We start from the raw sequence: 57,335 nt of genomic DNA, 5'->3' as shown, positions 1-57,335 counted from the left end.
CTTGTGGCTGCCGTCTCTTGCTACGGCAACAAATTCATAGGTCTGCGTACCCAGCTTATTTGTACTGGAGTAGAGGAGATAGCCTTTTTCTAACTGCAAATACAAGCTGACGACCTCCTCCACATCTTCCGGCTGTAGGAAATCCAGAATTTCTTCTTTTTTCACAGCGCAGTCAGGATAGAATTGTGTTCCGGTAATCGTATTATACAGGTACTCCGAGTATTTCAACGGAACATCCCCCTTTATTCGTTGCAATGCTGCGCTTGCCCGAAAGCTGTTTACAACCCTTCCGGGCACCATCTCAACAGTGCCGATTTCATGGAATTCGACATCCACATAGTTGATGACATCCTCATAGATATGCGCGGCATCACAGCTATATTTCCATGTGCTCAGCACACGACATAAATAGTAAACGCCATTATGGCGTGTCCAAATCAGATCATCCACAGCCATTTCCTTTAAGGCGTGAATGGATACAACAAAGCCGCGACAGGAATCATACTGCATGCGCCCTTTTTTCTCACATTCTTCGATAGAAGTCGGGATATAGGGGATGCCATCTGTATTGCGTAAGCACCAGCCTACGCCCAGAATATTGTTTTGCAGGCAGAATTCAAATGCTTTCCCATCCTGACTGCCTGTTTTTACGGTGGTTCTCCACAAATAGATATCCTTATCTGTCATTCTATGAGCATCCCCTTTTCTATACGGTTTGTTTTTTGTTTTGCTCGTTTTATCAGATATCTTTATCATACAGTTTCTACAGCTATCTGTAAACTTTCTGCAGAATATTTTGCTGCGTCAGCTTATGAAAATGGCTTTCCGAAAAAATGGCAATGCGCGAGGGAGATTTTTTTTGCCCGAAAATCAGGGAGGACAGTAGATTTTTCTGTATCATAGGGGTATAATGAGACAATATATTTTACGTCAGAAAAAAAGAGGAGAGCGTGCGTGATGCAGATAGTATTTGCCCTTGTGGCTTTGGTGGTTGGCTTTGTGCTGTTGGTAAAGGGAGCGGATTGGTTCGTGGAGGGCTCCGCAGGCATTGCAAATAAATTCGGGATTCCGCAGATTGTCATCGGGCTGACGATTGTAGCCATGGGGACGAGCATGCCTGAGGCGGCGGTCAGTATTTCGGCGGCGCTGCGCGGCAGTGCGGAAATCACGATAGGGAATGTAGTAGGCAGCAATATCATGAATATTCTGGTGATTCTGGGCTTGACAGCGGTGGTGTGTCAGATTGCGGTGCAGAAAACAACGATTCATTATGAAATTCCGATGGTGATTGGTGTGACGATTTTATTGGCAGTTATGGGGCTGCAGAACAATATCATCAGCAGAGCAGAGGGTGTCATCCTTCTGGCATGCATGGTGGTGTATATGCTGTATCTTCTGCGGCTGGCAAAAAGAGGCGTTGTGGAGAATGAGGAGATGGACGCATACGCGAAGCAGGTATCCTTCGGCAGGTTGATTCTGCTTGTTGTGGTTGGTGTGGCAGCAATTATTTTCGGTAGTCATGTGGCTGTGGAGGCGGCATCTGCCATTGCGCGTATTTTCGGCATAAGTGAACGTTTTATCGGACTGACAATCGTTGCCTTTGGCACTTCCCTGCCGGAGCTGGTGACAAGTGTGGCGGCGGCAAGAAGGGGCAATTCGGATATTGCGGTGGGCAATATTGTTGGCAGCAACCTGTTTAATATTATGTTTGTGGTCGGTATTACGGCGGTGATTGTGCCGGTTGTGTATCAGCCTACATTCTGGGTGGACAGCGTTGTGGCGGTTGCGGCAGCGGTGCTTCTGCTGGTATGTGTTTACCGCGGAAGGGTTTTGAAACGCCGGCACGGACTGCTGATGCTTGCCTGCTATGGCGGCTATTTTGCGTATCTTCTGCTGGCGTAAGGAGAAAGAAGGGATTTTATGCACGTTCGATATTACAAAGAATATTCACAGCATTTGCAGAGAGGCATGGAGTTTAAGGTATATGGGCATGCAGGGCTGCCGATGATTGTTTTTCCGTGTCAGGACGGGAAATTCTATGATTTTGAGGATAGAGGCATGGTGAATACCGTTGCGGACAGGCTGGAAAACGGACAGCTGCAGCTGTTCTGTGTAGGCTGTGTGGATGCGGAAACGTGGAGCGCGGTATGGGGTGACCAGCATGGCAGAATTCTCTGGCATGAGCAGTGGTTTCGTTATCTCTGTGAGGAATTTCTGCCGCGCCTGCATCAGATTCACAGCGAAACGGACGGCGTTTCCTATGAAGGCAGAGTGATGCTTGCAGGGATGAGCATGGGCGGCTATCATTGCGTGAACCTCTATCTGAGAAGACCTGACCTTTTCGGCGGATGCCTTTCGTTGAGCGGTCTGTTCCATGCAGGGTATTTCTTCCCGAATTATGATGATGTGGATATTTATTATAATTCGCCTGTGGATTACTTGCCGCAGATGCCGCAGGATCATCCGTTGGTGGAGCAGTTCCGCCGCGGAAGGATTATTATTTGCTGCGGACAGGGCGCATGGGAGGATGAAGCGAAAAAGGACGCATGGATTTTGAAGGAGCAGTTTGAACGGCTTGCTGTGCCGGCGTGGATTGATTTCTGGGGCGAGGATGTGAACCACGATTGGCCCTGGTGGGAGAAGCAGTTTCCGTATTTCGTGGGGAAGCTTCTGGAGGGCTAGAAGGATTGGCAGAGTGAAGGTCTTGCCATTTTTGGCAGAGAGGTATATAATTAAATTTACAAGTGAACACAAAGGGGAGCTTGTCTTGCAGGCTGAGAGGAAGGAAAAGCCTTCGACCCATAACCTGATTTGGATAATGCCAACGTAGGGACGCTTGAAAAAGACGTGAAAGCGTTGGGAAACTTCCAAAGGAGAGGTTTCCCTTTTTGATTGCAAAATAGTATAAAAACTTTCTGACGGATTCCGAAGCAAGGAAGCTGACCCGATGGAGCATCGGGAGGACAGAGGGGGAGCGCCCTATATCCTGCAGAAAGAACAACAGCGATGGGAAGCCGTGTTCCGGCGTGAGAGGAAGCCAGTGAGTTTCGACCGATTTTTCTGAAAGCCCTTTTCAAGGGGGAAGTCTATGTATTTCAGGAAGAACGCTGTCTGTTCTTCCTTGTTGAGAAAGGAGTCTATCAAAATGAAGCAATTCGGAACAAGAAAATTATGTTATGCAGGTATTTTATGCGCGGTGGCAGTGGTTGGCAGCTTTTTCTATATCCCTGTATTCGGGAGCAAATGTGTGCCGGTGCAGCACATGGTAAATATTCTGTGTGCGGTGCTTCTGGGACCGTTTTATGGCGTGGGTGTTGCATTCTGCGCAAGCTTAATCCGAAATCTTCTGGGTATCGGCAGTTTGATGGCGTTCCCCGGCAGTATGTTTGGGGCGTTGCTTTGCGGACTGATGTTCTGGAAAACGAAAAACATTCCATTGACGCTGCTGGCTGAGGTATTTGGTACGGCAATTCTGGGCGGTCTGTGCGCGTATCCCGTTGCGATTCTGTTTATGGGAATGCAGGCAGGGCAGATTGCGTTTTATGCCTATGTCATTCCGTTTCTGATTTCCACGGCAGGCGGTGCGATTTTGTCCGGTATTCTGCTGGGGGCATTGCGGAAAACAGGGATTCTGAAAACGGCGGCAGTCAGATAAGGAGGTAAGGAAAATGTTAAAGGAAATGCTGAATCATGTGCGGGAAAAATGCCCGCTCATTCATAATATTACAAACTATGTAACCGTAAACGATTGTGCGAATATTCTGCTTGCGTGCGGCGGTTCTCCTATTATGGCGGACGATGCTGAGGAGGCGGAGGAGATTACAGCAATCTGCGGCGGCTTGAATATCAATATCGGGACGCTGAATCAGCGCACCATTCCTGCGATGCATTTAGCAGGCAAAAAGGCAAACGAATTGGGACACCCTGTTGTATTAGACCCTGTTGGGGCAGGTGCATCCAAGCTGCGGACGAATACCGCCAAGGCACTGCTGGAGGATATTCATTTTACGGTTCTGCGTGGGAATATCTCCGAAATCAAGACACTGGCTCTGGGCACAGGCGGCGCAAAGGGCGTAGATGCGGATATCGCGGACAAGGTTACGAAGGAAAATCTGCCGCAGACGGTTGCATTTGCAAAGAAATTTGCGCGGGAAACGGGTGCGGTGATTGCCATTACGGGCGCGATTGATATTGTTGCGGACAGCGAAAGGGCATTTTGCATTTACAACGGACATCCCATGATGAGCAGCATTACAGGAACAGGCTGTCAGCTTTCTGCGATGACGGCGGCCTATGTGACGGCAAACCCCGAAGCTCCCTTGGAGGCGACGGCGGCGGCAGTCTGCGCCATGGGCATTTGCGGCGAAAAGGCACATGCAAGGCTGACAGAGCAGGATGGTAATTCCAGCTACCGCAATTATATCATTGATGCCATCTGCAAGCTGACCGGCGAAGAACTGGAAAGCTGTGCGAAATATGAAATCCTTTGAGAACGGGAGGAAAAGCAATGAAATGTGAAAAGGAAACCATGCTGCTGTATGCCGTAACAGACCGTATGTGGACAGGCAAGCAGACGTTAATGGAGCAGGTTGAGGATGCACTGAAGGGCGGCGCGACCTGTGTACAGCTGAGAGAAAAGGAACTGGATGAGGAAAATTTTCTGAAGGAAGCCATTGAAATGAAGGCGTTGTGTGCGAAATACGGCGTGCCCTTTATCGTGAATGATAACGTGGAAATTGCCATCAAATGCAAGGCAGACGGGATTCATGTAGGGCAGAGCGACATGGAGGCAGGCAATGTGCGTGCTTTGGTTGGCGAGGACATGATCATCGGCGTTTCTACAAAAAATGTGGAGCAGGCATTGGCGGCACAGAAGGCAGGTGCGGATTATCTGGGTGTTGGCGCAATGTTCCATACGGGGACAAAGCTGGATGCGGAGGAGGTTTCTCGCGAAGCGGCGCAGGAAATCACAGCGGCGGTGGATATCCCTGTGGTTGCCATTGGCGGCATCAATAAGAAGAATATTCTGGAGCTGAAGGGTACCGGTGTGGACGGTGTGGCTCTGGTTTCCGCGATTTTCGGCGCAGAAAATATCGAGGAAGAATGTAAGACATTGAAGACCCTTTCCGCGGAAATGGTGCAGGCGTAAAAAATTGCGAGAGCAAGGAAAAAGTTTGGAGGAAGACAGCATGAAAACAGCATTGAGCATTGCAGGCAGCGATACCAGCGGCGGCGCAGGGGTTCAGGCGGATTTGAAAACCATGACGATGAACGGGGTATTCGCCATGAGCGCGATTACAGCATTGACGGCGCAGAATACCACCGGCGTACAGGGGATTTTTGAGGTAACACCGGAATTTCTGGGGATGCAGATTGACAGCGTATTTACGGATATCCGCCCCGATGCGGTGAAAATCGGGATGGTTTCTTCTGTAAACCTGATTTCCGTGATTGCGGAAAAGCTGACGGCATATCATGCGGAAAATATCGTGGTTGACCCTGTGATGGTTGCGACCAGCGGTGCAAAGCTGATTAGCGAGGATGCAGTTTCTGCGCTGAAGGAAAAGCTTCTGCCCCTTGCGACGGTTGTTACGCCGAACATTCCCGAGGCGGAGGTGCTTGCCGATATGAAAATTACAAGCCCTGAGGATATGGTAACGGCGGCGGAAATCATCAGCAAGGCATACCATTGTGCGGTGCTTTGCAAGGGCGGACACAGCATGAATGATGCGAATGACCTGCTTTATGATGAAAAGGGGGCACATTGGTTCCGCGGAAAGCGCATTGATAACCCCAATACCCATGGCACAGGCTGTACGCTTTCCAGTGCGATTGCGGCAAATCTGGCAAAGGGAAACGATTTGGAAACCGCAGTGGAGCGGGCGAAGGAATATATCTCCGGTGCGTTGGCGGCAATGCTTGATTTGGGCGCAGGCAGCGGCCCGATGAATCATGCGTTTGATTTGAAGGAAGAATATACGAAGTGAAAAATAGAAAAAAGCATAGCTTGGTGAAGATATGGGGTTCGCCCGTTTAGAACATGCAGGCGCGTCTGCGCCGCTTTTCTCCCTGCCGTTTCCGGCTTGTGGGGAAGGGTTTGGAAAGGGAAACTTTGTTGCCCTTTCCTCGTCTGCGGGGGTTCGGGACCCATTACGAAACGGGTCCCGAGTTTTTGTTACTTTTTAGCATAAAAAGTAAGGAAGAACGCCTTTGTTTTGCCATGAAAGTTCTAAACGGGCGAGTGGCTTATCTTCACTAAGCATTATTTTGTTAACAGGCTAAAATGACAGAAAAAAGGCAGACATTTGAGAATATCAAATGTCTGCCCTTTTTGTTTGACTTAATTTTCTTCTTCTACATACAAATCTGCGATGGAATACAGAACGGCTGTGCCGGCAAGGCTCAGTCTATCCCCGTGCATTTCACAGTACAGCGTGCCGCCGCGCTTGGATGCCTGACGGGCAACCAGCTTTTCCTTCCCCAGCTTCTGTGCCCAAAGGGGAACGATATGGCAATGACCGCTGCCGCAAACGGGGTCCTCGGCGACTGCAAGCTTGGGGGCAAAGGTGCGAGATACGGAATCATATTCCTTGCCCCTTGCGGTAATATGCTGCAGCAGACCATCCAGCGCCATCAGCTTTGCCTGATCGGGTGTCAATGTGGGGATGGCATCTGCATTTTCTGTCACACAGAGCAGGTCACGCCCCATCCATGCCTCTGTGATTTTTACACCGAAGGCATCCTCCATGGCAGGGGTAACAGGAATTTGTTTCAGTTCATACGCAGGGAAATCCATTTCCAGAAGCTCGCCCTTTTTCAGAACGGTCAGTGCGCCGCTCAGGGTCTGGAAGGTGATGGAGTCTGCGTCCTTTTCAAAGAAACGGAACAGCACATAAGCCGTACCCAGTGTTGCATGACCGCAGAGGTCAATTTCGCCGCCGGGGGTAAACCATCTGAGGTGATAGCCTGCGCCCTCCTTTACGGCAAAGGCGGTTTCGGACAGGTTGTTTTCGCCTGCGATTTTCTGCATCAGTGCATCGGAGGGGTATTTGTCCAGTACACAGACTGCGGCAGGGTTGCCCTCGAACACCTTTTCTGCAAATGCGTCAACGTGATAACATTTCATAATACAAGACCTCCTTAGGTGAATATATTTTTTCTGTACTCAGCATAGCACAGGAGAGAATATCACACAATTCAAAAATTGTATGGCATACGCTTTCGTTGCAAGAACGGAGAAAATAGTGTATGATACGAGGGATGAAAAAAGAAAAGAGGGAGAATATGCAGTCAATCAATGAGATAAAAGAGATTTTGAGCCGTTGTTCGATAGATGCCCTGCCTGCGCAGCTAAAGCAATGGGAAGGGGACAGCCGCAAGGGTGTGCAGAATGTGTTGACCTCTTTTCGGAAAAAATACGAAAGGCATTTGCAGGAGCAGGCACGCTTAGAGGAAATTCTGACCTATGAACGGGGCTGTTGGGCGGCAGGCTATGCGCTTGTTGCAGGGATTGACGAGGTTGGCAGAGGACCTTTGGCGGGGCCTGTGGTTGCGGCGGCAGTGGTTTTGCCGCAGGAATGTAAAATTGAAGGCGTGAATGATTCCAAAAAGCTTTCCGCAAAAAAACGAGAGGAATTATATGATGTGATTCTGGAAAAAGCCGTTTCTTACGGTATCGGGATTGTTTCCAATGAGCGGATTGACGAAATCAATATCCTACAGGCAACCTATGAAGCCATGCGCGAGGCGCTTTCACAGCTAAGCCCTCATGCGGAGTATATCCTTGCGGATGCGGTAACGATTCCGCGCATTTCCACGCCGCAGAGGGGTATTATTAAGGGGGACGCAAAGAGTATGTCCATCGGGGCGGCAAGCATTGTTGCCAAGGTTTATCGTGACCGCTTGATGGAAACATACGATGCAGCTTACCCCGGCTATGGCTTTGGGGCGAACAAGGGCTATGGCTCTGCGGAGCATATTGCGGCAATTCAGGAGTTGGGGCTGACCCCGATTCACCGCAGAAGCTTTGTGAAAAATCTCCGTCCGCAGGAGGGGGACACCACAACTGATAAGGGCGGCAGAGGAGAAACGCTTGCGGCGAAGCAGATGCAGAAAATGGGCTATGAGATTCTGGAGCGGAATTTTCATGCGCTCCGGGGCGAGATTGATATTATTGCGAAGAAAGAGAACACAATCGTGTTTACGGAAGTGAAATACAGAAAAAATGAAACCATGGGAACACCTGCCGAAGCGGTGGACAGCCGCAAGCAGCAGAACATCATTCGTGCGGCAAAGGCATATATTGCGCAGGAGTGTCTGATGGAAATGGGATATGATTTCCGCTTTGATGTGGCAGAGGTGCTGAACAGCGAGGGGAAAACCTATTTCCGCTATACTGAGGATGCGTTTTGGCTTTCTGAATGATAGAAGAAAATGGGGGAGAAAGATGAAGATTAACAGAAAGAATGACTTGGAATATATTACATTTGATAATCTGGAGCAGACAGGATTGGTGAAGCACTGCTTTACGACGCGGCACGGCGGTGTCAGCACAGATTACTGGGCAAGCATGAACATGGGCTTTGCGCGCGGCGAGGAACGGGAGCCTGTTTTGCAGAATTATAAAATTCTGGCGGAGGCGGTCGGCTTTACGGCGGAAAATTATGTAACCTCTCAGCAGACACACACCACAAATGTCCGCCGAGTGACGGCGGCAGATGCAGGCAAGGGTGTCTGGACGGAGCGTGGCTATACGGATGTGGATGGGCTGATTACCAACGAGAAGCATATTCCCTTGGTGATTTTCGGGGCAGACTGTGTGCCTGTGTTCCTTTTGGATAAAAAGAACCATGCCATCGGCGTGGCGCACTGCGGCTGGGTTGGCACAGGCAACCGCATGGCGGAAAAAATTTTACAGGAGATGATGCGCACCTTTGGAACAGACCCTGCGGATGTGACGGCGGCAATCGGGCCTTCCATCGGGAAATGCTGCTTCCAGATGGATGAACCTGTGCTTGCGCTGTTCCGCAAAAACATCCCCTGGACGGAGGAGATTGTGGAAAAAGACCCTGCGGCAGAGGGGAAATATAAAATGGATTTATGGGAATGTAACCGCCGCCTGTTGGCAGAGATGGGGGTGCAGGATATCGAAATTTCGGGTCTTTGCACCAAATGCGACCAGAAGCGTTTTTATTCCCATAGAGGCATGGGCGAAAAAAGAGGCGTGATGGCGGGAGTAATAGAGCTGATTTAAGGAGAGCATAAGAAGGGAAGTACAAAAAATCGTGGTACTTCCCTTCTTTTTGTGGTATACTAAACAGAATGGAAAATTGGGTATTCTTGCCCATTTATCAGAAAAATGAAAAAAACTGCAAAGCAGGAGGTAGTATATGAGCAGACCAATCGTAGCAGTGGTGGGTCGTCCCAATGTTGGCAAATCCACACTGTTTAACAGACTTGCAGGCGAGCGTATCTCCATCGTGCAGGATACCCCCGGGGTGACCCGTGACCGTATCTATGCCGATGTGGAATGGCTTGACCGCAAATTTACTTTAATTGATACCGGCGGTATGGAAATCGGCTCCGAAGAAGTGATTCAGAAGCAGATTGTGCAGCAGGCGCAGATTGCGATTGAAACCGCGGATGTAATTTTATTTGTCACAGACGTAAAAACAGGCGTAACAGAGGATGATGTGAAGGTTGCAAATCTGCTGCGCCGCACGAAAAAGCCTGTTGTTCTGGCGGTGAATAAGGTGGACAGCGTAAAGCGTGATACGCTGGCGATTTATGAATTTTACGAATTGGGCATCGGCGATCCTTTGCCTGTTTCCGCAGGGCAGGCATTGGGCTTGGGCGATATGCTTGACCAGATTATCGCGAATTTCCCTGAAAAGGACATCCATGAGGAGGATGATGATGCGATTAAGGTTGCCATCATTGGGAAGCCCAATGTGGGCAAATCCTCTCTCATCAATAAGATTCTCGGTGAGGACAGATTGATTGTCAGCAATATTGCAGGCACGACACGAGATGCAGTCGATACGCCGATTGAAATTGACGGACAGAAGTATATCTTCATTGATACGGCAGGGATGCGCCGCAAAAGCAAAATCAAGGAGGAAATCGAACGCTTCAGCATTATCCGTGCGGTTGCGGCAGTGGAACGCTGTGATGTTGCGATTCTTCTGATTGATGCCAACGAAGGCGTTACAGACCAGGATACCAAGATTGCAGGCATTGCCCACGAAAGAGGAAAGGCGGCAATTATTGCCGTTAATAAATGGGATTCCGTTGAAAAGGACGAAAAGACCATGAATAAATATCTCAAGGATATTTCCATGGAATTGAAATATATGGAATATGCGCCGAAGGTGTTTATTTCTGCCATGACAGGGCAAAGAATTAACCGTATGCTGGAGCTGATTCAGACGGTTTACCATAATCATGCCCTGCGTATCAGCACAGGTGTTTTGAATGAGGTGCTAATCGAGGCAACCGCAATGCAGCAGCCCCCTGCGGATAAGGGTCGCCAGCTGAGATTGTATTATATGACACAGGTATCCGTAAAACCCCCTACCTTTGTTATTTTTGTAAACGAGCGTGGGCTGTTCCATTTCTCTTACCGCCGTTATATCGAAAATCAGCTAAGAGAAGCATTTGGCTTTGTCGGCACACCGATTCATTTCATTGTAAGAGAAAAAGGGGAAAAGGATTGATATGTTTCGTTTGATTTGTTTATGTATCGGCTATTGCATCGGCTGTATCGAAACAGCCTATGTGGTCGGTAGAATATGGCAGGTGGATTTGCGTCAGCATGGCAGCGGCAACCTTGGTACTACAAATGCTCTGCGTGTGCTAGGGAAAAAGGCGGGCGCGTTGGTATTCATCGGGGATATTATGAAATCCGTGATTGCTTTTGTCATCTGTCGTGCGATTTTTGGGAGCAACCTGGCAGGGGTATATGGCTCTGTCGGGGCGGTTCTGGGGCACAATTACCCCTTTTACCTGAAGTTTAAGGGCGGAAAAGGGATTGCCGTTATGATTGGTATGACAGCGGCAATGGCGTTCAGTATGGATATCCGCTTAGCCATTCCCAATGCACTGATTGGCTTTGGCATGGCATTCGCAACAAGATATGTTTCCGTTGGCTCGCTGCTGTTTGCGCTGACGCTGCCCATCAGTGCCTATCTTTTGGGCTTCCCTCGTGAAATGCTCTATCTGACGATTTTTGTCAGTGCGATGGCATTCTGGCGGCACAGAGGGAATATCAAAAAGCTTTTAAACGGTACGGAAAATAAATTCGGTTCTAAAAAATAAATGCGTTTTGGAAATTGTGATTTGAAGAAATAAGACTGGAGGTCACAGCTTATGAAAAAGGTAACGGTCATTGGTTCCGGCAGCTGGGGGACAGCCCTTGCAGTGATGCTGGCGGAAAACGGACATGAGGTTTTCATCTGGTCCAGAAGACAGGACGCAGTGGATGAGCTGTTGAAAGAAAGAACAAATAAGAAATATCTCCCCGGCGTGGTGATTCCCGATTCCATTCAGGCAACCACCGACCGCAAGGAGGCTGTGGACGGCGCGGATATCGTGATTCTGGCGGTTCCTTCCAGAGCCGTTGCACAAACCGTGCGAGATTTTGCACCCTATCTGAAAACATGGCAGATTCTGGTGAATGTGGCAAAGGGCCTGGAGCCGGAAACACTGTTCCTGCTTTCGGATGTCATCAAAAGAGAAGCGCCCCAATGTGAGGTCTGTGTGCTTTCCGGACCGAGCCATGCAGAGGAGGTTGCGCGAAAGGTGCCGACCGCTTGTCTGATTGCCTGCGAAAACGAGGCAGTGGCAAAGCTGGTGCAGGAGGAATTTGCAAACCCCCGTTTCCGTCTGTATACCAATACGGATTTGATTGGCGTGGAAATCGGCGCAGCACTGAAAAATGTTATGGCACTGGCGGCAGGGATGTCTGATGGGCTTGGCTTTGGGGACAACACCAAGGCGGCGCTCATGACAAGAGGCATGGCAGAAATGAAGCGTCTTGGCATGGCAATGGGTGGTAAGGCGGAAACCTTTGCGGGACTTTCCGGTATTGGCGACCTGATTGTAACCTGTACGAGTATGCACTCCAGAAACCGCAGAGCGGGTATCCTTCTGGGGCAGGGCAAAAGCCTGCAGGAAACACTCGATGAGGTGAAGATGGTTGTGGAAGGTGTGAATACAGTGCAGGCGGCTTGTCAGCTTGCGGAAAAATATCACGTTTCCATGCCCATTACACAGAGCATTTATGCGGTTCTCTTTGCGGGGAAAAATGTGGAGGATGCCGTTCTGGAGCTGATGACAAGGGACAACAAGGCAGAATAAGCATCCGCGGCTTCTGTTGACTTCTTTACACGAAATTTACATAGCATTTTGTTTACAAATTCCTACTGTGGTTCTATACTATGGGAGTGATAATTTTGCCCTGTGCAGAATCGGAAAAAGGAGGTACACATGGAAAACTTTGTTCTCAGCTGTTGTTCCACGGCGGATTTATCGTTGGAACACTTTCAAAATAGAAATATCCATTATATCTGTTTTCATTATGAACTGAATGGAACGGTATACCCTGATGATCTGGGGCAGTCCATGCCCTTTGATGTGTTTTATGAAGCAATGACAAAGGGTGCGGAAACAAAAACCTTTCAGGTCAATGTGGCGGAATTTGAAGCATATTTTGAGTCCTTTCTGAAGGAAGGAAAGGATATTCTGCATCTTTGCCTTTCCTCCGGCATTACGGGCGTGATGAATTCTGCGAATATCGCAAAGGATATTCTTGCGGAAAAATATCCCGAACGGAAAATTTATATTGTGGATTCCCTTTCGGCATCCTCCGGCTACGGACTTCTGATGGATAAGCTTGCGGATTTACGGGATGCAGGTATGGGAATTGACGAGCTGCGCCAATGGGTGGAGGAAAACAAGCGCAAGGTGCAGCATTGGTTTTTCTCTACAGATTTGACGTTTTACATCAAGGGCGGCAGAGTGACGAAAACGGCAGGCTTTGTCGGCACAATGCTGAGTATTTGTCCGTTGCTGCATGTGAATTATGAAGGAAAGTTGATTCCCGTACAGAAGGTACGGACAAAGAAGAAGGTCATTGAAGCCATTGAAAAGAAGATGGAGGAGCTTGCGGAGAACGGCTTGGCGTATGACGGCAAGTGCTATATTTCCCATTCTGCCTGCCAAGCGGATGCAGAGGCAGTGGCGAGCCTTGTGGAAAGCCGTTTCCCGAACCTCAACGGGAGGGTGCTGATTAACAGCATTGGCACGACCATCGGCAGTCACACCGGCCCGGGAACAGTGGCACTGTTCTTCTGGGGAGAGGAAAGAAAATCATAAAAACAGACAGTCTTGGATGTAGATGCATGCAAGACTTTTTTTCTTGCCAGATTTTCACAGAGAGGGAGAAGCGCATATTTCAATTTTTCCTGCAAATACTACATTTACAATAAATTTGGCAGGAGGAAGATACAATGAAGGCAACAGGCATTGTCAGAAGAATAGACGACCTTGGGCGTGTGGTCATACCCAAAGAAATCAGAAGAACGCTCCGTATCCGCGAGGGTGATCCCCTTGAGATTTTTACCGATCGCGAGGGCGAAATTATTTTGAAAAAATATTCTCCCATCGGGGAATTGGGCACATTCGCGAAGGAATACGCGGAATCCTTAGCGCAGACCGTGGGGCATATCACCTGTATTGTGGATAAGGATCAGATTATCGCCGTTTCGGGCGGCGGGAAAAAGGAGTTTTTTGAAAAGCATATCAGCTCCGAAATGGAAGATTGCATCAACAAGCGCACCTCGCTGATTGCGGAGAGAAATGATGCGAACTTTGTCCCCGTTCTGGAGGATGATTCCGAAAGCGCGTATAATCATCAGCTGATTGTACCTATTATTGCGGAGGGGGACGCTATGGGCGCAATTATTTTCCTTTCCAAGGATCAGAAGATGGGCGAGGTGGAAGGCAAGCTGGCGCAGACGGCAGCAGGCTTTCTGGGGAAGCAGATGGAGCAGTAAGAGGTCAAAGCCGTGGGTTTTGACACCCTAAGTCGAAATCAGGATTTCGACTTGCTAAGACAGAGGAATAAACAGACGAGTTCCATCAGCTTAAAAGCCTTGAAACTCGCTGTTTTCCTCGTCGGAAGTGAATTCCGACTGCGGATTCCATTTGGGAAACTACTTACCGCCCAAGAAGGGGCGGCAGGCGAAGCCTGCTTTGCGTAGCAAAGTAATGAACAGTTTGTTTCCCAAACCCTTCCGCTGCCTCAAAATTACTTTGTCTACAGTCTGAAAGGAGCCAAAGGCTCCTTTTTTCATGCCATGATATAGGGCAAAAGTCCGAACACAATAAAGATTGCGAAAATAGTGATAATCGCAGGGGAAAGGAATCGTTCCCGATAGGGACTGCCGTTTTCATCCAGCAGCAGAAGCTCCTCTCTGGGAGGGTTTGCCTTCAGAAACAGATAGAGCAGCGCGGCAAGCCAGGGGAGGGAAAGCAGGGAAACAACAAGCAGAGAAGCAAGCACGCTGCCCTGCGGAAGCTCTGCCGCCGCGGTTGTCATGGTTTCACTGCTTGTGGCAAAGATGCTGAAAATCGTTGTGCCGTTGATAATCATGTGCGGCAGGATGGAGGCAAAGATGGAATTTGTCCGATCCACCAGAAAGGCGAAAATAAATCCGACAATAAACGCATACGGAAACTGCTGCGGATTCAGATGCAGCAGACCAAAAAGCAGTGCGCAGGCAAACTGTGCCTTATATTTCCCCAGAAAATGATATCCGGAGAGCAGGATGCCGCGTGAAAAGCATTCCTCAAACACCGCAGGCAAAACCGCAACCGCCACAAATGAAACCAGAAAGCCGGAGGACTGGATGCCGCCGACGGACTGCTCCACAGGGTTGGGAAAGAAGAGTGCCGTCAGATAGGAAAGCAGACTCATCAGTGGTTGAATGGAAATGCCGAAGGAGAGCAGAAGCAGCAGATTTTTCCACCCCAAAGGGTTTAGCCGCAGAGTTTCCTTCACATTTTTTTTCGACCATTTAAAATACACCAGCAGCGGCGGCACAAAGCAGATAAGCTGCGACAGGAGCATATAGGCGCTATCCGAAAGGCGGGATGCCAAAGGAAGATATGCCATCAGAAAGGACACCCCGATGAAATAAATAAAAAATAGCAGCGCAAAAAAGCTGATTCTTCTTGTTTCTGTCATAAAAGACCTCCGTTCGTAATCTGATAAAAAGAGAAAATCTCAAGCCGCTTCTGACTTGAGATTCCTTTTTTATGGTACAATCTCATTTGATTTTTCCGGGTTTTTCCTGCGAATCCGTTTGGATGGACAGGGGGTCATCTGTCGGATATTTTTCAATATATTTTCGGTTGACATATTCCGATGCAAAGGTTTTGATAGTCGCGAAAACGGGCACGCCCACAAACATCCCGACAGGCCCCATGAAGGCACCGCCAATCAACACTGCAAGAATAATCCAAAGGGGGTTGAGGTCAACGGAATTGCCCAGAATTTTCGGCCCGAGGTAGTTCCCATCAAACTGCTGCAAAATCAGAACAAAGATGCCGACTGCAATCGCCAGAGGGGGATCGATGAGCAGCGTAATCAGGATGGCAGGGATTGCGCCGATAAACGGCCCGAAATACGGAATCATATTCGTTACGCCGATAATCAGGCTGAGAATCAGCGGATAGGGGGCTTTCATCAGATTCAGCCCGATAAACGCCAGAATCCCGATAATCAGCGAATCAACTGCCTTGCCGACGATGAAATTCTGGAAGATATGATGTGTGCGAATAGCGGAGCGCAGAATAACATCTGCCTTTTCCTTGGGAAAGAAGGTGTAAATCCCTTTTTTTGCCTTCAGGCTGAACCGTTCCTTATCCAGCAGCATATAAAAGGCAATGAAGATTGCCATGATGAACTGAATGGTGATACGCCCGAAGCCGTATACATTTACGGCAATCGTTTCCAGAAGCTCCGGCGCATTCTGCGAAATATCCTTTACAGGGGCAAGCAGGCGGTTGATGACGTTATTCACATCCGCACTGTTGATATACACAATCCGGTCAAAGAAATTCTGGATACGCACATTCATGGCATCGGAATAGGCTGTGACATTTGTCGCGAAAGTAATGATGGAATCTCGTACCTCAGGCACAAGATAAATCACAATCCAGACCGTACCGCCGATGATGATGACGTAGTTGATTAAAATAGAAAGAATACGGGTGATTTTCATATGGTTCTGAAAAAAGGCACCGCTTTTTTTGAAGACTTTTTCAAAAAAATTCAGGAAGGGATTCATGACATAAGCAATCGCGAAGCCCATCAGAAAGGGTGCGGTCAGCGTATTCAGATAGTTGGTTGCCTTGGCGATGCTGCTGCCGATATTTGGCAGATTGCCGATGACCTTTTCAAACAGAATCAATGCGGCAAGCAGAATAAACGCATAGATACAGATTTTTGCGAGCAGCTTATCCTGCTCATTTCTGCTGCGTCTGAAATTATCAAACCGTCTCATACTGACACCTCGAATCAATAAATAGGATACCCGTTTTCCAGAGTATCTTATCCTATGATACTATGAATTTTCCCGAAAAGCTATAAGGATGATGTGAAATTTTTGTTTTTTCGACGAAATTTTTTCTGCTTCGCCATGGCAGAGCCTGCCGCAGGGCATTTTTTTATTGAGTCACACCTGCTTTTATGCTATAATATCTCATTAGCAAAGAGAGTTTTCGAGGAAAAACAAAAGGTAAGATTTTTTGCGTTTATGGAGGTCTGATGATGGACGATATGAGCGAAAACGCTAAGAGTGAGCAATATCAGGAAAAAACAGGAAGGGAAAGCAACCCCATCGGGGTGGCGGCAGTGATTCTGCTGCTTTGCATCTGTTTTCTGATTGATGCCAGAGTCGGCTTCGGTGCGCTGATTGGCGCGGCGGCAGGCTTTTTCGCATGGTCACTTTTAAAGGATAATGGTACGCGGAAGGAAGAAAATGCAGACGACAGAGTAGCCTTTCTGGATACGACAGTTTTGCAGCACAACTTCCCGCTTCCCCAGAATATGCCCATTCCCTATGCGGTGCTGGATATTCGGGGGCACATTTTAATGTATAACGAGAAATTCGCAAAGGAATTTCCAAATATGGAATTGATTCTGCCTGTGGTAGATCAGCTGAAAAAGGCGGGGATTGGCAAGCATGCTGTGGTTGTAGTGGAGGAAAAGCATTACGATGCCATGCTGAACCAGTGCGAGGTGGTCGAGGAAAACGGCGCAGTCGGCAATGTGTTGAATATGACGCTGGTGGATATTTCCAAGCAGTATGAGCTGGAGGAAAGACTTGACCGCAACGAAACGGTTATCGGGATGCTGTTTCTGGATAATTATGAGGATGTTATGGATTCCCTTGCGGAGGACAGGCAGCCCCTGCTTTCCGCAATCGTGGACAGAAAGCTGACACAGTTTGCTGCGGATGCCAACGGCGTGATGCGAAAGCTGCAGATGGACAGATATATCCTCCTGCTTTCCAAGGGGGATTTGGAGGCATTAAAGGAAAAGAAATTTGATATTATGAATACCATTCGCGAAATCAATGTTGGCGAGCATATTCCTGTAACGATGAGTATGGGGGTCGGCATTGGCGGCGGCTCTCTGGAGGATGCCATGCAGAGCGCGAAGGCGGCGCTTGACCTTGCATTGGGACGCGGCGGGGATCAGGTGCTGATTAAGGAAGGCGAAAAATACCTGTTCTACGGCGCAAAGGCAGGCGAGGTTGGCAGAAACGGACGTATTCGAGCGCGCGTAAAGGCAGATGCTCTGTGGGAGCTGATGGGTGCATCCTCGTCTATTATGGTTATGGGACACCGCAATGGGGATTTGGACAGCCTTGGCTCCAGCATGGGGATTTGTGCCATTGCAAGAGCTATGGGCAAAAAATGCCGCATTGTGATGAATGAGGTCAGCACAGGGATTAAGTGTATTTCCGAGCAGATGGCGCAGGATGAATATTATCAGACTGCCTTTATGAAGGAAAAGGATGCACTGAAGGAAATGGATGATAAAACACTGGTGATTGTTGTGGATACGCACCGCACCAGTATGGTAGAAGGCCCTTCCGTTCTGGAGGCGGCAAAGAAAATAGTTGTGTTTGACCACCATAGAAAGAGCGCGCAGGATTTCATTGAGCAGGCGGTTCTGCTGTATCATGAGCCCTACGCATCCTCTACGTCTGAATTGATTACGGAAATGATTCAGCATATCGGCAAGAAGATCAAGCTGCGCTCCATCGAGGCAGATGCGCTTCTGGCAGGCATTACCGTGGATACCAAGAATTTCGCAGTCAAAACAGGTGCGATTACCTTTGAATCCGCAGGATTTCTGCGCCGTAACGGGGCAGACAGTATCCGTGTGCGTATGCTGTTCCAGAATGATATTGATTCCTATAAGGCAAAAGCAACCGCTGTGCGTGATGCGGAGCTGTATCTTGGCTCCATGGCGCTTTCCGTATGCCCTGCCAATCGGGAGAATTCCACATTGACGGCGGCACAGGCGGCGGATGATTTAATGAATGTAACAGGGGTTAAGGCATCCTTTGTCTGCTGCAAGGTGGATGATGTGGTTTATGTCAGCGCACGCAGCTTTGGGGATGTGAATGTGCAGAGAATTATGGAAAAACTGGGCGGCGGCGGTCATTTCACCGTTTCCGGGGCGCAGCTTAAGGATTGCAGCGCGGAAGAAGCGAAGGAAAGGGTACGCAGTGCCATTGATGAATATTTGAAGGAGGAAACGACATGAAGATGATTTTATTACAGGACGTGAAAAGCGTCGGCAAAAAGGGCGACTTAATCAATGCCAGCGAGGGCTATGCAAAGAATTTCCTGCTGCCCAGAAAGCTGGCTGTGGAAGCAACAAAAAGCAATCTGAATGATTATGAGCTGAAGCAGAAGGCAGAGGCAAAGCGTAAGCAGGAGGAGCTGGAAAAGGCGCAGGCAACTGCAAAGGAACTGGAGGATAAGGTTGTTACCATTAAGGTGAAAACAGGCGGCAACGGCAAGCTGTTCGGCTCTGTGACGAATAAAGAGGTTGCAGAGGAAATCGTAAAGCAGACCAAGCTGGATATTGATAAGAAGAAGGTTTCTATCGGTGACCCCATTAAGATGCTTGGCGAAAGAACCGCAGTCATTAAGCTGCATCCCAAGGTAACGGCAGAGGTAAAGGTGAAAATCGTAGAAGCGTAAGTCCCCGTACAGGAGGCGGAAAACATGGAAGAACAGGAAAAGCAAACAGAATATATGCGCGGTGTGCCGCCCCATGATGAAACGGCGGAGCAGGCTGTCCTGTGTTCCATGTTTCTGGACAGAGAAGCGGCATCTGTTGCGCTTGAGGTGCTGCGCGGGGAGGATTTTTATCGCCCCGACCATCGCATGGTTTTTGAAGCGGCGGAGGAATTATATCGTTCCGGCTCTCCCATTGATGTGATTACAGTCAAGAATAAGCTGGAGGAAAAAGGGCAGTTTGAGCAGATAGGCGGTCTGCCTTTTCTGGCAAACCTTTCTTCCGCAGTCGGCAGTTCCGTCAATGTGCGCCATTATGCGGCAATCGTGGAGGAAAAATCCGTTCTGCGCCGTCTGATTCGCACTGCCGGAGATATTTCTCAGCTGAGCTATGAGGGCAAAGAGGATGTCAATGCCATTATGGATACGGCGGAAAAAAGCATTTTTGATATCATGCAGAAGCGCCATTCCGAGCAGTTCCATCATATCAGAGATATCGCGGTCAGCTCGATTGAAAAAATCGAGGATATCTACCGTTCCAAGGGCAAGCTGACAGGCGTGCCGACGGGCTTTCTGGATTTTGATGCCAAAACGGCAGGCCTGCAGAAATCGGATTTGATTCTGCTTGCGGCGCGCCCTTCCATGGGGAAAACGGCATTTGCGCTGAATATCATCCAGAATGCGGCGATTCGCGCCAATGTGCCGACGGCGGTGTTCTCTCTGGAAATGAGCCGGGAGCAGCTGGTTAACCGTATGCTCTGCTCCGAGGCCATGATTGATGCACAGAAGTTGCGTACCGGGGAATTGGAGGAAAACGACTGGGCGGAGCTGATTAACGCTATGGGCCCCCTTTCCGAAGCCCCGATTTATATTGACGATACCCCCGGGGTGACCCCGATGGAGGTGCGCTCCAAATGCCGCCGATTGAAGGTGGAAAAAGGGTTGGGGCTTATCGTGATTGACTATTTGCAGCTGATGAGCGGCAACAGCAGAAACGATTCCCGTCAGCAGGAAATCTCTGAAATTTCCCGTTCCCTTAAGGCGATTGCAAGAGAGATGGAAGCGCCTGTGATTGCGCTGAGTCAGCTGAGCCGTGCCTGTGAACAGCGTGCGGATCACCGCCCGATGCTTTCCGACCTGCGTGAGTCCGGCGCGATTGAGCAGGATGCGGACGTAGTTGCCTTTCTTTATCGTGATGAATATTATTTCCCCGATACGGAAAAGAAAAATCAGGCAGAGCTGATTATTGCGAAGCAGAGAAACGGCCCGACGGGTACGGTCGATTTGACATGGATGGGGCAGTATACGAAATTTGGCAATTTTCTGAAAAAATATTAAGCAAAGCCGCCCGAGGGGATTCCTTCGGGCTTTTTAAGTATATAAAGGAGGAGAAGAAGATGTTCAGACCAATGAGAAGAAGTAAGCAGGCACTTTCCGCACAGGAAACGAAGGCACTGCTTTCCGCAGAAAAAAGAGGAATTCTTGCGGTGAATGGAGATGAGGGCTACCCCTTCGCGATTCCTGTCAATTATTATTATGATGACGCGCAGGGAAAAATTTTTATCCATGGCGGCAAGGCAGGGCATAAGGTGGATGCGCTGAAAAGGGACGATAAGGTCTGCTTTACCGTTTATGGCAACGAAGCCTTTGAAGAAGGAGACTGGGCACCCTATCTGCACAGCGTGATTGTGTTCGGCAGATGTAAGCTGGTTGCGGACGCAGGGCAGACGGAGGACAGAGTGCGAGAGCTGGCACTGAAATATTACCCCACAAAAGAGGAGGCTGAAGCGGAAATCGTAAAGGGTATCCATGCGGTGCAGCTTTACGAGATTACGATTGAACACATGACGGGTAAGCGCATACACGAAAAATAAGGAATAGGGAGCAGGGAAAAAGGGAAAATGAGAAATTTTCTCTTTTTTTCTGCCATTTCTTACAATTTTCTTACGATTCCGGAAAAGGACTTCCTTGTTGGACAAAGGTATGGTATATATGAAACAGAAGATTTCGACAAAGAAGGAAGGGACGGAAATCGTAAGGGGGACAGATGCATGAGCAGAGATGATAAGCGTATTAAAAAATGGAGATCCGCAGGAACATTGGGCGAGCTTTATCTGAAGGAGATGGCAGAGCAGGGCTTGCTTCTGGAGGAGATGACACCTCTGAAATACATCTTTCGTGAGGACGAGCCGCAGCACCTGCGCTACCGTATCGAGGAGTTGGAGCATGCGCCGACGGACGAGGAACGGGCGGAATATGCGAAGGATGGCTGGCAGGAGGTCTGCCATTATGAGTTGGACTATGTTTTTGCAAAGGAATGCAGTGCGGATGAGCCGGAGGTGTCGCAGGAAGCGGTGCTGCGGGATTTGGATAAAAAAATAGAGAAGGAGAAAGGGAGTATCCGTGAAACAAAGATTGGGCTTTTGATTGCTCTGGTTATTCTGGCTGTGTGCGTCTTTAGCATGGGAAGGGCGGCACTGAGCGGAGATACGCTTCTGATTGCACTGAGATTCTTTGGGCCAACTGCTCTGATTGCTTTTGCAGGCGGCTATTGGGAGATACGCAAGCTGCGGCGGAAAAAGGAGAGGGTCGAGGATGGCGATATCCCCGATGAATACACAAACTGGCGAAAGGATCGCGTGATAAAGGCGCTTCTGGCTCTGGTGGGCGTTGTTCTTATTGTCGGCGGAACCTATTATGGCGGCAACTTTAATGATAAAACCTTCGACCTGCCGAAGAAAAGCACCTACGCCAAGCTACCTGCGGTGCGTCTGGAAAGTCTGATAGATGAACCCCTGACCCGATGCGGTGAAAGCGTTGACCCTGCGCAGGAGGGACTTCACATGAGCGCCAATCAGTTTGATGGGATGATGTATCAGACGATAAAGCGGATGGGGGGACTTTATAACTACGGCGTGGAGCATCGCTTTGAACTGCGGACAAAACGGGATTTGGAAACCAAGCAGTATATGCAGAACGCAGAAGGAGCAGAATGGCATCTGAATACGCGCTATACCTGCTTCCGCCGGGAACGGGATGCCGAAAAGCAATATGATAAGAATATCGAGAATGAAAGGCTGACCGAAGAAAGATGGCAGGAGAGGGGGCATGAGTTCCCTGCCTCCGAGGAAATTTCCATGGAATATCCTGCGTTTTCCCATCTGCATGTCTGCCGCACGGAGTGGAGCGAATCGGTTAGCTATCATGTGCTTTGCAGGGACAGCGAAAAGTTGATGGAGCTGGATTATACGGGACGGGAAATAGACCCCGAACAGCTTCTGGCGGAGATAGAAAAGGTTTTTGCCGCACAGGAAGGCTGAAGCAAAAAAACAGAAAAAATAAAAAAGCGAAATCCTTGTGAAAATGAGGACTTCGCTTTTGTTTTTTTGGAAATCAACCCTCCAGCTGAGAGGTGCAATGGGGGCATCTGGTTGCCTCAATTGCAATTTCGGATTTGCAGAAGGGACAGACCTTCGTTGTGGGTGCTTCTTCCACGGGAGCGGCAGGACGTTTCAGCTTCACCAGCACCTTCAGCGCCGCAAAGATGACGATTGCCACAATCAGAAAATCAAGCACCTGTGTGAGAAAGGAGCCATATGCGATGGTTGCGGTTGCCGCCTGCGCATCTGCAAGGGAGGCATAATGATTGCCATCCAAAGGCAGATAAAGCTGGCTGAAATCTGCGCCGCCTGTCAGCTTGCCGATGATGGGCATAATCAAATCATTAACAAAAGAAGTAACAATTTTGCCGAATGCGCCGCCGATGATTACGCCGACAGCCATATCTACCACATTGCCCTTTATGGCAAATTCCTTAAATTCCTGAATGGTTTCCTTCAAAGCCATAAAAATTCCTCCTATGCTTTTTACAAAATTCGATTTTTTCAACCACAGTATAACAAAAAAATCAATTTCATCCAACACAATTCAAAAACTTTTGATAAATTTTTGTAAAGAGTGTTGACGCAAAAATTATCAAGGCATATACTGGATATAGTGAGTGAAAAATCGTACAGTCAAAGCGAGGTGAACGAAATGGACGGCAGTCATAGTAAAGATACCATTCCTTTAGAGCCTGAGGGCTATCGACGATCTGAGAAAAATTTTACCGTGTATTTCGGTCAGCTTTTTTGGATACAACAGAGTTGACTGTGGTTTTTTATGCCCTTTTTTGAATGAATGCACGGTATGCGGAGAAACTTTTTTGGAAGGCATATGGTGCTTTTTTATTTGAATTTGGGGTGAAAAAATGAGTGACATGAATGAAGAAATGCAGATTCTGTTTGATAATTATACGGCCTTGATGGACGGTGGACAGTATTTGCAGCTAAAGCAGGAATTAAATGAGGAACAGCCTGCCAATATTGCGGAATATTTTGAGGAACTGACGGCGGAAAAGCAGCTTTTTATCTTCCGTCTGCTCTCGAAGGATGTTGCGGCAGAGGTGTTCTCCTATATGGATAATGATACACAGGAGCATATTGTGCAGTCCATTACCGACCGAGAGGTGCGCAATATCGTGGACGAAATGTTTCTGGATGATACGGTGGACTTTCTGGAGGAAGCCCCTGCCAATCTGGTGAAAAAGGTGCTGCGAAACACCGATGCAGGCACAAGACAGCTGATCAACCGTTTTCTGAATTATCCCGAAAATTCCGCAGGCAGCCTGATGACAATCGAATTTGTGCGCCTGCGTGCCAATATGACTGTTGCAAAGGCGCTGAGCGAAATCAAGCGTGTTGGGATGGATAAGGAAACCATCTATACCTGCTATGTGACGGATGCACAGCGAAAGCTGTTGGGGGTTATTCCTCTGAGAACCCTGATTTGTGCGGAGGATGACAGTCTGGTTGGGGATCTGATGGAGGATGACGTTATTTCCGTACACACATTAGATGACCAGGAGGAGGTTGCAAATATCTTCAAGAAATATAACTGGATGGCACTGCCCGTAACGGATACGGAGGGCAGACTGGTCGGCATTATCACGGTCGATGATATCGTGGACGTTATCGAACAGGAAACCACAGAAGATATGGAACTGATGAATGCTGTCCTGCCTTCGGATGATGAATACCTGAAAATGAGCGTATTCGCACTGGTGAAGAATCGTATTCCGTGGCTTTGCGTGCTGATGATTTCCGGTACGCTGAGTGCCTTTGTTATCGGGATGTATCAAAGCCTTCTGGATTCGGTTGTTATGCTTTCCAGCTTTATGACAATCATCACCGGTACGGGCGGTAACGCCGGTTCGCAGGCCTCTGCCATGGTTATTCGTGGTCTGGCGCTGGGTGATATTCAGATGCGTGATACGTTTAAGGTTGTATTCAAGGAGCTGCGCGTTGGTATCCTCTGTGGTCTGATTCTGGCGATGGTCAATATGATTCGTATGACCTTTTTCGACCATTCGACCCCGTTTAATATTGACCTGACGGTTTCCCTCAGTATGGGTGTTGCGGTTGTTCTGGCGAAAACACTGGGTTGTATCCTGCCTATTCTGGCAAAGGCAGTCAAGCTTGACCCTGCGATGATGGCGGGCCCCTTGATTTCTACGGTTGTGGATGCGATTGCACTGGTGGTTTATTTCAGCATTGCAACGGTGTTGGTGCTGTAAGGAGAAGAAAGAAGATAAAAAGGATAAAAACGATAAAAACGGTGTCACAAGCTTGTTATGTGATGCCGTTTTTTTGTGCGGATAATTTAGCCCTGTTGAGAGATACTATTTCCAAGATTGGAAAAAGGAGATGGGAGCTTGGAATGGAATCTTTTGACATGGGCGCAGCTTTTGTTTTTCGGGCTGGGCGCATGGTATTTTTGGAAGATCAGCCGCAGAAAAGGTGCAGGAGAGGGCTTGCGGTGCGAGGATAATATTGTAGAGATGGATAAGCTGATGGCAATGGAGGAAATAAAGCTGACAGAACCATTGGCGGAGCAGACCAGACCGCAGACGCTGGAGGAAATCATCGGGCAGGAAAATGGCATTAAGGCACTGCGCGCAGCACTTTGCGGCCCTAATCCGCAGCATATTTTGATTTATGGCCCACCCGGTGTGGGGAAAACGGCGGCGGCAAGGCTGATTCTGGAGGAAGCGAAGAAAAGGGAAGGTTCCCCCTTCGGTGCAGGTGCAAGGTTTGTGGAGATTGATGCGACCACCCTGCAGTTTGATGAACGCAACATTGCAGACCCTTTGCTTGGCTCTGTGCATGATCCGATTTATCAGGGCGCAGGGGCATTTGGCAACGCGGGGATTCCCAGACCGCGCCCGGGGGCAGTCTGCGAAGCGCACGGCGGCGTGCTGTTTATTGATGAAATCGGGGAGCTGCATCCGGTACAGATGAATAAGCTTTTGAAGGTACTGGAGGACAGGGTGGCACGCTTTCAGAGCAGCTATTACAGCAGCAGCAACAAAAGCATTCCGCCCTATATCCATCAGATTTTTCGGAAGGGGATGCCTGCGGATTTTCGGCTGATTGGAGCGACCACACGCAATCCGCAGGAAATTCCCGAAGCATTGCGTTCCCGGTGTACGGAAATCTTTTTTGAGCCACTGGACAGAACCGCGGTGGAAAAAATCGCAGAAAACAGCCTGCGGCGTGCGGGCATTTCCTATGAGGAGGGGCTTTGCGGCAGGATTGCGGCGTATGCAGGCGGTGGCAGAGATGCGGTGAATCTTGTGCAGTCGCTGACCTCACTGGCGTGGATGGAGGGGAAAAAGAAGATTACGGCAAGGGATTTGGAATGGGCGGCAGAGGCAGGCAGATATCAGCCGCTGTATCGGCAGAAAATCGCGAAGCAGCCGCAGGTTGGTGTGGTAAACGGCTTGGGAGTGCAGGGCAATGGCCGAGGGACGCTACTTTCCGTAGAAGCGGTGGTGCAAAAGGGCGGCAATGGCTTAACGGTGACGGGCATCGTAGAGGAGGAAGAACTGAAAAACGGGCAGGGAACGGCGAAACGCAAGAGCAATGCCCGTTCTGCGGCGGAGAATGTGCTTACACTGCTGGAACAGTTCGGCTTTTCTGCGCAGGATTTCTATGTGCATCTGAATTTCCCCGGAGGGATTCCCGTGGATGGGCCCTCCGCAGGGGTAGCAATGTTTCTTGCGGTTTATTCCGCTTTTACGGAAATACCTGTAGCCCATACCCTTGCGCTGACGGGGGAAGTCGGTCTGCATGGACAGGTGCTTCCTGTTGGCGGCGTGGAGCAGAAGCTTGCGGCGGCAAAGGAGGCAGGCGCGACGAAGGTCTTGATTCCGAAGCAGAATTGGAAGGAGAACTATCACAATTTGGGAATAGAGGTCATTCCTGTTGCAACGGTGCAGGAGCTGCTCGGTGCGGCGTTTCTTTCCGAGGGGGCAGCGCTTTCGGAAGGAATTGATTTTTTGCAGGAAAAGGAAATCGGGTAAAAATGAAATGCAAAAGCTCCGCGCGGGAGAAGGCTCCGCGTGGAGCTTTTTTGAAACGAATTATTCGGTTTCTCTGAAAATAGTACGGAAAATCAATCGTACGAGGGGGCCGCAGTAAAACAGCTGATAGCAGATAGCCATGGGGAAGTTGCGTGCCCATGTCTGTACCCATGTACAGAAATCAGGTTTGTTGAAAAGCACTGTGGCAATCAGACTCATCACAGGGCACATGATACAGCAGATGCAGATAGAGATTGCAAAGGTAATCAGCTGTGGTCTGTCATCGGGGCGCATCACCCGAAAGGCGAGAGCCGCCGCAAGTTTGCCGACGATAAAAAATTCCAGCACAAAGGCAATCGGGAACATGATTGGCATTTCATGCAGTGCGGCAAGAAATGTCATGGCGGAAACACCGTCTGTGTTCCATGCAACATTGTACACAATCATACCGTATACCATTACGGCTGCCATGATGGCGGTGAAAACAGCGTCTTGAAATTTGTTTTTTGGCATAAAAAATCCTCCTGAATCATAACTTTATGTGTTGTTCGTTATCATCCGGAGGAGTGTGCGTTTCCAATTTATTACCATATCTTATTCGTATCATTAATAGTATATCATATTTTTATGAGTATTACAAGAAAAATCAGCTTGGATACGGGATTTTATTTTTCGGCAGAAAGCTGGGATTTGACCATGGAAGGGATTTATTGTATACTATTTAGTTAAGGCGGAAGCTTGATTTTTTCGTCGGATCAATACATAAAAATAAATAAAATGAAGCTTTTTAAAAGTTGATATACGAGGTGAAAAGAATGGAAAAGAAACAAGCGATTCTTGTGCCGATGATTGCACTGCGGGGCATGAGCATTTTCCCCGGAATGGCAATCAGCTTTCCGGCAGGCAGACAGAAATCTCTGGATGCGCTGCAGGCGGCAGAAGAAAACGGAAAGGAAATTTTTCTGGTAACGCAGAAGGATCCTGTTATTCCCGATCCTTCCAGAAATGATTTATATGACATCGGCGTTCTGGCAGAGGTGAAGCAGGTGCTGAAGCTGCCCGGCAATCTGACACATGTTGTGGTGGAGGGGAAAAACCGCGGCAGACTTTTGAATATCCATGTGAAAAACTGCGATTATGCCGAAATTACGACCATTGCGCAGGATTTTGAGGAAGAGCCAAGCGAGCAGGAGCAGGCAATTATGAAAATTGCGGTGGAGGAATATGATAATTATCTGAAGCTGGCGAATAATACTGCCGCATTGGATCTGATGGGCAATGTGGTAGCGGCGAAAAGGCCCGGGGCGCTTGCGGATGTCATTGCCGCAGGGATGGAGCTTGCCTACAACAGAAAGCAGGAATTCTTGGAACGGCTGAATCCCTATGAACGTCTGGAAATGGTGATTACTACCATGCAGCACGAGTGTCAGGTTTTGCAAATCAAGCGCGAAATCGAAAACAAAACAAAGCAGAGAATCGACAAGAATCAGAGGGAATATTATCTCCGCGAGGAAATGAAGGTAATTCAAGAGGAATTGGGTGACAAGGACGGCGTTGGCGCAGATGCGGCGAAATACCGCACACAGTTGGATGAAAAAAATCCCCCTGCGCATGTGCGGGATACGATTGAAAAGGAAATCGACCGCATGCTCAAGATTCCCGTAACCTCTCCCGAATCGAATGTTTCCAGAACCTATATCGAGACCCTGCTTTCCCTGCCTTGGGTGGAAACGACAGAGGAATCCTTTGATTTAGCGGAAGCAGAAAAAATTCTGGATGAGGATCATTACGGTATGAAAAAGGTGAAGGAGCGTATCCTGGAATACCTTGCTGTCCGCAAAAATGCACCGGAGGAGCATGCGACCATTCTTTGTCTGGTCGGCCCTCCCGGGGTCGGGAAAACCTCAATCGCGCGTTCCGTTGCGAAGGCACTTAACCGCAACTATGTGCGGATGTCCTTGGGCGGTGTGAAGGATGAAGCGGAAATCCGCGGACACAGAAAGACCTATATCGGCGCAATGCCGGGACGCATCATCAATGCCATGAAGCAGGCAGGTACCATCAATCCGCTGATGCTTCTGGACGAGGTGGATAAGCTTGGCGTTTCCCATAATGGTGACCCTGCGGCGGCATTGCTTGAGGTTCTGGATGGCGAGCAAAACAGCACCTTCCGTGACCATTTTGTAGAGCTGCCGTATGATTTATCGAAGGTATTGTTTATGTGTACGGCAAATAGTCTGGATACCATTCCAGGGCCTCTGCGCGACAGAATGGAGATAATAGAGCTTTCCAGCTATACCGCGCAGGAAAAGCTGCACATCGCAGAGGAGCATTTGCTTGAAAAGCAGAGAAAACGCCATGGACTGACCGCAAAGCAGCTGAAAATAAAAGCGGATGCCATGGAGGAAATCATTGACGGCTATACCAGAGAAGCAGGCGTGCGTCAGCTGGAACGCACCATTGGCGAAGTTTGCCGTAAGGCGGTGAAGATGATTCTTTCGGGCGAAAGAAAAACACTTACGGTTACGAAGAAAAATCTGGAACAGCTTCTAGGTGCAAGAAAATTTATGCCGGATACAATTTACAAAGAGCCGCAGGTCGGCATTGTGCGTGGTCTGGCATGGACAAGAGTCGGCGGCACAACGCTTTCTGTTGAGGTGAACTGTATGCCCGGAGAAGGCAAATTCCGCGTGACGGGCAATCTGGGGAAGGTGATGACGGAATCTGCGGAAGCGGCTGTCAGCTACATTCGCTCTCAGAATGAACGCTTCAAGCTGGAGCCTGATTTTTATAAGAAGAAGGACATACATATCCACATTCCTGAGGGAGCAACGCCCAAGGATGGGCCCTCCGCAGGCGTAACGATGGCAACGGCAATCATTTCCGCGCTGACGGGAAGAAAGGTGCGTAATGATGTTGCCATGACAGGGGAAATTACGATTCGCGGCAGAGTGCTGCCCATTGGCGGTTTGCAGGAAAAGGTGCTTGCGGCGAAAAAGGTCGGTATTAAAACCGTGATTTTGCCTAAGGAAAACAAAAAGGATTTAGATGAAATTATGGACGAAATCAAGGACGGGATGCAGTTCGTTCTGGCAGAAACCATGGAGGATGTATTGCAGACGGCATTGGTGAAGGGAGAAAAAGACGCATGAAGGTAAAGCAATGTGATTTGAAATATATCGGGACGAATTTTTCGCATTATCCTATGGATGGCAAGCCTGAGATTGCCTTTGCCGGAAAATCCAATGTCGGAAAATCTACTCTTATCAATGCGATTCTGGGCAGAAAGGCACTGGCAAGAACCAGCTCTCAGCCCGGAAAAACACGCACCATCAATTTTTATGGTGTGAATGATATGATGTATGTGGTTGACCTGCCGGGCTATGGCTATGCGAAGGTGCCGAAATCCGAAGTAGCAAAATGGGGGCAGATGATGGAGGAGTATCTGACACGCAGAGAGGAGCTGCGTGCGATTATCCTGCTGATTGATATTCGCCATGAGCCCGGGAAGAATGATATTATGATGTATGACTGGCTGAAGCATTTCGGCTTTGATATCATCATTGCGGCAACAAAATCCGATAAGCTGAACCGCAGCCAGATTCCAAAGCAGCTTGCGGTGATTCGAAAAACGCTGAAATTACAGCCGCAGGATGTGCTGATTCCCTTCTCCGGTGAGAAGAAAACGGGCGTGGAGGAGCTCTGGGCGGAGATTGAAAAATTTCTCCCCGGCGGCGAAAAGGCGGCGGGATTTGAAACGGAAGCAGAAGAATAAGGTAGTCATAAAAAAAAGAGTCGCTTGCGGCTCTTTTTTATTGCGAAAATATTCTGCGATTCTTTAGAAAACCTTAAACATTGCTGAAAAAAAGTCTAAAACTTCTCTGCTATGATACAGACAGGTGAAAAAATCAAATATAGGAGGCGTTTTTTATGACAAATAAAAAGAATCGGTTTTTTACATTGGTATTTTCCTGCTGCCCGGGCGCGGGGGAGATGTATCTGGGGCTGTATCGGCAGGGGGTCAGCCTGATGGGGCTGTTTTTTGGTACGATTGCCTTAGCGGCATGGCTGGGCTTTGAGGAATTGATCTTCTTTATCTGCCCGATTGTATGGTGCTACAGCTTTTTCCACACGCATAATCTGCGGCGCATGACGGAGGAGGAATTTGCGGCAGTTGAAGACAAATTTATTTTTGCGGATTATGTAAATTTGAACAGAGAATGGAAATGCAGTCCCAAGCACCGCCGCGTGTTCGGCTTTGTATTGCTCCTGATTGCCCTTTCCGAACTGTGGAAGCAGGCAATGTACCTGATGGAGCGGTTTTTCTATATCCCTGATTTTGCATGGGCACTCAGCTATACGATTCCGCAGATTGTGGTTGCCGTTGTAATTCTGGTTGTGGCACTGCGCCTGATGCGTGAGCCGAAGGATGAGGAAACAGAAGAAGCGGATGAGCAAGCAGAAGAAACAGATGAGCAGGAAATCGCAGAAGCCATTGTGGAAGAAGAAAACAAAGAGCTGTAAGCATAGCACCTATAAAAGCGGAGGAAACCTCAAAAAAGGGTTTCTTCCGTTTTTTAATACAATCTGAACGGGCGCAGATGGCATATTTCTCGCGGAAAACGAATAAATTCCAAGTATACCGAAGCAGAAACACTTCGGACAGCATTCCGATATTTTCAAAAAAGGAGGGAAAGGAAATGGAGACGTTTCATAAGTGCGCCATCAATGACTTTGCATGGCGTTCCGGAGCCTGATTGGATTATTGGAGCTTGGGTCGAAAGAGAGGCGTATATAGCGGGAATAGGAGTGCTCTGTTTTTTGCATACAGTGTTAAGAAAACGTAAAAATTTTTTGTGCAATATAACAATATCGGTAAAATGTGAATTTTGTCGTTGCTTTTATAAAAACATCGGAAAATGTTGATTTCTCAATGTTTAAATGGATTTCTGTTTATCCGCTGAACGAAATAAATTCACGTTTTCTTAACGGACAGATGTCTTTTTGTTGATGTCGAAGTGCATAAAAAACAGATAAAATCAACAGTTTTAATAGATATAACATATAAAAAGTTATGTTAAAAATGGAAAAAAATTGAAAATTATCAAAAAATATCTTGCGTTATAGTCATTTTTTATGTATCATATAGGTGTGTTCCGAATGGAATGATGTATGAGTATTTTTGAAAAACAGAAACGCGCGCAACTCTGATTTCGATGCTGATGCAAAAAAGGAAGATCATCTTTTTTAAAAGAAAAGAGGAGGGAAGTAGGTATGTTAGAAACTTTTAACGCTTTTGTAACAAAAATCAATGGCTTTGTGTGGGGGCCTGTCATGCTGATCCTGTTGGTAGGTACACACGTTTATCTGACATTCAGAACAAGAATCATTCAGAGAAAAACCATTACAGCGATTAAGCTTTCCGTTACACCGGATTCGGAGGCAAGCGGTGACGTATCGGGCTTCGGTGCGCTGGCAACAGCACTTGCGGCTACCATCGGTACCGGTAATATCGTAGGTGTTGCAACTGCAATCGGCGCAGGCGGTCCCGGTGCTGTATTCTGGATGTGGCTTACAGGTCTGTTTGGTATGGCAACAAAATTCGGTGAAGCAACACTGGCGGTAAAATATCGTGTAAAAGCAAAAGACGGTTCCTTCATCGGTGGTCCCATGTACGCTCTGGAAAGAGGTATGGGTCAGAAGTGGCTGGGCGTTCTCTTTGCAATCCTTACAGGTATTGCCTGCTTCGGCATTGGTAATATGACACAGGGTAACTCTATCGCAGAATCCGTAAGCGGTACATTTGGTGTTCCAAAGGTTATCACAGGTATTATTTTAATGATTGCTACAGGTCTGGTAATTCTGGGCGGCGTTAAGTCCATCTCCAAAGTATGTGAAAAGCTGATTCCCCTGATGGCTGGTCTGTATATCTTAGGTTGTCTGGTTATTTGTGTCATCAATGGCGCATATATTCCGGCAGCATTCTCCGCAATTATTCATGGCGCATTCAATCCTCAGGCAGTCGGCGGCGGCTTCGTTGGTGCAACGGTAGTAGCGTGTATCCGTGCCGGTGTATCTCGTGGTCTGTTCACAAATGAATCTGGTCTGGGTTCTGCTCCTATCGTAGACGCATGTGCAGCAACAAGAAATACCTCCAGACAGGCGCTGATTTCCATGTCTGGCGTATTTTGGGATACAATCGTAGTTTGCTTGATGACAGGTCTGGTTCTGGTATCCTCCATCATTAAAGACCCCGTAGGTATGGAAGGTTTGAAGGGCGCACAGATGACAGCAGGTGCTTTCAATGCAATCCCTGTTATCGGGCCTGCAGTTCTGACATTCGGTCTGATTACATTCGCATGGTCCACCATCCTTGGTTGGGCTTACTACGGCGAACGTGCATGGGTATATCTGGTAGGCGTAGAGGCAATTAAGCCTTTCCGTGTTGCATGGACAATCGTTGTACTGGTTGGCTGCTCCGCGACTCTGGAAGTTGTTTGGAACGTAGCCGATACATTGAACGCATGTATGGCATTCCCGAACCTGATTGCACTGCTCGGTCTGAGCGGCGTAATCGCTTCCGAAACGAAGAAATATGTTTGGGATAAGGACGCTGAAATGGGCGGTCTGATGAAATGGATGGACGATGTTGCTCCTTCCGTTGACAAATAATTTCATATTTGATGATAGGCGGTGTGTCAGCAGACACACCGCTTTTTCTTTTGTCTGAAATATGCTATACTTTATCTGTAGGATTTCAGAAAAACGGAGGAAAAACCATGACCGAGAAATTATATTATAGAGATGCCTATGCAACAAAATTCACCGCAAGAGTACTGGACTGTACAGAAGAAAAGAAGCATTGGACAGTCATACTGAACAGAACGCTTTTCTATCCTGAGGGAGGCGGACAGCCTGCGGATATCGGTGTTCTGGGAGGTGTGCGTGTATTGGATGTGCATGAAAGAGGTGAGGACATTGTTCATACAACAGATAAGCCGCTGTCTGTCGGTGCAGAGGTGGAAGGTGAGATTGATTGGGAGCATCGCTTTGATTTGATGCAGAACCATTCGGGGGAACATATTCTCAGCGGTGTCATCTGCGGCAGATATGGCTGTGACAATGTCGGCTTTCACATGGGAAAGGAAAGCATTACGATTGATTTGAATACCAAAATTCCTGCGGAGGATTTGCCTTATTTAGAGGAAAAAGCAAACGAGGCCATCTGGAAAAATGTGCCCGTCGGGATTCGCTATCCTTCAAAGGAGGAGCTGGCGAAGCTGGAATATCGCAGCAAAAAGGAACTGGAAGGACAGGTGCGCATTGTGAATGTGGGCGAGTATGACTGCTGCGCCTGCTGTGGAACACATGTAAAGCTGGCAGGCGAAATCGGGCAGATTAAGATTATCGGCGCGCAGAATTATAAGGGCGGCACACGCTTGGAACTGCTTTGCGGCAAGCGTGCATTGCAGGAGTTCCGTAAGAAAAACGACGTTTCCGCAGAGGTTGGCAGGCTGCTTTCTGTGCCTGCGGTTAAGGCAGACAGCGCAGTGAAAAATGTTCTGGCGGAGCGGGATGAGCTGTTGCAGAATCTGAATCAGTTAAAATGGAAATACTTCACGCTCAAGGCGGAACAGGTGCCCGAAGGAACGGAAAATATCCTGTTCTTCGGCGAGGGCTTGAACAGTAAGGATTTGACGCATTTTGCGGATTTGCTTTTGCAGAAGGGCGCAAAGCGTGCGGCGGTATTTTCCAAGGCAGACGAGGGCTATGTCTTTGTTCTCTTGAGTACGGAGAAGGACGCGCGCGCCTATACCGATGAAATGAAGGAGCCCTTCGGCTGTAAGGGCGGCGGCAAGCCTGATGCGGTGCAGGGCAGGGTTGCAGCAGAGAAAAAAGCACTGAAGAATTTTTTTGCAGACAAGGAATTTTTGATTGCGGAATAAAAAATTTAGAAAAACCCCTCAGATGCTGTAAGGATTTTTCGGAAAAAAGAGACTATTTCGGATGGAAGGGAACGGTGAGAAAAAATGAACGAAATCTGGAAAAAGAACAGAGAAAAGCTGCTTGCACGGATGGAAATGTTTTCGGCGGCAGTGCTGTTTGCAGGGAAAGCACCCATCAAAAGAGGGGACGAGAATTACCCCTTTTCTCCCGATCGCAATTTTTATTATGTAACGGGCATTGAACGGGAGGACTGCATCCTTTTTCTGGCGAAAACCAGAACGGGCGTGGAAGAAACCTTGTATATCCCCAGAGATAACGGCGTTATGGCAAAATGGGTCGGCGCAAACATGACGGCAGAGGAGGCGACCGCGGTAAGCGGTATTGAAAATATCGGTTGGATTGATGCCTTTGAGGAGGATTTCGCCACATATTTATTCAGAAGCGGCATTAAGAAAATCTGGCTTGATATGGAAAACAGAGAATGGCACGGGGAACGTACCCCTGCTTTGCGGTTTGCGGAGAAGGTACACTGCCATGCACCGCAGATGGTCATTGGGGATTTGTACCCTCTGTTCAGCGATATGCGTCTGATTAAGGAAGAATGGGAGCTGGAGCGGATGCGGAAAGCCATGGATATTACCCGTCTGGGGATTGAAGCCATGATGCGGACGGCAAAGCCCAATCAGAAGGAATATGAAATTGAAGCGGCGTATGATTATACGCTGATGGTGAATGGCGCAAGAGAAAAGGCGTTCCGCACCATTGCGGCAGGCGGCAAGCGCGGGACGATTCTGCATTATGTGGAAAATAATCAGACCGTTGCCGATGGCGAGCTGATTCTGATTGACGCAGGTGCGCAGTGGCAGTGGTATAACGGGGATATTTCCCGCACCTTCCCCGTCAACGGCAAATTTACGGAGCGGCAGAAGCTGGTCTACAATATCGTTCTGGAGGGACAGCGGAGAGTCATTGATGCCATTCGTCCCGGTGTGCAGTTCAGTAGTCTGAATGAATTGCTGAAGGAATATTATTTTACGGCATTAAAGGAAATCGGCTTGGTGGAAACCAGAGAGGATGTAGCGAAATATTATTACCATGGCGTGAGCCATTACCTTGGTGCGGAAACGCATGATATCGGCAGATACGGCGACCGTGTACTGGAGCCGGGTATGGTGCTGACGGTAGAGCCCGGACTGTATATCGAGGAATGGGAAATCGGGATTCGGATTGAGGATGATGTTCTGGTGACTGCGGAAGGCAATGAGGTGATGACTGCCGCTATGCTGAAAACAGTGGACGAGATCGAAGCCTTTATGGCGAAGGAATAAGAAATGACGGAGTTTAAGGAAACAGATTTATATGAGCCGATTCGCGCGTTTCTGGAGGAAGAAGGCTATCAGGTGCAGGCAGAGGTGAAGCACTGCGATATTGCTGCCGAGAAGAACGGCAGACTGGTTGTGGTGGAACTGAAAAGGGCCTTTGGGCTGAAGCTGGTTTATCAGGGCTTGGAGAGGCAAAGCCTGACGGATGAGGTTTTTGTGGCAATCCCTCGTCCGAAGAAGGGCGCAAGAGAAAAGGCGTGGCAGGACATGCTGCGTCTGCTGAAGCGTCTGGAATTGGGACTGCTGACTGTTGCGCTGGACAGCCCGTTGAAAACGGTGGACGTGGTACTGACACCTGCGGACAGCATGATTCGTAAGAATAAGCGAAAAAAGGAGCAGCTGCAGGCGGAGCTGGAAGGCAGACAGCTAGATGCAAATATCGGCGGCATGACAAGACGAAAAATTATCACTGCCTATCGGGAAAGGGTCATCCATCTGGCGTGTATTCTGGAGCGAAAAGGGGAAATTTCTCTGGCGGAGCTGCGCGCAAGGGGCTTAGAAGAGCTGGCTGCGCTTCTCAGCCGCAATTATGAGAAATGGTTTGTGCGCGTGGAAAAGGGCGTTTATGCCCTTTCGGAAAAAGGGAAAATCGAATTGAAACGGGCGGATTATGCGAAGGTGGCTGCATATTACAGGCAGGAACAGCTTGGAAGAAATGAGGAAACAATATGAAAATACGGACAAAACGAATCCTTCTTTTTCTAATCTGCGTGGGAGTTGCCGGCTGTCTGGCGGTGGTCTGGCTGAGTGCCTATGTGAAAAGCGAAACGGCGGCGCATATTCTTTCAACGGAGGAAGCGGCAAAGCAGGATGCGGATTGTATTCTGGTGCTGGGATGCGGCGTGCGTCCTGATGGGACACCGAGCCTGATGCTGACCGACCGACTGGAAACGGGCATTGCACTTTATCGGGCAGGCGTGGCGGAAAAGCTTCTGATGAGCGGTGATCATGGCACAGAGGACTATGATGAAGTAAATACCATGAAGCGAATTGCGAAGGAAAGCGGCGTGCCTTCCGCAGATATTTTCATGGACCATGCAGGCTTTTCCACCTATGACAGCGTCTATCGTGCAAAGGAGATTTTCTGCGCGGAAAAGGTGATTATCGTCAGTCAGAGATACCATCTGCCGCGGGCATTATATGTTGCGGAGAAATTAGGCCTGGATGCCTATGGCGTTGCGGCGGCAGATGTGAGCTACAGAGGGCAAAGCTACCGCGAGGCACGAGAAATGCTTGCAAGAGCGAAGGATTTCTGCAATGCGGCACTGAAACGAAAGCCCAGACTGCTGGGGGATGCCATTCCCGTCAGTGGAAACGGAGATAGTACAAACGATTAAGCAAATAAAAAAGGCTGTCTGAAAAATCAGACAGCCTTAAATTTTTCTTATTCTTCGCCGAGATAATCTCTGGGGTTCTGATATACCCCGTTCAGCTGAATTTCATAATGACAGTGGACACCTGTGGACATCCCTGTACTGCCTGTGGTTGCAATGGTATCGCCTTTCTTTACCTTATCGCCGACAGCTACGTTCAAATCCGTGCAGTGTGCGTATAAGGTGGTGAAGCCGTTGCCATGGTCAATCACAACATAGTTGCCGAATTCGCTATGATACTGTGCGGTAACAACAGTCCCCGATGCGGTTGCATAAATGGGGATGATTCTGCTCTGTGTGGAGATATCCATGCCATAATGTTTTCTGCCGTCGCTGATGGAGGGATCGGCAGAGGGATTGAATTCTGTGGAAACGGTACGGCTGTCAACAGGCCAACCGCTCGGTGCATTGCTCAGTGCTGCCAGATAGGTTACGGTATCTGCAACAGCAGAAAAGGAAATGCTTGTTTCATCCATCAGAAGGCTCATCTTATCCAGATGGGTGGAAAGAGCAGATGCCTTATTATAGGATGTGCTGACGAGGGTAGTAAAGGTCGGAGCTGCCGCCTCTGTTCCCTCTGTGGGTGCCAATGCAGATGTCATAGCGGTTAAATCCAGAGAAGCAGAGGAATCGGATTCATCCAGATTGGTAATCTGATGATACAAATCCTCTTTTACGGATTCGATTTCGTTCATTTTCTGCTCCAGCTCTGTTGTTTTATTCTGGAGAGCATCGATATTTTCGGTATATTCGGTATTTTCGGTTTCCAGAAGCTCTGCACGCTGTTCCAGCTTACGGCGTTCCCGTTCGGTTTCCAGTAGCTGCTCCTTAGAGGTATGCAGATCTGTTTTTGTTTTCTGATATGCACCAACGGCGCAGACAGAACCGCCGACCAGAAAAACTGTCGCTGCGCAGACCGCCACAGCATGACGGATGCGGAAGTGGAGCGTTTTCTGCTGACCCTTATGAGAAATATGAAGTGTCAGGAAATGCTTATGGGGTTCCTGCGATTGCTCTTGATTTTCGTTCTGAATTTCATTCTGATTTTCATTCATTCGGAAATATCTCACCTTTCTTTTCATGATATCCATAGGATATTATAATGGAAGAAGTTGGGTTTGTAAACTAAAACTTCATTAAAAGTTTAAATTTTGTAACAATTCGGTAACATTTCGGAGAGTAGACGAAGTGTTGACAGTGTGGTATACTGAAACAGTATGTAATGCGTATGCTATAATAGGTAGAAATATGTTAGGTGTGTCCCAATGAGAAAAAAGGAAGGGGCTTTTTTATGGAGCCAAAAATAAAAATGGGCATCAGCGCAGTCCAAAACGGTTTGCGCGCGGTATCGTTCGGAAGAAAGGCTTTGGCATTTCGGAAATTTCTGCCGGGCGGCAGAAGAAAAGCAGCCGGAAGGGCAATGCAGAAGGCGGAAAAGCAGGCGGTGCAGGCAAATACAAAGACCCTCCGCAAGAAGGACAGGCGGAAGGCATTACAGCGCATCAAGGGCATCGGGCGTGTGGCTTTGGTGGTGCGAAGAAAATATTTCTGACAAAAATCAATGGGTAGGAGGAACGCCAAAATGGACGAGATGGAAAAGAATGAATTAGAAAAAAATGAGGAATTGGAGCCGAAAGAAGCAGTAGAAACCAAAGAGGAGCCGACGCAGGGGGAAGCATCTGTGACGGATGCGCCTGCGGCGGAAGAAGCTACAGAAACGGTAGAAGAATCCGTAACGGCAGAAGCTTCTGTAGAAGAAACAGCGGAAGAGCCTGAGATAGAGGAAACGGAAGAACTGAAGCAGGAAGAACCGAAGCAGGAGGAACAGCCTGTGGAAGCCCCTGCGGCGCAGAAAGCGGAAAAGGGCGGCGTACTGGGGATTGTGATTGGCTTGATTGCGTTGATTGCGATTGTGGCGTATGCGTGGATGAACCCAATGGGAAAAGCTGTTGATACGGGTATCCTGTATACCAAGGATGATAATCTGTATTACTACGATTTGAAAAATGAACCGTATCAGGTGCAGGAGGGACTGAGCAACGGCGGCACCTATCATTACTTCTACACTGCTTGGGGCGCAAGCGTGACAGAGGACGGCAGCTATCTGTATTTCTCCGATGATGTGGATGAAAATGGTGCATTTGTGCTGTATCGCAGGGATGCGAAAAATGCGGATGCAAAGGCGGCGCAGATTGATACGGATGTTTACGATTACATGGCAAGCAAGGACGGCAAGGTGGTCGCTTATCTGAAAAAGAGCGGCGAGACCTACGCGCTTTGTGTCTATGACGGCAAGCAGGTGCAGACCGTAAAGACGGGCATAAATCTGGAAAATGATGTTTATGCGTTGAGCGGTGATGGCAAATATCTTGCGTTCACCGATACCACAGGGCTTCTGAATGCAGTTGCAGTCGGCAAGAATATGGAGGATAACATTCTTCCCCTGACCGATTCCGCGGAAACCTACGCATTGGCGGAGGAAAGCGGAATTCTGTATTACGTTGCGGCAGGCAAGGATGGCTATAACATTTTCAGCTATGATTTCAAGGGAGAGCCCAAGACCGCAGTCGAAAATGTTTCTTCCATGGAAATGATGCCCAACGGCAGAGATGTGCTCTACTGCAAAAAGAGCGAAGAAAAGGTGCTTTATAAGGACATTATCGTGGATGACATGGCAGAGCAGGATGCGAAGCTGAAAAAGGGCGATGAGGGCTATGAGCAGAAGGTGCAGAGAGACGAAATCCGTAAGGCAATGAAAAACGGCGAGGGCTTTGAACCGCTTTTGCAGGAATGCTATGTGCTGACAGGCGGCAAGAGCGTTCGGGTAGCAGGTGATGTGGTTGCGGCAGTCGGTGTTGACAGCAAGCAGACCTATGTGGCAGGCTATAAAACAAAGGAATTTACACCCATGCATCTTTCTGTAATGGATGGCGGACTGGACATGGTGGAATATATTTATTATATGTCTCTGAATTATGGCGGCATGGAGGTATTCCTTGCGGATACGACAGGGAAGGTAAATCTGCTTTCCGGCAGTCAGCCGCAGCTGGATGGGCTGAAGCTTTCCGAAAACGGCAAGAAGGCAGCTTATCTGGATACCGATGCGAATACAGGGGATACCATTCTGGTGGAAATCGAGCTGGGAAAGGAAAAAGCAGAAACCGTTGCCACAAATGTACAGAGCTTCGGCTACATCGGCAATACCCTGATTTATTACTTTGATTATACAGAAGGCGTAGGCACATTGGGCGCAGCAGGCAGCAAAACAACCATTGCAAACGCAAGCGGCGTACAGTTCACAGAGGACGCGGTGTATTATGTTGCCGATGCAGATGCAGCAACAGGCAACGGCGAGCTGCGTGCATGGGATGGCAAGACAGAAACCACCATTGCCAAGGATGTATTTGCTTTCCAGTATAAGGATAACGGCAAGCTGGTTTATATCGGCAAGTATGATGTGAATGCAGGCGTGGGCGATTTGTATTATTATGACGGTAAGGAAGCGCGCAAGCTAGATACAGGCATTACGGCAATCTTTATTTATTGAGGATGATACGATGAACGAAAGAATGGAAACAAACAACCCTGAGGCAACCGAAGCCTTGGGAGAAAAACTGGGACGAGAGGCAAGGGCAGGGCAGATTTACTGCCTGAGCGGCGATCTGGGCGTTGGCAAAACGGTCTTTACGAAGGGCTTTGCCAAGGGGCTTGGGATTACGGAGCATGTGACCAGTCCTACCTTTGCCATTGTGAATGAATACGAGGGCAGACTGCCCTTGTATCATTTTGATGTGTACCGCATTTCCTGCGAGGAGGAAATGGAGGACACCGGCTATGAAGAATATTTTTACGGCGAGGGCGTTTGCTTGGTGGAATGGGCGGAGTTGGTGAAGGAGTTGATTCCTGCCGATGCCGTCTGGATTACGATAGAGAAGGACTACACCAAGGATGACGATTACCGCCGCATCACCATCAGACAGGAGGGCTGAGGATGAAGATTTTAGGAATTGACACCACGGGGCAGACTGCCAGTGCTGCTCTTGTGGAGGGAGATAAGCTGATTGCGGAATTTACCATGAATTATAAGCTGACGCACAGTCAGACCATCCTGCCCATGATTGCGGATATTCTGGAACGGACGGAAACGGACAAGGCAAGCATTGACTGCATTGCCTGTGCCTGCGGCCCCGGCTCCTTTACGGGGCTGAGAATCGGCGCGGCAACGGCGAAGGGCTTTGCGCTTGCGTTGGACAAGCCCATTGTCGCCGTTCCCACATTGGATGCATTGGCATATAATGTGTTTGAAACGAATAAATTCATCTGCCCGATTATGGATGCCAGAAGAAATCAGGTTTATGCCGCTTTTTATATGTGGGAAAACGGCAAGCTGATTCGTCTGACAGACCACATGGCAGAAAGCATTGAGCGTGTCATTGAAATTGCGGAAATGCTGGAGCAGGAGGTCATTTTTCTGGGGGACGGCGTGCCGGTGCACAGAGAAAGACTGGAACAGAACCCTGCGTTTTTATTCGCTCCCGCGCACTGCAATATGCAAAGAGCATCTGCAGTGGCAGCACTGGGCGCAATCATGGCAGAGGAAGGACTGGCAAAGCCGGGCAATGCATTTGAGCTGATTTATCTGAGAAAATCACAGGCGGAACGGGAAAGAGAAGCCAGACTGGCAAAGGAGGAAGCAGGAGAATGATTGAGATTGTCCCTATGGCGGAGGAGCATATCAACGGCGTGGTGACGCTTGAGGAAGCAACCTTTTCTATTCCCTGGACCAGAGCGGATTTTGAAAGAGAAGTCAGAGAAAACACAATGGCGATTTACTATGTGGCGCTGATGGATGGCAGAGTAGTCGGCTATGCAGGGATGTGGCATGTAGTAACAGAAGGACATATCACAAACGTGGGCGTACTGGAGGAGGTACGCTGTGAAGGCATCGGCAGCAGGCTGATGGAAAAGCTCATTGAAAAGGCGTTGGAAAAAGAAATGACAGGCATTACCTTGGAGGTACGCATGGGGAATCGGCCTGCACAGGCGTTGTACCATAAATACGGCTTCAAGGCGGAGGGCATCCGTAAGAATTATTACCCCGACACCAAGGAGGATGCAATTATCATGTGGAAATATTTCCCCGATGCAGAGGGCGCGTCCCTTTGACGGAGCGGAAAAGAAAAAATAGAAACGCTGAGATGTGAGAGTGCATTTCAGCGTTTTTTGCAAAAAGGAGATGAAGAAAAATGGAAAAACCATTTGAATTGGCGTATACAGAGCTAAAGAAAGGGTGCTTTCCTGAGGAGCTGTCCTTTCGCACAACGGCGGAGATCAAGCCTCTGGAGGGGGTCATTGGGCAGGAAAGAGCCGTGAAGGCATTTGATTTCGGCTTGGCAGTAAAAATGAAGGGCTACAATATTTATATGGCAGGCCCTTCCGGCACGGGCAAAACTACCTATGCAAGAAACAGCACCGAAAAGCTGGCGCAGACAGAGCCGGTGCCGTATGACTGGTGCTATGTCTATAACTTTCAGAATCCCAGAAGCCCTTTGGCACTGCGCTTCGAGCCGGGACAGGGCAAGCAGTTCAAGGAGGACATGGCAGAGCTGGTGCAGCTTTTCAAAACGGAGCTGCAGAAGGCGTTCCGTGCGGAGGATTACGAAACACAGAAAAACACTTTGGAGCATTCCTTTGATGAAAAGAGAGACGCGCTTATGGCAGAAATGAGTGCCGTTGCGGAGCAGTACAGCTTTCAGGTAAAAACAACGAATGCAGGCGTATTTTTCATGCCTGTGGTAGAGGGCAAGGCGGTCGGCGAGGATGAATACGATGACCTGAGCGAGGATATAAAAAATAAAATTGAGAAAAATTCTCAGATGGTGCAGGAAAAAGCAGGCTCCATTATGCGTGAGCTGCGCGATATGGATAAGGAATCCAAGCGGCAGACCGATCAGTTGGATTATAAAACGGGAATGTTTGCCATCGGGCATCATGTGAATGCGGTGCAGGAAAAATATCGGGAATATGAAAGAGTTATTTCCTACATCAATGCGGTGCAGGAGGATGTTCTGGAAAATATCAGCCAGTTCGTTGAGGAGGAAGAGGATGGCGAAGACAGCCTTGCAAGTCTCCTGCCGATGCTTGGGAAAAAGCCTGCCGAGGATGTGACGCTGAAATATAAGGTCAATCTGATTGTGGACCATTCTGACAGCAAGGGTGCGCCCATCGTGGTGACGTTTAACCCGACCTATAATAATCTGGTGGGTGAGGTGGAATATGACAGCGAATTCGGGAATTTGACAACGGATTTCATGAAGATTAAGGGCGGCCTGTTCCATAAGGCGAATGGCGGCTACCTGCTGGTGCAGGCGCAGGATATTCTTTCCACACCACAGGCATGGGAGGCACTCCGCCGCGTGATGAAGACCAGAGAAATCAACATGGACTCCATACGGGAGCAGCTGGGTGCAGTGGTTGCGCCTACCCTGAAGCCGGAGCCGATTCCTGCAAATATCAAGGTGATTATGATTGGCAGCAGCTATTATTATGAGCTGTTGAATGAATATGACGAGGAATTTGATAAGTTCTTCAAAATTCGCGCGGACTTTGATTATGAAATGCCTCGTACAGATGAAAATATCCGGAAAATCGCGCAGTTTATCAAACGGTTTGTGGATAGAGAGGGGTGCATGGAATTTGATGTAAGCGCGGTTTGCGCTATTGTGGAATATTCCTCCCGAACGGCAGAGCGGCAGGATAAGCTTTCCACGCGCTTCAATCATCTGGCGGAGATTCTCTGCGAAGCGGTAACATGGGCAAAGCTGGAAGGAGCGGAGCTTGTGACGGCGGAACATATTCAGAAAACCATTTACGAAAAGGAGCAGCGGATGAAGCTGTATGAAGAAAAGCTGGACGAAATGCTCGAAGAAAACGTCATTATGATTGATACCGAAGGGGCGGAAATCGGGCAGATTAACGGGCTTGCCGTTCTGGATATGGGCAATTATGCCTTTGGGAATCCTTCCCGTATTACGGCAACAACCTATGTCGGCAAATCCGGCATTGTGAATATCGAGAAGGAGGCACGCCTGAGCGGACAGACGCATGACAAGGGCGTGCAGATTATCACGGGCTTTCTGGGGCAGACCTATGCGCAGAATTTTCCGCTTTCTTTGAGCTGTCGGGTTTGCTTCGAGCAGAATTATAATGGTATTGATGGGGACAGCGCCTCCAGTACGGAATTATACTGCATTCTTTCCTCCTTGGCGGAACTGCCGATTCGTCAGGATTTGGCGGTGACGGGTTCTGTCAACCAGAAGGGCGAAATTCAGGCAATCGGCGGTGTGACCCATAAAATCGAAGGGTTCTTCGACCTTTGCAGAAAACGCGGTCTGACGGGGACACAGGGGGTAATTATTCCTGTTTCCAATGTGAAGGATCTGGTGCTGAAGGATGAGGTGGTGCAGGCGGTGAAGGACGGTCTGTTCCATATTTATCCGATTTCTAAGATTGATGAAGGGATTGAGCTTCTGATGGGGCTGTCCGCCGGAAAGAAGAATAAGACAGGAAATTTCCCTGCGAACAGCGTACACGGCAGGGTTATGAAAAAGCTGAAGGCGTTTGATAAACGAGCGCAGGGCGAGGAAGAATAAAAAGCAAGACAACATGGGAAAAACGAAAGGAGCATTTTATGAAGAAAATAATTGGTTTAGCCTTGGTGGCAGGCTGTCTGGCAGCGATGCCTGTGATGGCGCAGGCGGCGGAATTTCCTGCGGTGGATATCGCGACAAAGTGCGAGTATGCGAATGGACACACGGGCTTCAAAAAGGATGACAGACCGGATGAAATTACCATGAAGAAGCTGATTCTGACGGAAACAGAGACAGATGGCTTTGCGGCAGGCGCGAAATTCGTATTTACCGCAGAAGGAAAAATGCAGTTTGCAGAGAAAGAAAAAACGGTTGTGGAAAACGGCTCCGTAAAGGCGGAATGTTACGCAGAGGAAGGCAAGCTGATTGTGCAGATTCTTGCGGCGGATGACACGAAGCAGGAAGCCCTGACGCTTTCCGATTATACGCTGGATGCGGAAAATGGCGCATTGGAGGTTGGCTCCGGTGTGCATTATGGTCTGTATGCAGACTACGAGGATGCAGACGGAAAAACTGAACAGACAAAGGTGATTGAAAATTTCGTGGATGCGAACTTTGAAATCTCGACCAGAACAAACTGGGTGATAACCATTCCTGTGGGCGAGAATTCTATTTATTCCGGCGCAGACAGGATCGCGTTGGATACTCCGGCTTACCTCAGCAAAAGCGGCTATACTATGCTGCCCCTGCGTGCGGCGGTAAAGGCGTTTGACCGTGAGCCGACCAAAGTTGATTGGAACGCAGGGGAGAAAGAGGTCACCATTCTGAAGGGAGATGTCTATTTTCAAATGAAAGCAGGCGAAAAGAAAATGCTTTATGGTGGCAATCCATTGGAAACCTCGGGGGAACTAGAGATTGTCAATGGCAGAGCCTTCCTTCCGATGCGGGATTGGGCGAAGATTTTCGGCGCAGAAAAAATTCTCTGGAACGATGAAACGAAAACCGCAACGCTCAAGGGGAGCTATACGGAAAACCGCGGCAGATAAGCAAGAAAATATTGGAAAAGGGCGTTTATTGGGAACAATAGACGCTCTTTTTTCGACTAAAGATTAAGACTTTCTTACAAAATGGGAAAGAACCTTTTCATTTTGACAAAATTTGATATACTGATATACTAGAGGAGTATGTCAAAGGAAAGTTTACATAAGGATAAGCAGGAGGAATACACAATGAGACATAAGTGGAAACGGCTCCTGCTGACAACGATGGCGGTGGGGATGCTTTCATCCGTAACGGCATTTGCAGCAAATGTCAGCATGAACCTATTTTATAACGGCAAGAACCACGCATACAATGCGAAGGAGATTGTGGTAAAGATTGACGGAAAAACCATGACACCGAAGGATATGCCTGCGGTCGCGATTGACGGCAGAACGCTTCTGCCCATGCGCCAGATTGCGCAGGAGCTTGGCTGCGAGGTTACCTGGAACGAAGAAGCCAAGCAGGCGTATGTGATCAATGATGATTACACACTGGTCTTTGAAATGAATAAGGCAACCGGCTACAAAAACGGCAAAACCTTTACCATGGATGTGCCGCCAATGATTGTAAACGACAGAACGATGCTGCCTGTGCGTGCGTTGGCTTCTGCACTGGATCTGAACATTCAGTGGGACGATGCAACCAGAACGGTTTCCATCAAAACGACGGCAAACACCACGCCGACAACACCTACAACACCGACAAATCCAACCACACCCACCACACCCACTACACCGAGCGTGAATTATGTCACGCTGAATAAGGTGGCTGTGCCGGCAAGCAAAACGGCGGAGCAGACCTTCTCCGTGCAGGCAAGCGGTGCGGTTTCCTCCTATGAGGAGGTCTACGTGGCAGATAACAAGATTGTGCTTGATTTTTACGGCGCAAAGAACGGTCTGGCGACAAGTCTGACTGCAACGAACAGCGGTATTGTGACCGCAGTGCGGACGGCGGAGCATACAGCGGATGATGGTACAATCTACACCAGAGTGGTGTTTGATTTAACAGGGAAAAAGAACTACACCATTACGCAGAGTGCGGATAAATCCAAGCTGACGATTGCATTCAAAAGCGTAACGGTCAGCGATATTGCAATTCGACATAACAGCAGCACCGACAGAGATATCATTGAGGTTGGCGGGGACAGCGCACTGGGCGTGAACGTCTATACGCTTTCCAATCCGAGCAGGGTTGTTGTGGATATTCCCAATGCGGTTTCCGAGCTGGACAGCACCTTTGACGTAAGCGCACTGGAATATGTAACGGCAGGCAGAGCGGCAATGTTCAACGATACGACTCTGCGGTTGGTATTTGAGGTGGACGGCATGGCGAAATACAGCTATACCACAGATAATCATGCGATGACATTACAGATTTTCAGCTCCAGTATGAAAAACATGAGCTATGACACAAGCGCAAATAAGCTGTATTTGCAGAAAAAGGATACCATTCAGACAGGCAGTGTGAAAATCAATGATCATTATCTGGATGGCTATACCGATGTGGTATTGCCCGGAGATTATTCCGAAACCTTCGGCAGCGGCACTTATGATATCGATAACGGTGTAATCAAGAGTATTCAGGTTTCCACAAGTGGTGGCAAGACAACCATCCGCTTTAACCAGAGCCGTATCAGCTGCTACAGCATTACGGAGGAGCAGGAAAGATATGTCATTTCCGTAAAGAATCCGCAGGATGTATACAGTAAGGTGCTTCTGCTGGATGCAGGTCACGGCGGCAGTGACCCCGGCGCAAGCGGCAACGGACTGACGGAGAAAAATCTCACCCTTACCATTATGCAGAAGGTTGCAAATTATCTGGACGGCAGCGGCATTAAGGTTTATGTGACAAGAAACAGCGATACCTACCCCACAAACAGCAGCAGGGCGCAGAGTGCAAATGCGATTGCGGATGCAATGGTTTCCATTCACATGAATTCCGGCTCGGCAGTGGCAAACGGCACAGAGGTGCTGTATAAAAACCATTCCAATGATACGGGCAGCAATCTGACAAGCCTGAAGCTGGCACAGCTGATTCAGAACAGCATTGTCAGCGCAACAGGCAACACCAATAGAGGAACAAAGCTGCGTACCGATTTGCTGATTCTGAATACAACAACCGTACCTGCGGTTATTGTAGAGACGGTATTTATCAGCAACCCCGGCGATGCGCTCAAGATTTCGCAGGAGGATTATCAGAATAAAGTCGCAAAGGCGATTGCAGATGCAATCGAGGAGGCATTTACCTATCCCTTACGATAAGATAAGAAAATCAGACCATGGCAGAGATGCTGTGGTCTTTTTCTATAAATTTTTCTGCAAATATGGTATAATTTAATCCGGAATAGAAAAAGAACAACAGGAGGAATGAGAGATGAACCGTTTTGACGGAAGAAAGACAGATGAACTGCGTCCCGTAAAAATCATCAAGGATTTTACGCGCTACGCGGAGGGGTCTGTGCTGATAGAATGGGGCAACACAAAGGTACTTTGCAACGCCTCCGTAGAGGAAAGCGTGCCGCCCTTTAAAAAGGGGAGCGGCGAAGGCTGGGTAACGGCAGAATATTCCATGCTGCCTCGCGCAACCGCAACAAGAAACAAAAGGGACATCAATAAGCTGAAGCTGAATCAGCGTTCCACGGAAATTCAGAGACTGATTGGCAGAGCCTTGCGTGCGGCAGTGGATTTTACGGAGCTGGGCGAAAGAAGCATTACGGTGGACTGCGATGTTCTGCAGGCGGACGGCGGCACCAGAACGGCATCTATCACAGGCGGCTTTGTTGCACTGGCAATGGCGTGTCGGAAATTGGTAGCGGAGGGGCTGATTGAAAAAATGCCCCTGCACCGTTATATTTCCGCGGTAAGCGTTGGTGTGGTAGATGGCGTTGCCATGGCGGATCTTTGCTATGAGGAGGATTCCGCGGCGGAAGTGGATATGAATATTATCATGACGGATGAAGGAAACTTCGTAGAGGTGCAGGGCACAGGTGAGCATGGCACCTTTACGCAGGAACAGCTTCTGGAGTTGCTTGCGCTTGGCAGAAAGGCGGCAGGCGAATTGAAACAGCTGCAGCAGGCGGCGCTGGATGGTCTGGAATTGAGCTAAGGATGAACGAGGAGGAAACGATGGAAACGATTATTTTTGCAACGAAAAATAAAGGGAAAATCAAGGAAATCAACGAAATTCTGGCGGATATGGATGTAAATGTCATTTCCATGGAAGAAGCAGGCATTACGATTGACGTGGTGGAGGATGGCAAGACCTTTGAGGAAAATGCCATGAAAAAGGCAGTGCAGGTGATGGAAATCGGCGGCAAGATTACCCTGAGCGATGATTCCGGTTTGGAAATCGACTACATGGATAAAGCCCCCGGCATTTATTCCGCGCGTTTTATGGGCGAGGATACGCCTTACCCCGAACGCTTCAAGGCGATTTTTGAAAAGCTGAACGGTGTGCCGGAGGAAAAGAGAACGGCGCGCTTTGTCAGCTGTATTGCGGCAGCATTCCCTGATGGCAGACGTTTGGTCAGCTATGATACCGTTGAGGGCATCATCGGCTATGAGGCAAAGGGCGAGAATGGCTTCGGCTATGACCCTATTTTTTATGTACCGGAAAAGGGGAAATATATGGCGGAGCTTTCTTCCGAGGAGAAAAATGCAATCAGCCACAGAGGAAAGGCACTGCGCAAAATGAAAGAAATGCTGAAAAAGGAACTGTAAGCCTATGAAAATTCTGGTTTTGAGTGATACCCATGCGTATCTGGAAAATGCAAGAGCGGTGCTTGCGCGGCTGCAAGGGAAGGTGGACGCGGTGTTTCATCTGGGCGACCATGATGATGACGCGGTTGCATTACAGCAGGAATTTCCTAAGCTGCCGTTTCATTATGTCAAGGGGAATAATGATTATCGCGTGGATACGCCTTCGCAGAAGCTGGTGCGGCTTGGCGGAAAAACCTTGCTCCTGACGCATGGGCATAAGCAGCGCGTGTATTGGAATTATGACACGATTTCCTATTGGGCGGAGGAACAGGGGGCGGATGTTGTGCTTTTCGGACATACGCACATGCCGCTTTGGGAGGCGGGCGGCAGAGTTGCCCTCTTTAACCCCGGGAGTATCTCTTTGCCAAGGGGCGGAACACTGCCTACCTTTGGCATTCTGACAATGGAAGACGGCAGAATCGAAGGGGCAATTATGGAATATTGGAATAAGGAGCATTTCAAACGCATCAATTAAAAGAAGGAGCCGATGAAACAACACAGGAGATTTCATCGGCTTTTTTAAAAAAATAAGAAAAGTTTGAAAAACCTGTTGACAGGCATGACGTTTTATGGCATAATATCTCTTGCGCTAGTAACGTGGATCAGTAGCTCAGTTGGATAGAGCAACGGCCTTCTAAGCCGTGGGTCGGGGGTTCGAATCCCTCCTGGTTCATTTTTTCTTTGCGGGTGTAGTTCAATGGTAGAACGTCAGCCTTCCAAGCTGAACACGTGAGTTCGATTCTCATCACCCGCTTTCGCAATGCGGATCAGTAGCTCAGTTGGATAGAGCAACGGCCTTCTAAGCCGTGGGTCGGGGGTTCGAATCCCTCCTGGTTCATAAAAAGCCATTTCAACCGATAATCGGAGGAATTGGCTTTTTTCTTTGCACAAATTTGTTTTTACGGTTGACTTTTTCAAAAAAAGCACATAAAATAAAAGCGTGTGGATGAAAGCGGTTATCGCTCCACCTCGAGTACCCTCCCCGAGTAAAAATCAGAGGGATTTTTTATTTGCGGATATGGCGAAATTGGCAGACGCGCTGGATTTAGGTTCCAGTGAGGCAACTCGTGCAGGTTCAAGTCCTGTTATCCGCATTGCAGAAATCTTGATTTTTCAAGGTTTCTTTTTTTATGCGGAATAAAAAAGAGAGCTGAAAAGCTCTCTTTTGCTTTGCGAGAATTATAAGGTTTCAAATTCATCCAACAGCTCCTTGAAAAGCTGCATGGCATTTTCAATGGGAGCGGCAGTAGTCATATCTACGCCGGCACCCTTGAGCAGGTCGATGGAATATTCGCTGTCTCCTTTAGAGAGAAAATCCAGATACGCAGCTACCGCAGGCTGTCCCTCGTTCAGAATTTTTCTGGAAAGGGCAATCGCAGCACTGTAGCCGGTTGCATACTGATATACATAGAACGCATTATAGAAATGGGGGATACGCGCCCATTCAATATCAATTTCCGAATCAATCACGATATCCTCGCCAAAATATTTGATGTTCAAATCACGATAGATTTGGTTCATGCCTTCCCATGTAAGGGGTTCGCCCTTTTCTGCCATGGCGTGTGTGATTTTTTCAAATTCGGCAAACATGGTCTGGCGGAAGAGTGTACCGCGGAACTGCTCCAGGAAATAGTTGATGAGATATTTCCGCATGGTTTTATCCTCAGTTGTTTTCAGAAGATGCTCCATCAGCAGGGCTTCATTGCAGGTAGAAGCTACCTCTGCAACGAAAATCTTATGGTCGGCATAAAGATAGGGCTGCTTTTTCCATGTGAAGAAGCTGTGCAGGGCATGCCCCATTTCATGCGCAAGAGTAAACATGCTGTTGATGGTATCGTTATGGTTGAGCAGAACAAAGGGATGTACGCCGTAGCTGCCCCAGGAATACGCACCGCCGCGCTTGCCCTTGTTTTCGTAAACATCAATCCAGCCGCTTTCCATACCGTGCGCCAGAGCCTTGCAGTACTCCTCGCCCATTACCTGCAATGCCTCTTTTACGGTTACTTTTGCCTGCTCATAAGGAATCTTGACATCTGCATCGGGTACAAGTGGAACATATAAATCATACATGTGCAGTTCATCTACGCCAAGCTCCTTTTTGCGCAGGGAAACGTAGCGGTGCAGCAGGGGAAGGCTCTTGTTGACGGTTTCAATCAGCGTATCATATACAGAAAGCGGAATATTGTCATCGGAAAGCGCCATTTCCATCGCAGAGCCGTACTTTCTTGCCTGTGCGAAAAAGACATCGCTTTTTACAGATGCGGCATAGGTTGCGGCGATGGTGTTTTTCTGTGCGGAATAGACAGAATAGAGATTTTTGAACGCCTGCTCACGAACAGAGCGGTCGGGGCTTTCCAGAAAGGTGACATATCTGCCCTTTGTCAGCTCCAATTCTTCTCCTGCGGCAGTGCGGATAGGCGGGAAAGTGATATCCGCGTCATTCAGCATGGTAAAAATCTGCTGCGGTGCGCCGCCTAGCTCTGCGGTTCTGGCAAGCAGATGTTCCTCCGCAGGAGAAAGGGTGTGTGCCTTCTGGCGCAGAAGGGTATGGAAGAAATGGTCATAGACAGCAAAATCTGCCGCTTTTTCTGCACGGAAGGCGGTAAGCTTTTCCTCTGGAATGGCAATAATTTCAGGGGTGAGGAAGGAAACTGCCGCAGAATAGCGAATCAGCAGCAGCTCTGCACGGGAAGCCAGCCCCTGATAGAAGGCATTTGCACTATCCTCGTGCATCCGCATGGAGGCGTAGGTATAGATATGGTCTAATTTCAGGGAAAGTGCCTCATTCTTTTTCAGGCAGGAAAGCAGTGTTTCTGCGGAGTCCGCCAGCTTGCCGGCAAAGGCAGTCAGCTCGGGCAGACTCTTTTCCAGAGAGGCATAGGCAGCCTCCCAATCAGCATCGGTTTTGAAATAATCCTCGATGTGCCAATGAAAACGAGGGTCGGTATCCTTTCGTTCGGGAATGGTATGATTCATAATCGTAGCCTCTTTTCTATTTTAGATTTTATTTTTTGATTTTTTTTATTTCAATCTATAGCATACCATTTCTTTGGGAATTTATAAAGGGGATGAAAACGTGTATTTTTTTCGGAAATCCGTAAATTTTATCAGATGTTCTGCGGGTTTTTCTTGCTGTCGGGACGTTTTCATTGTATGATAAAAAAGAGGTGATATTTTATGGAAAAGGGTTTGAAGGTACTTTTAGTTGCCTCCGAATCAGCGCCTTTTGTCAAAAGCGGCGGCTTGGGTGATGTTGTCGGCTCTTTGCCGAAGTCATTGCAGAAAAAGAACGTGGATGTCCGTGTGGTCATTCCTCGTCATAGAGTAATTAAAAACGAGACAATGTACGGCGTGGAATTTTTAGGAGAATTTGACGTTTATTTACAATGGAGAAAACAGAGAGCCAAGGTTCTGGTAAAGCCCGGAGAGGTGCCTGTTTATTTTATTGAAAACGATTATTATTTCAGCCGTGGTGCGTTATACGGCTTTGATGACGATAACGAACGCTTTGCCTTTTTCGGCAAGGCTGTTCTGGATATGCTGGCAATGCTTGATTTTTATCCTGATGTGATTCATTGCAACGACTGGCAGACAGGGCCGGTCTGTATGTATCTGAAGGAAATGTACAATAAGGTAACGGAATATTCCAAAATCAAAACACTGTTTACGATTCATAATTTGCAGTATCAGGGACGTTTTTCGCTCGATACCATGGAGCTTCTGGGAGTGTCCGACTGGGCATACGCCAATATTGAATTTTATAATACGGTCTGCTATATGAAAATGGGTCTGGTGTATGCCGATTATATCAGTACCGTCAGCGGAACCTATGCACAGGAAATTCAGACACCCGAATATGGGTATGGCATGGATGGCATTTTGCGCAGCAGAAGCGACCGCCTTTGCGGGATTCTGAACGGCATTGATTTTACGGCGAATAACCCCGAAACAGATGGTTTTATCGTGAAGCATTTCAGCGCGGCGCATCCCGAAGGAAAGACAGAGAATAAGCATGCCCTGCAAAAACGCTTGGGCCTGGAGGAACGGGAGGTTCCGTTGATTGCCATGATTACACGCTTGGCAGACCAAAAGGGTGTGGATATTCTGGCACCTGTTTTGGATGAAATGATGCGCCGAGATGTGCAGTTTGTGCTGCTTGGCACGGGTGAGCCTTCGTATGAATATACCTTCCGCAGCCTGCAGAGCCGTTACCCCGGCAGGGTTTCTGCGAATATCTTCTTTGATGAGGCACTGGCACAGCAGATTTACGCATCTGCGGATTTATTTCTGATGCCTTCCAAGTTTGAACCCTGCGGCTTAGGGCAGATGTTCAGCCTGCGCTTTGGCACTGTGCCGATTGCGAGAAAAACAGGCGGTCTGGCGGATACGATTCGGCAGTATAACCCTGAGACGAAGGAGGGCAATGGGTTTTTATTTGAAACCTATGACTGCGGCGGACTGCTTTGGGCATTGGATGAAGCCCTGCGTACCTACCACATGGGCAGGGAAGAATGGGCGCACGTTGTGAAAAATGCAATGCTTTGTGATTATTCGTGGGAAAGCTCCGCGGTACAGTATATTGCACTGTATGAAAAGCTGAAAGAAAATTAAGAAAAGAGAACGCCTGAGAAAAAATTGTTATAAAATTTCTCGGGCGTTTTTTTGAAAAAAGAAAGCTGTGTTGATTTGCAAAAACGGTATGAATATAGTATGATAGAGAAAAAGAATTGCAATCAAGCGTCAGGAGGGATTGCCATGATTACAGTATGGAACAGGAAAGAGCTGTTTTGCACATTTGATATGAAAAAACAGGCGGAGGTGCGAGATATTCTCTGGAAATTTGATATTTCTTATGAGATGCGCGTTTCTGATCGGGCGGATTTTTTTGTGAGCGGAAGAACAACTTCGACGGATGCAGATATCGACCATCAGACGGAATACCTGATTTATGTCAGGAAGGAAGACTATGACAGAGCCATGTTTTTGGTACAGAGAAATTTGAAGGAATAAGCGGCAATGAAAAGAAGACCGAAAAAATTTTTGAATAACAGTAATAAGATGCTGACTGCGTTGGTCTGTATTCTGGCGGTGGTCTGTCTGGTAGCAGGTGGGATTTATATTGATACCTTCCATGGACAGGGGCGTTTTCTCGCCCTTATCGGAAAAACGAACCGAACGCAGGCGCAGGAGGAGGACACAGCCGTGCAGGAGGATACACCGAAGGAAAGCGTGGCGGTGGATGCCGGCAGTAAGGCGGCTGTTGCTGCATTTGGAAAGGAATTTCTGCTTTGCACGAAGGATGGCGTGAAATATTATACCGCCGTAGGGGCGCAGAAGTGGAGTGATACCTTCAGTATGACTTCGCCAACCCTTGTGCAGGAAGGCGATTTTGTTGCTGTTGGCGACATGGGCGGTAAAACGGTACGGGTTTATAATAAGGAAGGAATGGTTTATGATTTGCAGGCGGAAGGCTCTCCTGTGCAGTTCGCGCTGAATGAAACCGGCTATCTTTCCCTGATTACGAAGAATGACAGCAGCTACCGCATCTGTGTTTATAACCGGAAGGGGAAGCTTTTGAAGGAGCGTGTGGAGGAGAGCAAGGGCATTTATCCCCTTTCCTCGGATGTATCGGATGACAGCAGGGTGTTTGCGATCAGCTATCTGGACACAACGGATATTTCCCCGATGGGGCGCGTTCTGCTGTTCTATATCAATGCGGAGGATGGAGAAAACTTTACGGACAGCATGTTTGCGGCAGTGGAAAAAACGGATGAAATCATTCCGGTTATCAGCTATCGCAAAAATGGCGCGTTGGCGGTGATTTCCGATCAGGCAGTCTATGGTGTTGGCAGTGACGGCGGCGAGCTTTGGAATTATCCTCTGGAAAATACCGTTGATCAAGCGGCATTAGGGAATAAGGAATATATTGTGCTTGCGCTGGGGGACGGTGTGGCAAATAAGGATGGCAGAGAGAAGGGAACGGTTTGTTGGCTGGATGGCAGCGGCAATGAGAAGGGCTCCTTTGCCTCCGGCGAGAGTGTGACGTATCTGCATGCGGCAGAAAAAGGCATTGTGGTCGGCAATGACCGCGATTATACCGGTGTAACCTACAGCGGCAATGAAAGCTGGAATTATACGGCAATCACCGATTTGAATGACCTGATTCCGATGGAAAAGCTGAACCGCGTGATGGCAGTTGGGAAGAATGAGATTTCTGTTTATGCCATGACAAAGGGGAAAAAGCAGACAAATGCGACAAAAGCGGCGGATACGGAAAATGCAAGTGTTTCTGCGAGAAATGAAACAACGCAGAATGAAAAAACACAAAATGAAGCGACACAAAAGCAGTAAAAATAGGGAAGGGCGGCAGAATGGGCAAGAGAATGCCAGGCCGCCTTTCTTTTGTGAAAATTTTCTCTGCATGCGGTTCTATTATATATAGAAGAAAAAGGAGGAAAACGGATGAATTGGATATTGGATGGGGCTGTGGCGGCGGTCATTCTGGGCTGCGCCGTTGCGGCATGGCGAAAGGGTCTGATTCGCGCGGTACTTGGCTTTTTGCCGATGGCACTGGCGCTGCTCGGAACGAAAGCAGTAAGTCCTTTTATCGGAAGATTTTTAAGGGAGACAATCCTGTTTGATAAAATGTCCGATGCGATTCAGACCTCCATGGGGCTGGATACGGCTTTGCAGGAGGGCGCAATGCAGACGCAGACCGCGCTGATTGAGGCAATGCCCCTTCCGGAATTTCTGAAGGAGGCGCTTCTGGAAAATAATAATCCTGTGATTTATCAGCTGCTCCACGCGGAAAGCCTGAAGGAATATATCGCAGGGTATCTTGCGAATGTCTGCATCAATGTAATGAGTGTTGCGGCGGCGTTTGTGCTGATTTATATTGTAGTGAAGGTGGTAATCAATGCACTGCACCTGTTCAGTAAGCTGCCGGGACTGAATTTTCTGAATCGATTCAGCGGATTTCTGGTGGGCGGCGCGAAGGGGATTGTCTGCGTCTGGCTGGCAGGCATTGTGCTGACATTTTTTCAGTGCAGGGGGGCGTTTGCAGAACTTTTTTCTGCCATGGAACGGACGCTTTTTGCAGGATATTTTTACGAAAACAACATATTATTGCAGCTGATTCTGACGATATTTACCTGAAAGCCCGGTTTTACGGGCTTTTGCTGTTTTGAAAGAATTTTTGCAAAAAACGAAAAAAGTTGTTGACAAAGAAGTATCTCCATGATAATATATTTAAGCGGTCGCGAGAACGGCCGAAAATAAAACAACTTGCACCTTGAAAACTGAATACAAGTAAAGCAAAAATAGAGTCAATCGAGAAAACAAAATTTTCTATTTTCAAATGTAACAAAAGTTGTATCGCTACAACGAAACATTCCAGAGAGAAAGCTAGATTTTCTGAAAAAAACAATACGAAGTATTGTGACTGGTCAAGCAAGAAAGAGCACAAGGAGAATGCCTTGGCACTAGGAGCCGATGAAAGACGTGGTAAGCTGCGAAAAGCT

52 protein-coding genes, 4 tRNA genes, 1 pseudogene and 1 riboswitch (1 of these 58 running past the window's edge) are annotated in these 57,335 nt (G+C 48.3%); of the genes and pseudogenes, 48 read left to right on the top strand and 9 right to left on the bottom strand.

All coding sequences use genetic code 11. From position 1 onward, the window contains the following. Nucleotides 1–687, bottom strand: partial view of a hypothetical protein gene (locus tag GPK49_RS11365; RefSeq protein ID WP_215677965.1) — the 5' portion only. It extends 210 nt beyond the left edge of the window; only the first 687 of its 897 coding nucleotides appear in the window; its start codon is at nt 685–687; its stop codon lies off the left edge, out of view. A 270-nt stretch (nt 688–957) separates the two neighbouring features. On the opposite strand from GPK49_RS11365, the gene GPK49_RS11360 reads away from it, so the two are divergent. The 6 genes from GPK49_RS11360 to thiD all read left to right on the top strand — a co-directional run bounded on the left by GPK49_RS11360 (nt 958) and on the right by thiD (nt 5,987). Then, on the top strand, nt 958–1,902 hold the full coding sequence (locus GPK49_RS11360) for a calcium/sodium antiporter (RefSeq protein ID WP_215677963.1): 945 nt from the start codon (nt 958–960) through the stop codon (nt 1,900–1,902). Between the two features lie 18 nt (nt 1,903–1,920). Next, complete coding sequence (locus GPK49_RS11355; RefSeq protein WP_215677955.1) at nt 1,921–2,682, top strand: alpha/beta hydrolase-fold protein; 762 nt, start codon at nt 1,921–1,923, stop codon at nt 2,680–2,682. Nucleotides 2,683–2,744: 62 nt separating this feature from the next. Continuing rightward, a riboswitch (TPP riboswitch) is annotated at nt 2,745–2,851 on the top strand. Nucleotides 2,852–3,145: 294 nt separating this feature from the next. Next, on the top strand, nt 3,146–3,655 hold the full coding sequence (gene thiW / locus GPK49_RS11350) for an energy coupling factor transporter S component ThiW (protein ID WP_016407493.1): 510 nt from the start codon (nt 3,146–3,148) through the stop codon (nt 3,653–3,655). A 13-nt stretch (nt 3,656–3,668) separates the two neighbouring features. Next, nucleotides 3,669–4,490, top strand: coding sequence for a hydroxyethylthiazole kinase (gene thiM / locus GPK49_RS11345; protein ID WP_215677953.1), 822 nt, complete (start codon nt 3,669–3,671; stop codon nt 4,488–4,490). A 17-nt stretch (nt 4,491–4,507) separates the two neighbouring features. Beyond that, nucleotides 4,508–5,149: a thiamine phosphate synthase gene (gene thiE, locus GPK49_RS11340; RefSeq protein ID WP_215677951.1), complete on the top strand. Its 642-nt coding sequence runs from the start codon at nt 4,508–4,510 to the stop codon at nt 5,147–5,149. A gap of 40 nt (nt 5,150–5,189) precedes the next feature. Continuing rightward, nucleotides 5,190–5,987, top strand: a complete 798-nt coding sequence (gene thiD / locus GPK49_RS11335) for a bifunctional hydroxymethylpyrimidine kinase/phosphomethylpyrimidine kinase (RefSeq protein ID WP_215677949.1) — start codon at nt 5,190–5,192, stop codon at nt 5,985–5,987. Between the two features lie 353 nt (nt 5,988–6,340). Here the strand turns inward: thiD and GPK49_RS11330 are convergent, their stop codons facing one another. Then, the gene (locus GPK49_RS11330; RefSeq protein WP_016407489.1) at nt 6,341–7,126 is read right to left on the bottom strand and encodes a PhzF family phenazine biosynthesis protein; all 786 of its coding nucleotides are present in this window, start codon (nt 7,124–7,126) and stop codon (nt 6,341–6,343) included. A 158-nt stretch (nt 7,127–7,284) separates the two neighbouring features. Between GPK49_RS11330 and GPK49_RS11325 the strand changes: the two are divergent. From GPK49_RS11325 to spoVT, 8 genes and pseudogenes are all read left to right on the top strand, one after another. Beyond that, nucleotides 7,285–8,037: pseudogene (locus tag GPK49_RS11325) on the top strand (ribonuclease HII); the annotation flags it as partial. Further along, nucleotides 8,029–8,424: a YraN family protein gene (locus GPK49_RS13240; RefSeq protein ID WP_444876960.1), complete on the top strand. Its 396-nt coding sequence runs from the start codon at nt 8,029–8,031 to the stop codon at nt 8,422–8,424. The pseudogene GPK49_RS11325 and the gene GPK49_RS13240, both read left to right, overlap by 9 nt. Before the next feature lie 22 nt (nt 8,425–8,446). Further along, nucleotides 8,447–9,253 (top strand): peptidoglycan editing factor PgeF, encoded by an 807-nt coding sequence (pgeF, locus tag GPK49_RS11320; protein WP_215677946.1) that lies wholly within the window; start codon nt 8,447–8,449, stop codon nt 9,251–9,253. A 136-nt stretch (nt 9,254–9,389) separates the two neighbouring features. After that, the gene (gene der, locus GPK49_RS11315) at nt 9,390–10,715 is read left to right on the top strand and encodes a ribosome biogenesis GTPase Der (RefSeq protein ID WP_215677944.1); all 1,326 of its coding nucleotides are present in this window, start codon (nt 9,390–9,392) and stop codon (nt 10,713–10,715) included. Nucleotide 10,716: 1 nt separating this feature from the next. Then, entirely contained in the window at nt 10,717–11,316 is a 600-nt protein-coding gene (gene plsY / locus GPK49_RS11310) for a glycerol-3-phosphate 1-O-acyltransferase PlsY (protein ID WP_016407485.1), read from the top strand. 51 nt (nt 11,317–11,367) lie between these two features. Further along, complete coding sequence (locus GPK49_RS11305) at nt 11,368–12,357, top strand: NAD(P)H-dependent glycerol-3-phosphate dehydrogenase (RefSeq protein ID WP_016407484.1); 990 nt, start codon at nt 11,368–11,370, stop codon at nt 12,355–12,357. A 129-nt stretch (nt 12,358–12,486) separates the two neighbouring features. Further along, nucleotides 12,487–13,374 (top strand): DegV family protein, encoded by an 888-nt coding sequence (locus tag GPK49_RS11300; RefSeq protein ID WP_016407483.1) that lies wholly within the window; start codon nt 12,487–12,489, stop codon nt 13,372–13,374. Between the two features lie 134 nt (nt 13,375–13,508). After that, nucleotides 13,509–14,054, top strand: coding sequence for a stage V sporulation protein T (gene spoVT / locus GPK49_RS11295; RefSeq protein WP_118579777.1), 546 nt, complete (start codon nt 13,509–13,511; stop codon nt 14,052–14,054). Between the two features lie 296 nt (nt 14,055–14,350). Here spoVT and GPK49_RS11290 read toward each other — a convergent pair whose 3' ends face one another. Next, entirely contained in the window at nt 14,351–15,247 is an 897-nt protein-coding gene (locus GPK49_RS11290) for a CPBP family intramembrane glutamic endopeptidase (protein WP_215677942.1), read from the bottom strand. An 82-nt stretch (nt 15,248–15,329) separates the two neighbouring features. Beyond that, a complete protein-coding gene (locus GPK49_RS11285) occupies nt 15,330–16,568 on the bottom strand; it encodes an AI-2E family transporter (protein ID WP_215677939.1) in 1,239 nt (412 codons plus the stop codon). 266 nt (nt 16,569–16,834) lie between these two features. On the opposite strand from GPK49_RS11285, the gene GPK49_RS11280 reads away from it, so the two are divergent. From GPK49_RS11280 to GPK49_RS11260, 5 genes are all read left to right on the top strand, one after another. After that, nucleotides 16,835–18,844, top strand: coding sequence for a DHH family phosphoesterase (locus tag GPK49_RS11280; protein WP_215677937.1), 2,010 nt, complete (start codon nt 16,835–16,837; stop codon nt 18,842–18,844). Next, complete coding sequence (rplI, locus tag GPK49_RS11275; RefSeq protein WP_016406574.1) at nt 18,841–19,287, top strand: 50S ribosomal protein L9; 447 nt, start codon at nt 18,841–18,843, stop codon at nt 19,285–19,287. Before GPK49_RS11280 ends, rplI begins: the two co-directional genes overlap by 4 nt. Nucleotides 19,288–19,311: 24 nt before the next feature. Continuing rightward, nucleotides 19,312–20,661, top strand: a complete 1,350-nt coding sequence (dnaB, locus tag GPK49_RS11270) for a replicative DNA helicase (protein WP_016406573.1) — start codon at nt 19,312–19,314, stop codon at nt 20,659–20,661. A 59-nt stretch (nt 20,662–20,720) separates the two neighbouring features. Further along, complete coding sequence (locus tag GPK49_RS11265; protein ID WP_118579765.1) at nt 20,721–21,197, top strand: pyridoxamine 5'-phosphate oxidase family protein; 477 nt, start codon at nt 20,721–20,723, stop codon at nt 21,195–21,197. Between the two features lie 177 nt (nt 21,198–21,374). Continuing rightward, complete coding sequence (locus GPK49_RS11260; RefSeq protein WP_215677935.1) at nt 21,375–22,643, top strand: DUF2812 domain-containing protein; 1,269 nt, start codon at nt 21,375–21,377, stop codon at nt 22,641–22,643. A gap of 73 nt (nt 22,644–22,716) precedes the next feature. Here the strand turns inward: GPK49_RS11260 and mscL are convergent, their stop codons facing one another. Next, on the bottom strand, nt 22,717–23,169 hold the full coding sequence (gene mscL / locus GPK49_RS11255; RefSeq protein ID WP_215677933.1) for a large conductance mechanosensitive channel protein MscL: 453 nt from the start codon (nt 23,167–23,169) through the stop codon (nt 22,717–22,719). Nucleotides 23,170–23,572: 403 nt separating this feature from the next. Between mscL and mgtE the strand changes: the two genes are divergently transcribed. Together mgtE and GPK49_RS11245 are read left to right on the top strand one after the other, a co-directional pair. Then, a complete protein-coding gene (gene mgtE / locus GPK49_RS11250) occupies nt 23,573–24,937 on the top strand; it encodes a magnesium transporter (protein WP_016406569.1) in 1,365 nt (454 codons plus the stop codon). 138 nt (nt 24,938–25,075) lie between these two features. Beyond that, complete coding sequence (locus GPK49_RS11245) at nt 25,076–26,725, top strand: S16 family serine protease (protein ID WP_215677931.1); 1,650 nt, start codon at nt 25,076–25,078, stop codon at nt 26,723–26,725. 60 nt (nt 26,726–26,785) lie between these two features. On the opposite strand, the gene GPK49_RS11240 is transcribed toward GPK49_RS11245, so the two are convergent. Beyond that, nucleotides 26,786–27,238, bottom strand: coding sequence for a DUF2798 domain-containing protein (locus GPK49_RS11240; RefSeq protein WP_016406567.1), 453 nt, complete (start codon nt 27,236–27,238; stop codon nt 26,786–26,788). A gap of 302 nt (nt 27,239–27,540) precedes the next feature. Between GPK49_RS11240 and lon the strand changes: the two genes are divergently transcribed. The 8 genes from lon (at nt 27,541) to GPK49_RS11200 (ending at nt 37,391) form a co-directional block, all read left to right on the top strand. Next, the gene (gene lon, locus GPK49_RS11235; RefSeq protein WP_016406566.1) at nt 27,541–29,877 is read left to right on the top strand and encodes an endopeptidase La; all 2,337 of its coding nucleotides are present in this window, start codon (nt 27,541–27,543) and stop codon (nt 29,875–29,877) included. Next, a complete protein-coding gene (gene yihA, locus GPK49_RS11230) occupies nt 29,874–30,500 on the top strand; it encodes a ribosome biogenesis GTP-binding protein YihA/YsxC (RefSeq protein WP_215677929.1) in 627 nt (208 codons plus the stop codon). Before lon ends, yihA begins: the two co-directional genes overlap by 4 nt. A gap of 155 nt (nt 30,501–30,655) precedes the next feature. After that, a complete protein-coding gene (locus tag GPK49_RS11225) occupies nt 30,656–31,249 on the top strand; it encodes a hypothetical protein (protein WP_215677927.1) in 594 nt (197 codons plus the stop codon). Nucleotides 31,250–31,999: 750 nt separating this feature from the next. Continuing rightward, a complete protein-coding gene (locus GPK49_RS11220) occupies nt 32,000–33,397 on the top strand; it encodes an alanine/glycine:cation symporter family protein (protein ID WP_016406563.1) in 1,398 nt (465 codons plus the stop codon). A gap of 107 nt (nt 33,398–33,504) precedes the next feature. Continuing rightward, entirely contained in the window at nt 33,505–34,671 is a 1,167-nt protein-coding gene (locus tag GPK49_RS11215; protein WP_215677925.1) for an alanyl-tRNA editing protein, read from the top strand. Nucleotides 34,672–34,755: 84 nt separating this feature from the next. After that, nucleotides 34,756–36,000 carry an aminopeptidase P family protein gene (locus tag GPK49_RS11210; protein ID WP_016406561.1) on the top strand — a complete coding sequence of 415 codons (1,245 nt, stop codon included), beginning with the start codon at nt 34,756–34,758 and terminating at the stop codon, nt 35,998–36,000. 3 nt (nt 36,001–36,003) lie between these two features. Beyond that, nucleotides 36,004–36,726, top strand: a complete 723-nt coding sequence (locus tag GPK49_RS11205) for a DUF2161 domain-containing phosphodiesterase (protein WP_215677923.1) — start codon at nt 36,004–36,006, stop codon at nt 36,724–36,726. Next, complete coding sequence (locus GPK49_RS11200; protein ID WP_215677921.1) at nt 36,723–37,391, top strand: ElyC/SanA/YdcF family protein; 669 nt, start codon at nt 36,723–36,725, stop codon at nt 37,389–37,391. The genes GPK49_RS11205 and GPK49_RS11200 overlap by 4 nt, the downstream gene beginning before the upstream one ends. A gap of 47 nt (nt 37,392–37,438) precedes the next feature. On the opposite strand, the gene GPK49_RS11195 is transcribed toward GPK49_RS11200, so the two are convergent. After that, a complete protein-coding gene (locus tag GPK49_RS11195; RefSeq protein ID WP_016406558.1) occupies nt 37,439–38,482 on the bottom strand; it encodes a M23 family metallopeptidase in 1,044 nt (347 codons plus the stop codon). 236 nt (nt 38,483–38,718) lie between these two features. Here GPK49_RS11195 and GPK49_RS11190 point away from each other — a divergent pair, with 236 nt between their 5' ends. From GPK49_RS11190 to GPK49_RS11120, 15 genes are all read left to right on the top strand, one after another. After that, nucleotides 38,719–38,979, top strand: a complete 261-nt coding sequence (locus GPK49_RS11190) for a hypothetical protein (protein ID WP_215677919.1) — start codon at nt 38,719–38,721, stop codon at nt 38,977–38,979. Between the two features lie 30 nt (nt 38,980–39,009). Next, nucleotides 39,010–40,974 (top strand): hypothetical protein, encoded by a 1,965-nt coding sequence (locus GPK49_RS11185; protein WP_215677917.1) that lies wholly within the window; start codon nt 39,010–39,012, stop codon nt 40,972–40,974. A 10-nt stretch (nt 40,975–40,984) separates the two neighbouring features. After that, the gene (gene tsaE / locus GPK49_RS11180) at nt 40,985–41,416 is read left to right on the top strand and encodes a tRNA (adenosine(37)-N6)-threonylcarbamoyltransferase complex ATPase subunit type 1 TsaE (RefSeq protein WP_288666756.1); all 432 of its coding nucleotides are present in this window, start codon (nt 40,985–40,987) and stop codon (nt 41,414–41,416) included. 2 nt (nt 41,417–41,418) lie between these two features. Further along, entirely contained in the window at nt 41,419–42,132 is a 714-nt protein-coding gene (gene tsaB / locus GPK49_RS11175; protein WP_215677915.1) for a tRNA (adenosine(37)-N6)-threonylcarbamoyltransferase complex dimerization subunit type 1 TsaB, read from the top strand. Then, complete coding sequence (gene rimI, locus GPK49_RS11170; protein WP_118579732.1) at nt 42,129–42,593, top strand: ribosomal protein S18-alanine N-acetyltransferase; 465 nt, start codon at nt 42,129–42,131, stop codon at nt 42,591–42,593. The genes tsaB and rimI overlap by 4 nt, the downstream gene beginning before the upstream one ends. Nucleotides 42,594–42,673: 80 nt before the next feature. After that, nucleotides 42,674–45,079 carry an ATP-binding protein gene (locus GPK49_RS11165; protein WP_215677913.1) on the top strand — a complete coding sequence of 802 codons (2,406 nt, stop codon included), beginning with the start codon at nt 42,674–42,676 and terminating at the stop codon, nt 45,077–45,079. Nucleotides 45,080–45,117: 38 nt separating this feature from the next. Then, on the top strand, nt 45,118–46,062 hold the full coding sequence (locus GPK49_RS11160) for a copper amine oxidase N-terminal domain-containing protein (protein ID WP_215677911.1): 945 nt from the start codon (nt 45,118–45,120) through the stop codon (nt 46,060–46,062). A 183-nt stretch (nt 46,063–46,245) separates the two neighbouring features. After that, a complete protein-coding gene (locus tag GPK49_RS11155; RefSeq protein WP_215677909.1) occupies nt 46,246–48,318 on the top strand; it encodes an N-acetylmuramoyl-L-alanine amidase family protein in 2,073 nt (690 codons plus the stop codon). Nucleotides 48,319–48,430: 112 nt separating this feature from the next. Next, entirely contained in the window at nt 48,431–49,162 is a 732-nt protein-coding gene (gene rph, locus GPK49_RS11150; RefSeq protein WP_016406549.1) for a ribonuclease PH, read from the top strand. Nucleotides 49,163–49,182: 20 nt separating this feature from the next. Continuing rightward, the gene (locus GPK49_RS11145; RefSeq protein ID WP_016406548.1) at nt 49,183–49,776 is read left to right on the top strand and encodes an XTP/dITP diphosphatase; all 594 of its coding nucleotides are present in this window, start codon (nt 49,183–49,185) and stop codon (nt 49,774–49,776) included. Between the two features lie 4 nt (nt 49,777–49,780). Further along, nucleotides 49,781–50,290 (top strand): metallophosphoesterase family protein, encoded by a 510-nt coding sequence (locus GPK49_RS11140; RefSeq protein WP_016406547.1) that lies wholly within the window; start codon nt 49,781–49,783, stop codon nt 50,288–50,290. 124 nt (nt 50,291–50,414) lie between these two features. Next, nucleotides 50,415–50,488, top strand: a tRNA-Arg gene (locus GPK49_RS11135). 10 nt (nt 50,489–50,498) lie between these two features. Beyond that, nucleotides 50,499–50,569, top strand: a tRNA-Gly gene (locus tag GPK49_RS11130). A 10-nt stretch (nt 50,570–50,579) separates the two neighbouring features. Further along, nucleotides 50,580–50,653: transfer RNA gene (locus tag GPK49_RS11125), tRNA-Arg, on the top strand. 174 nt (nt 50,654–50,827) lie between these two features. Further along, nucleotides 50,828–50,909 (top strand) — tRNA-Leu (locus tag GPK49_RS11120). A gap of 85 nt (nt 50,910–50,994) precedes the next feature. Here the strand turns inward: GPK49_RS11120 and pepF are convergent. Next, nucleotides 50,995–52,791, bottom strand: coding sequence for an oligoendopeptidase F (gene pepF / locus GPK49_RS11115; protein ID WP_215677907.1), 1,797 nt, complete (start codon nt 52,789–52,791; stop codon nt 50,995–50,997). A 201-nt stretch (nt 52,792–52,992) separates the two neighbouring features. Here pepF and glgA point away from each other — a divergent pair, with 201 nt between their 5' ends. From glgA to GPK49_RS11095, 4 genes are all read left to right on the top strand, one after another. Further along, entirely contained in the window at nt 52,993–54,426 is a 1,434-nt protein-coding gene (gene glgA, locus GPK49_RS11110; RefSeq protein WP_215677905.1) for a glycogen synthase GlgA, read from the top strand. Between the two features lie 144 nt (nt 54,427–54,570). After that, entirely contained in the window at nt 54,571–54,825 is a 255-nt protein-coding gene (locus GPK49_RS11105; protein ID WP_016406544.1) for a hypothetical protein, read from the top strand. A gap of 6 nt (nt 54,826–54,831) precedes the next feature. After that, complete coding sequence (locus tag GPK49_RS11100) at nt 54,832–56,166, top strand: DUF5711 family protein (RefSeq protein WP_215677903.1); 1,335 nt, start codon at nt 54,832–54,834, stop codon at nt 56,164–56,166. A 111-nt stretch (nt 56,167–56,277) separates the two neighbouring features. Continuing rightward, entirely contained in the window at nt 56,278–56,970 is a 693-nt protein-coding gene (locus GPK49_RS11095; RefSeq protein WP_215677901.1) for a CvpA family protein, read from the top strand. Between the two features lie 10 nt (nt 56,971–56,980). Here GPK49_RS11095 and GPK49_RS11090 read toward each other — a convergent pair. Beyond that, nucleotides 56,981–57,335: hypothetical protein (locus tag GPK49_RS11090; RefSeq protein ID WP_215677899.1), on the bottom strand; the 355-nt coding region annotated here is incomplete at its 5' end.

This window comes from Clostridium sp. MCC345 (assembly GCF_018785345.1).
GTDB lineage: Bacteria > Bacillota > Clostridia > Lachnospirales > Anaerotignaceae > Anaerotignum_A > Anaerotignum_A faecicola.
Note: the sequence above shows the minus strand (reverse complement) of the source record. Positions and strands in the feature narration are given on the sequence as shown.

What these genes read in the sequence shown, in the direction of transcription:
- GPK49_RS11360 (WP_215677963.1), top strand. Translation starts at nt 958, where the DNA reads ATGCAGATAGTATTTGCCCTTGTGGCTTTGGTGGTTGGCTTTGTGCTG.
- GPK49_RS11355 (WP_215677955.1), top strand. Translation starts at nt 1,921, where the DNA reads ATGCACGTTCGATATTACAAAGAATATTCACAGCATTTGCAGAGAGGC.
- thiW (WP_016407493.1), top strand. Translation starts at nt 3,146, where the DNA reads ATGAAGCAATTCGGAACAAGAAAATTATGTTATGCAGGTATTTTATGC.
- thiM (WP_215677953.1), top strand. Translation starts at nt 3,669, where the DNA reads ATGTTAAAGGAAATGCTGAATCATGTGCGGGAAAAATGCCCGCTCATT.
- thiE (WP_215677951.1), top strand. Translation starts at nt 4,508, where the DNA reads ATGAAATGTGAAAAGGAAACCATGCTGCTGTATGCCGTAACAGACCGT.
- thiD (WP_215677949.1), top strand. Translation starts at nt 5,190, where the DNA reads ATGAAAACAGCATTGAGCATTGCAGGCAGCGATACCAGCGGCGGCGCA.
- GPK49_RS11330 (WP_016407489.1), bottom strand. Translation starts at nt 7,126, where the DNA reads ATGAAATGTTATCACGTTGACGCATTTGCAGAAAAGGTGTTCGAGGGC.
- pgeF (WP_215677946.1), top strand. Translation starts at nt 8,447, where the DNA reads ATGAAGATTAACAGAAAGAATGACTTGGAATATATTACATTTGATAAT.
- der (WP_215677944.1), top strand. Translation starts at nt 9,390, where the DNA reads ATGAGCAGACCAATCGTAGCAGTGGTGGGTCGTCCCAATGTTGGCAAA.
- plsY (WP_016407485.1), top strand. Translation starts at nt 10,717, where the DNA reads ATGTTTCGTTTGATTTGTTTATGTATCGGCTATTGCATCGGCTGTATC.
- GPK49_RS11305 (WP_016407484.1), top strand. Translation starts at nt 11,368, where the DNA reads ATGAAAAAGGTAACGGTCATTGGTTCCGGCAGCTGGGGGACAGCCCTT.
- GPK49_RS11300 (WP_016407483.1), top strand. Translation starts at nt 12,487, where the DNA reads ATGGAAAACTTTGTTCTCAGCTGTTGTTCCACGGCGGATTTATCGTTG.
- spoVT (WP_118579777.1), top strand. Translation starts at nt 13,509, where the DNA reads ATGAAGGCAACAGGCATTGTCAGAAGAATAGACGACCTTGGGCGTGTG.
- GPK49_RS11290 (WP_215677942.1), bottom strand. Translation starts at nt 15,247, where the DNA reads ATGACAGAAACAAGAAGAATCAGCTTTTTTGCGCTGCTATTTTTTATT.
- GPK49_RS11285 (WP_215677939.1), bottom strand. Translation starts at nt 16,568, where the DNA reads ATGAGACGGTTTGATAATTTCAGACGCAGCAGAAATGAGCAGGATAAG.
- GPK49_RS11280 (WP_215677937.1), top strand. Translation starts at nt 16,835, where the DNA reads ATGGACGATATGAGCGAAAACGCTAAGAGTGAGCAATATCAGGAAAAA.
- rplI (WP_016406574.1), top strand. Translation starts at nt 18,841, where the DNA reads ATGAAGATGATTTTATTACAGGACGTGAAAAGCGTCGGCAAAAAGGGC.
- dnaB (WP_016406573.1), top strand. Translation starts at nt 19,312, where the DNA reads ATGGAAGAACAGGAAAAGCAAACAGAATATATGCGCGGTGTGCCGCCC.
- GPK49_RS11265 (WP_118579765.1), top strand. Translation starts at nt 20,721, where the DNA reads ATGTTCAGACCAATGAGAAGAAGTAAGCAGGCACTTTCCGCACAGGAA.
- GPK49_RS11260 (WP_215677935.1), top strand. Translation starts at nt 21,375, where the DNA reads ATGAGCAGAGATGATAAGCGTATTAAAAAATGGAGATCCGCAGGAACA.
- mscL (WP_215677933.1), bottom strand. Translation starts at nt 23,169, where the DNA reads ATGGCTTTGAAGGAAACCATTCAGGAATTTAAGGAATTTGCCATAAAG.
- mgtE (WP_016406569.1), top strand. Translation starts at nt 23,573, where the DNA reads ATGAGTGACATGAATGAAGAAATGCAGATTCTGTTTGATAATTATACG.
- GPK49_RS11240 (WP_016406567.1), bottom strand. Translation starts at nt 27,238, where the DNA reads ATGCCAAAAAACAAATTTCAAGACGCTGTTTTCACCGCCATCATGGCA.
- lon (WP_016406566.1), top strand. Translation starts at nt 27,541, where the DNA reads ATGGAAAAGAAACAAGCGATTCTTGTGCCGATGATTGCACTGCGGGGC.
- yihA (WP_215677929.1), top strand. Translation starts at nt 29,874, where the DNA reads ATGAAGGTAAAGCAATGTGATTTGAAATATATCGGGACGAATTTTTCG.
- GPK49_RS11225 (WP_215677927.1), top strand. Translation starts at nt 30,656, where the DNA reads ATGACAAATAAAAAGAATCGGTTTTTTACATTGGTATTTTCCTGCTGC.
- GPK49_RS11220 (WP_016406563.1), top strand. Translation starts at nt 32,000, where the DNA reads ATGTTAGAAACTTTTAACGCTTTTGTAACAAAAATCAATGGCTTTGTG.
- GPK49_RS11215 (WP_215677925.1), top strand. Translation starts at nt 33,505, where the DNA reads ATGACCGAGAAATTATATTATAGAGATGCCTATGCAACAAAATTCACC.
- GPK49_RS11210 (WP_016406561.1), top strand. Translation starts at nt 34,756, where the DNA reads ATGAACGAAATCTGGAAAAAGAACAGAGAAAAGCTGCTTGCACGGATG.
- GPK49_RS11205 (WP_215677923.1), top strand. Translation starts at nt 36,004, where the DNA reads ATGACGGAGTTTAAGGAAACAGATTTATATGAGCCGATTCGCGCGTTT.
- GPK49_RS11200 (WP_215677921.1), top strand. Translation starts at nt 36,723, where the DNA reads ATGAAAATACGGACAAAACGAATCCTTCTTTTTCTAATCTGCGTGGGA.
- GPK49_RS11195 (WP_016406558.1), bottom strand. Translation starts at nt 38,482, where the DNA reads ATGAATGAAAATCAGAATGAAATTCAGAACGAAAATCAAGAGCAATCG.
- GPK49_RS11190 (WP_215677919.1), top strand. Translation starts at nt 38,719, where the DNA reads ATGGAGCCAAAAATAAAAATGGGCATCAGCGCAGTCCAAAACGGTTTG.
- GPK49_RS11185 (WP_215677917.1), top strand. Translation starts at nt 39,010, where the DNA reads ATGGACGAGATGGAAAAGAATGAATTAGAAAAAAATGAGGAATTGGAG.
- tsaE (WP_288666756.1), top strand. Translation starts at nt 40,985, where the DNA reads ATGAACGAAAGAATGGAAACAAACAACCCTGAGGCAACCGAAGCCTTG.
- tsaB (WP_215677915.1), top strand. Translation starts at nt 41,419, where the DNA reads ATGAAGATTTTAGGAATTGACACCACGGGGCAGACTGCCAGTGCTGCT.
- rimI (WP_118579732.1), top strand. Translation starts at nt 42,129, where the DNA reads ATGATTGAGATTGTCCCTATGGCGGAGGAGCATATCAACGGCGTGGTG.
- GPK49_RS11165 (WP_215677913.1), top strand. Translation starts at nt 42,674, where the DNA reads ATGGAAAAACCATTTGAATTGGCGTATACAGAGCTAAAGAAAGGGTGC.
- GPK49_RS11160 (WP_215677911.1), top strand. Translation starts at nt 45,118, where the DNA reads ATGAAGAAAATAATTGGTTTAGCCTTGGTGGCAGGCTGTCTGGCAGCG.
- GPK49_RS11155 (WP_215677909.1), top strand. Translation starts at nt 46,246, where the DNA reads ATGAGACATAAGTGGAAACGGCTCCTGCTGACAACGATGGCGGTGGGG.
- rph (WP_016406549.1), top strand. Translation starts at nt 48,431, where the DNA reads ATGAACCGTTTTGACGGAAGAAAGACAGATGAACTGCGTCCCGTAAAA.
- GPK49_RS11145 (WP_016406548.1), top strand. Translation starts at nt 49,183, where the DNA reads ATGGAAACGATTATTTTTGCAACGAAAAATAAAGGGAAAATCAAGGAA.
- GPK49_RS11140 (WP_016406547.1), top strand. Translation starts at nt 49,781, where the DNA reads ATGAAAATTCTGGTTTTGAGTGATACCCATGCGTATCTGGAAAATGCA.
- pepF (WP_215677907.1), bottom strand. Translation starts at nt 52,791, where the DNA reads ATGAATCATACCATTCCCGAACGAAAGGATACCGACCCTCGTTTTCAT.
- glgA (WP_215677905.1), top strand. Translation starts at nt 52,993, where the DNA reads ATGGAAAAGGGTTTGAAGGTACTTTTAGTTGCCTCCGAATCAGCGCCT.
- GPK49_RS11105 (WP_016406544.1), top strand. Translation starts at nt 54,571, where the DNA reads ATGATTACAGTATGGAACAGGAAAGAGCTGTTTTGCACATTTGATATG.
- GPK49_RS11100 (WP_215677903.1), top strand. Translation starts at nt 54,832, where the DNA reads ATGAAAAGAAGACCGAAAAAATTTTTGAATAACAGTAATAAGATGCTG.
- GPK49_RS11095 (WP_215677901.1), top strand. Translation starts at nt 56,278, where the DNA reads ATGAATTGGATATTGGATGGGGCTGTGGCGGCGGTCATTCTGGGCTGC.